The sequence below is a fragment of the Niveispirillum sp. genome (genome assembly GCF_017996735.1).
Classification (GTDB): domain Bacteria; phylum Pseudomonadota; class Alphaproteobacteria; order Azospirillales; family Azospirillaceae; genus Niveispirillum.
The window spans coordinates 1-57,671 of the sequence record NZ_JAGOGJ010000026.1 but is presented as its reverse complement, the minus strand read 5'-3'; the positions used below and the strand labels follow the sequence as shown (position 1 = coordinate 57,671).

Sequence of the window (57,671 nt, the reverse complement as noted above, 5' to 3'; positions counted from 1 at the left end):
AGCTCACGGGAGTCGTGGTCCCGGCCGGTACGGGCGCGACACTGGTGGTGGCGGTAACGACACCGCTGGCATCAGTTGTCACCTGACGTGTAACCGTGGTGCCACCCACCGTCTCCGTCGTGGTGGTGGTACTGGCGCCCGTAACGGTGACGGCAAAGTTGCCCGTACTGCGGTTCAGAGCAGCATCGGTAGCGGTCACCGCCAGGGTGACCGTCCCGGCGGTCAGGGCCGCCGGATTGGCCAGAGTGACCACACCGGTCGTACCATTGATGGCAAAGGCATTGCCCGGATTGCTGGAAAGACTGTAGGTCACGGGTCCGCCGGCATCGGTTGACTGCGCGGTGATGCCCACGGCCGTCCCGACACTGGCACTGGTCGCGACGGTGTTGGCTGCGCTGTTGGCGTCCACGGGCACTGTCGGCGGCGTGATATCGGGGGCCGGTGTGACGGTGAGCGTAAAACTGGCGCTGCTGGCATTGCTGGCACTATCGGCCGCCCGCACCGTCAGGGCGGCGACACCGACCGTCAGGGCAGCAGCATTGGCCACCGTGATGACACCGGTCGTGCTGTCGATCGCGAATGCATTGCCGGGATTGCTCGTCAGGCTGTAGGTGACGCCGCTGAAATTGTCGGTCGAACTGGCCGTGATGCCAACCGCCGTACCGTTCGCCGCATCCACCGACACGCTGTTCACAGCATTATTGGCGTCCACCGGGGTGCTCGGCGGTGTCGTGTCCGACGGCGGCGGTGTATCGGGAACCGTCACATTGACCGTGAAATCGGCACTGCTGGCATTGCTGGCGCCGTCGACGGCCCGGACCGTCAAGGTCGCGGCACCGGCGGTCAGGGCGGAGGCATTGGCAACCGTGATGGCGCCCGTACTGCTGTTGATGGCAAAGGCATTGCCGGGATTGGCCGTCAGACTGTAGGTGACGGGCCCGACATTGTCCGTTGAATTGGCGGTAATGCCGACACCGGCACCGTTGCTCGTGTTCAATGACACGGTGTTCGCGGCATTATTGGTGTCCACCGGCGTGCTGGGCGGGGTGACATCCGGTGTGGTGACCGTGATCGCGAAATCGGCACTGCTGGCATTGCTGGCGCCGTCGACAGCCCGGACCGTCACGGTCGCGGTGCCCGCGGTCAGGGCGGAGGCATTGGCAACCGTGATGACGCCCGTGCTGCTGTCGATGGCGAAGGCATTGCCGGGGTTGGTTGTCAGGCTGTAGGTAATGGTGCCGACCGCATCCGTGGAACTGGCCGTGACACCCACGGCTGTGCCGTTGCTGGCGCTGGTGGAAACGCTATTGGCGGTATTATCCGCGTCAACGGGAGTTGTCGGAGGCGTCGTGTCCGCCACCGTGACGGTGACGGTGAAATCGGCGCTGCTGAAATTGCTGGCGCCGTCGGTCGCCCGCACCGTCAGGGTTGCCGTGCCACCGGTCAAAGCCGACGCATTGGCCACGGTGACGACGCCGGTGCTGCTGTTGATGGCGAAGGCATTGCCGGGATTGGTCGTCAGGCTGTAGGTGATGGGACCAACCGCGTCCGTGGAACTGGCCGTGATGCCCACAAAGGCACCGTTGATGGCGCTGGTCAATATCGCATTGGCGGTGTTGTTGGTATCGAGCGGCGTGGTGGGCGCCGTGGCATCGACCGTCACCGTGACCGCGATCTGGTCGCTGTCATTGGCGCTGGCAAGGTCGGTGGTGGTGACCGTGATGGTCCCTGCCCCCACCGCCGTGGGGGTAAAGGACAGGTTGGCCAGAGCGGCATTGACCTCTGCCGCCGTGCCGACAATGGATAGCGATGTCGTCCCCGATCCCGTGATGGTCCCACCTCCATTGGCCGACAGCGTACCGTTGCTGGAGGATAGCTGTACCGTCAGGGTATCGCCGCTGTCGCTGTCGGTGACGCTGATCAGATTGCCGCCGGTCAGGGCCAGCGACTTGCCATTTTCCACCGAGACGCTTGGTGGTGCCGTGGTGACGGGGGCATTGTTGGCCGGAGCGGCGATGGTGACCTGGAAACTGTCGGCATCGTTCAGGCTGCCGTCGCTGCTGGTCACGGAGATCGTAGCGGTGCCCGCATTACTGGCCAGCAGGCTGAGGCTGGCCAACGTAGCGGACACATCGGACGGGGTGCCCGTGATGGTGACCGTTGCCGTGCCGGAATTGCTGACATTTGCGGAACCGCTGGCAACCAGGGTCAGGGTGCCGTTGTCGGTGGCCACCGTCGTTGTCAGGCTGCTGCCATTATCGGCGACGCTGATAAGGTTGGAACCGGTCAGCGCGAAGGCGACACCGCGGGTGGCACCGGTGATGGTGCCCGACGGCAGGGTGTTGACAGGGGGAGTATTGCTGGCCGCCGCCACCGAATAGGTGATGGAACTGTTGGCCGTGCCGCCCTGGCCATCACTGGTGCTCATCGTGATGGTGGCCACGCCCGGATCGGTCCCCGTGAAGGTCAGGGTGTCGATCGCCGCGTTCAGATCGGTCTGGTTGCTGCCCGCGAAGGTGACGGAACCGCTGGAATTCTGGGTGAAGGTCACTCCCTGCCGGGAGGCGTTGGAACCCGACAGGGTGCCGGCACTGGCCGTGAAGGTGACCGTCAACGTGTCACCCGCATTGCCATCGCTGACTTCCACGCCGGTCACCGTCGCCGCGACATCCTCCGTCGCGGTCTGCGTGCTGACCGGAACCGTGTTCAACGGGTTACTGTTGGGGGCGGCCGCAACGGACACATTGATCGTATCGCTGTCGGAACCGCCCAGCCCATCGCTGCTGGCCACGGTAATCGTGGTGCTGCCCGCCGTCGCCGGCGTGTAGCTGACATTGGCCAGCGCCGTGTTTACGTCCGACACCGTGCCGGTCAGGGTCAGGCTGCCCGTCCCCGATCCGGTCCCGCTGGCCGAGGTGAAACGGCCATTGCTGGTCGTCAGGGTCACCGTCATGGTCGAGACATCGCTGTCCGACACGGAGACCAGATTGGCCCCTGAGAGGGCCAGCGCCGTGGAGACCTGGGCCGTCAGAGCCGACGGCACGGCATTGAGCGGCGCCTGGTTGGCCGTGACGCCGATATTGAACGTGTCCACGTCGGACAGGTTCCCGCTGTCCGTCGTTTCCATTCGGATAGTCGCGGTACCGACCGCTGCCCCCGTGAAACTGAGGCTGGACAGCACGCTATTCAGGTTGGCGACCACGCTGCCGGAACTAGCCGACAGGGTGACGGTCGCACTACCATTGCCGGCAACGGTCACGCCGGGAATGGCGGTGACGGACAATGCACCGCTGGTCGTCGACAGGACCACGCTCATGGAATTGTCCTGCGTGGCGTCGGCGATGGACAGGCCCGCCACCGTGCGGGCCAGGCCCTGCGTGGCGGAAAGCGTGGTGCCGGGGACGGTGTTGGTGGGGGCAACGTTCTGATCGGGCGGAACCAGGGCCATATCTTGCTTCCGTATAATTGGATCGCGGAGAGGGTGAGGACGGGGACGCGGCCCCGCCTCAACCAGCGCCGAAATTGTCGTCGGTGAGGAGGGCGGTATAGCCCAGGAGGGTCAGCGTAGCGGTACCGACGGTGATGACGGTGTTGCTGCCGACAATGTTGAAGGCAACGTCGCTGGCATTGACCACGCTGTTGATGGACAGGATGTCGCCCGCCTCAAAACCGCTGATCGTGTCATTGCCGTCGCCGGTCACCCAGCGGAACACGTCGTTGCCGGCACCGCCATCGATGAAATCGTCGCCAAGGCCGGCATCGATATAATCATCGCCGCTGCCAGCATTGATCGTGTCGTTGCCTTCCCGGCCCAGGATCCCGTCACCATCACTGGTGCCGGCAATGACCTCGCCCAGCACGGTGCCATAGACATACTCCCCGCTGGCGGACAGGTTGGTGGCCACCCGTTCCACGGCCACACGCACGAACCGGTCGCTGAACTGCAACGCCTCGATAGTGGTCAGCGTATCGGTGCCTTCATTGCCATCGGCGGCATTGCTGTCCGTGATGGTGATGGTGCCGCCATTTGCGGCGATCACATAATCCGTGAAAGCACCGGAATAGGAGGCCACATCCAGACCGGAAGCGTTATCGCCGCCATCGATCGTGTCGTTGCCGGCACCGCCGATGAGGACGTCGCTGCCCGCGTCACCGAACAGGACATCATTGCCGGCATAGCCGTTGATATAGTCACCGTTGGAGGAACCGGTGATGGTGTCGCCCAGCACTTCCGTTCCGATATGGGTCCGGCCGTCGCTGGACACGAAGGTCGTCAGGCGGGCGTAGGTGTCGTTGAAGCTTAACCCTTCGATATTGCTGAGGGTCAGCACCGCGGCCCCCACCGTAACCGTGAAACCGTCGGCCGTGTCGTTGATCACCACCGCCGACAGGTTGGCATCCACGCGGACAGTGTCGTCCCCATCGCCGCCCTCAATCGTATCCGCACCCCCACGCCCATCGAAATAATCCGCGCGGCTGCTGCCCGTCAGATTGTCATCGAATTGCGTTCCCTCCGTATAGGCAGTGAGATTGTCGCTGGAGATGAAGGTCTGGGCCGCGATGCGCACAAAGACGTCGTTGAAGCTCAGCCCCTCAACATTGGTCAGCGCATCGGTGCCTTCGCTGCCGTCGAGCGTATCGGTCACCGTCACGGTGCCGCCTGACCGGGTGATGGTATAATCGGCCATGTTGCCGTTGAAGCGAGCGACATCGATATAAATCTCGCCGCCGCTGCCCGTGCCCTCGGCGCCGCCATCGATCACGTCGTTGCCAGCACCGCCATAAAGGTAATCGCCGCCGGCCGCACCATCGATCGTATCATTGCCGCTGCCGCCATCGATGTAATCATTGCCCGTCCCGGCAAGGCCGGACAGGTTGTCGCTGAAGTCGGTGCCATTTACCGACTTGTTGCCGTCCGTCCCTGAATAGACCGCCGGCGCCAGCCGCAGATACTGGTCGGTGAAGGACAGGGCTTCGACATTGGTCAGCGTATAGACGTTACCGCCCTGGCTATAGACCCAGGAACCGCCACTCTGCGTCAGGTTCGCCTGGTTGTAGGCGAAGTCCAGCCCGACCGTATCATTGCCATCCTTGCCATCGATCGTATCGACACCCAGGCCCGGACGGAAATAGTCGTTGCTGGCAACACCTTCAAGATTGTCGTTGTACCGCGTGCCCTCGATATAGAGCGACCCATCGGTGTTGGTGACGGTTTGCGCCACGATGCGAACATAGCCGTCGTCTTTGAAGCCCAGCACCTCGACATTGGTCAGCGTGTCGGTACCGTCATCGCCATCGGTGGGATTGTCGTCGGTAACGGTCACCGTCCCGCCATTGCGCGTGATGGTATAGTCGGCGAAATTGCCATTGTAGCGCGCGACATCGATCAGCACGTAATTGTCGACGGTAGTGCCATTGGCGCCGCCATCGATCGTATCGTTGCCGGAACCGCCTTCCAGATAATCGCCACCCGCGCCGCCGGACAGATTGTCCGCACCGGCATTGCCGCGGATGTAATCATTGCCGGTACCGCCCGTCAGCGTCTCAGCGAAGTCCGTGCCGTCAATGAAGCTGTTGCCGCTGGCATCGGTCGACACATAGGGCATCAGGCGCAGATATCCGTCCTGGAAATTGACGCTCTCTATATTTTTCAGCAGCGACGTGGCACCACCGATGGTGATGGTGAAATCCGCTCCTGAAGCCGCCACCACAACCGACGACATGGTCACATTGTAGAACACATTGTCATCGCCGGCGCCCCCATCAACCGTATCAGCCCCCAGGCCGGGATTGAAGTTGTCGCGATTGGCCGAACCGGTCAGATCATCGGCAAACCGCGTCCCCTCCACATAGGTCGAGCCATCCTGGTTCGTGTAGATCTGCGGGACCAGCCGGACAAAGCCGTCATCCTTGAAGCTCAAGGCCTCGATACCCGTCAAGACATCGGTCCCGTCATCACCGCCAACCGTGGGCTGGTCATCAGTGATGGTGAAGGTCAACACATTGCCGACCATCGACTGGGTGATGGTGTAGCTGGCGAAATTGCCTTCGTAGCGCGCCACATCCACCAGGACATTGCCCTGCTGCACGCCATCGTCGCCACCCTGGATGACGTCATTACCCTTGCCGCCGAAGAAATAATCGCCACCGGCGGCGCCGACCAGCGTGTCATTGCCATCACGGCCGTTCAGATAATCGTTGCCAGTGCCACCGGCGATACTGTCACCAAAGGCATCCGTGCCGTCATAGGAAGTACCACCGGGGCCCACGAAGCTGGCAACGGTCAGACGTACATAGGCGTCGCTAAAGGACAGGCCCTCCACATCGATCAGCGTATCGGTGCCATATGCGCTGGTGGTCAGCGATATGCTGCCATCGCCATTGCGCGCGATGGTGTAACCGTCAGCAAGTGCCTGGCCCACCTGCACAGTGTCATCACCCGATCCGCCGTTAAGCGTGTCGTTGCCGACGCTGCCATCCAGTTGATCCTGGCCGTCGCCGCCATTCAGGCTGTCATTGCCGGCACCGCCGACCAGGAAATCGTTACCCCCAAAGCCGTTGATGGTGTCATCCCCATCACCGCCGGCCAGATATTCCGCGTTGGCGGTACCGGTCAGCAGCAGATTTGCGGACGAAACGATGTCAGAGCCGGACAGGCGCAGGTTCGCCGCTTCCACGGCAGTTCCCAATTCGATCATCAGATCGGCGCCGGCATTGCTGTCGAGACCGATATGGATCCGGGTGACACCGTTCACAATCTCCGACTGCACCACACCAGACTGCACGCCGGCGCCATTGCCACTGCTGACGGTCCCGCTACCGAAGGTCAACCCCTGCACCGTGATACGGTCGCCGGGTGCGAAATCGACGATACGATCGACCCCCTGGGCCAGCAACGCGCCCGTGTTGGACGGGTCGGCGGCGAAATAGAGGAAGGTGTCGTTGCCACCCCCGCCCGACAGGCTGTCATTGCCGGACATGCCGGCGATGGTTTCATTGCCAAGCCCGCCCTGGATCGTGTCGGCAAAGCTGCTGCCCCTGACCTCGATCCGCTCGATCAGGCGCAAGGTGTCGGTGACACTGTTGTTGACCTGGACAAAATTGCCGGAAACGCGCAGTTGCACGCCGCCTGTGGCACCCTCGGAAAGGTCGTAATAGGCGGTATCGTTCCCGCTGCCACCGTCCAAGGTATCGGTGCCGGCACCACCAGCCAGCGTATCGTCGCCATCGCCCCCCAGAAGGCTGTCGCTGCCGCCGTCTCCGGCGATCATGTCATTGCCGGCATCACCAGAAATCGTGTCATTGCCCTCGCCACCCGACAGCGTGTCATTGCCGGAACCGCCAGCGATCAGATCGGCGCCGCTCATGCCCGATATCTCATCCCCCAGCGCGCTGCCGGTAAAGGTGTCGGCAAAGTTGCTGCCGGTTACGCTGATGGTCTCGAAATTCAGCAGCGTGTCGGTGCCGCCGCGACCATCGCCAACCGTCCCGCTGTTGCCGCTGATGATCTCGGCCAGGGAGAAGCTGACACCCCCCGTCAGGCCCAGATCATCAAACCGATAGGAGATGGTGTCGCTGCCGCTGCCGCCATCGAGAAGGTCATTGCCGGCATCACCACGCAGATGATCATTGCCGTCACTCCCCAGCAGCGTATCGGCACCGTCGCCGCCGTGCAGCAGATCGTTGCCGGCGCCGCCATCCAGGCTGTCGCCCAGGTCGGGCACTGTGGACAGGCTGCCCGTATCGGCACCGCCGAACAGGAGGTCGTCCCCCTCTCCACCCAGCAGCGTGTCACTGCCCCCGGCCCCCAACAGCGTGTCATTGCCGCCAGCGCCGTTCAGGCTGTCATTCAGCCCACGCCCGGTCAGCGTGTTGGCCGTGCCGTCGCCCGTGCTGTAAGCCGCCGCGTAGCTGGCGGTGATGCGCCCACCGGAAAGGGTGAAGTCCGCCGCCGTGAAGCTGCCATCGAGATCGATCATCAGATCGGCGCCGGCAACATCGTTGATGCCGATAAACAGACGGGTCGCGTTGTTACCCAGGGACATGACACCGACCTGATTGGCCAGCAGACTGCCCCCAGTGTTGGTTACATCACTAATACCGGTGAAGTCCCGGCCAAGGACCAGGATGCTGTCGCCCGCCTCCAGATCACGGATACGATCGACGCCCTGTTCGCCCGCGAAGATAAAGACGTCGTTTCCGGCGCCACCGATCAGCGTGTCGGCGCCCATGCCGCCGGCCAGATGATCGACCAGCGTGGAGCCGATCAGCAGATCATTGCCGGAACCGCCGCTGATTTTCAGCACCTCTATGTTCATCAGCGTGTCGATGCCGCCCCGGCCATCGGCGAGGGTCGCTGGGGCCGTCTGCGCGAAGGCACCGCCATCGAACTTCACACCCGTGGTCATGACGCTCAGGTCATAGACCGCCGCATCGGCCGAGCCGGCGCCACCATCAATCGTATCGTTGCCGACCCCACCCTCCAGGTAGAAATCGTCACCCGCACCGCCCTGGATGAAATCGTTGCCGGAGCCGCCCGTGATCTGATCGCCGCCGGCGCTACCCGAGAGCGTGTCAGCAAAATTAGAACCGACGACGATGATAGATTCGATGCCCGACAAGGTGTCGGTGCCGCCGCGACCATCGGCGATGGTCACGCCATCACCGGTCAAACCGCCCGCATCGAAGAAAATGCCACCCGTCAGGCCCAGATTGTCGAACCGGTAGGAAGCGACATCGTTACCCGCGCCACCATCCAGCGTGTCATTGCCCGCATCGCCCCGAAGTTGGTCGTTGCCGTCACCGCCCAGCAGCAGGTCGTCGCCGTCGAAACCGATCAGCGTGTCGGTTCCCGAACCACCGTCAAGCGTGTCCGCCCCGTCGCCGACGCTGTTGCCCTCACCGCCGGAATAACCGGCCAGCACGTCATTGCCGTCACCGCCCTGCAGGCTGTCCGACCCGCCGAGACCGGCCAGCACGTCATCACCAGCCAGACCCAGGATCGTGTCGTTCTGGTTGCCACCAACCATGGTATCGGCACCGGTGGTTCCCGTCAGGCTTTGCGGAATACCGGCGGCCAGGGCCAGACGATTACCATCAACGATGATGAATTCGCTGGCCGTATGCGTGCCATTAAGGACAATTGTCAGATCGGCCGCACCCGTGCCCCCCAGCCCGACATGAACCAGCGTGGTACCGCTGGCGCCCGCCTGGATGTGTACGCCGCCAAAGGGGATGCCGGTGGCACCGCCGGAGGTGATGCCGCTCAGCATCGCGCCGTTCACCAGGATCGTGTCCCCGTCGCCGAAATCCGCGATCGTGTCGATGCCGTTGGGGGCGGAGTAGTAGCCGTCAAAACTGAACGTATCGTTGCCGGCACCGCCGAACAGCAGATCGTTGCCTTCCCCGCCGGACAGCACGTCATGACCGGCAGACCCGGTAATCGTGTCATGGCCGGAGCTGCCCGTGACCATGACGGCTTCGACATCCACCAGCGTCTGGCCCAACAGGATGCCAGATCCGCCGGATAGACCCGTCGCTGAGAAATTGATGCCCGACGCCGATGCGTAGAACTCATAGACCGCGAAATCAAACCCGGCACCACCATCCAGAAGGTCATTGCCAAGACCGCCCACCAGCGTATCGTCGCCATCCCCACCGCGCAGCGTGTCAACACCGGTGTCGCCGTCGCCATCATCGCCAGTGATATAGTCGTTACCGGCACCGCCAATGATACTGTCATTGCCAGCCGAGCCGTTGAGCTGGTCGTCATAGGCGCTGCCGGTAATGGTATCGGCGAATTGCGACCCGCTGATACCAAGCCGCTCGATGCCAATCAGGGTGTCGGTGCCGCCGAACGCATCCGTGAATGTATAGCTGGCGCCCGGCGTGAAATCTGAGATGTCGATACTCACGGCCCCTGACTGGGTGATCCCGCCATAATAATAGGAAACGAAGTCGATGCCATCGCCACCATCCAGGGTGTCGTTGCCGGCATCTCCGCGCAGATTGTCGTTGCCAGCACCTCCCAGCAGGCTGTCATCGCCATTGTTGCCGCGCAGGACGTCGTCACCGGCACCACCAATCAGCGTATCCGCACCGTCAAGCGCCGCCGAGACCGGCGAGCTGTTGTTGGAGCCATAGAGCGCGTCGTTGCCGTCGCCGCCATCGATATAATCGCTGCTGCCACCGCCACGAATAATGTCGTCGCCGCCCAAGCCCAGGATGGTGTCGTTGCCATCGGCCGTCAGGTTGTTGTTGTTATTGGAAAGACTGCCGCCGAACAGGCTGTCGCCATCCTGCGTGCCGGTAATTTGGTCATCACCGCCCAAACCCGCGATGGGGCTGAACGAACCGGAGGTGCCCACCAGCGTATCATTGCCGGGTGACGCACCCGGCGTACCGCCGATCAGGTAGATGCCCGCCGAATTGCCCCAATGGCCGACCTGCAGATCGCTGGCCGCCAGGCTGCCGGCAATCTGGATCTCCACCAGACCGGCCGTGCCACCGGCATAGACGTAAAGCGTGGTATACCCGCCACTGGTTGCGCCGACGCGCACATCCCCCAGGACCATGCCGCTGCTGTCGCTACCGGTCTGGATGGTGGTGCCAAGCGCGACGGTGCCGGACGGCAGATAGAAATTGATGCCGTCGCCAACACTGAAATCAGTGATCCGATCCACCCCGACCGCCACATCGACGCGATAGGCAAAATTGTCATTGCCGCCGCCGCCTGTCAGCGTGTCGTCCCCGCCGCGACCTTCGATGTAGTTCTCGCCATCATTACCGACGAACGTGTCGGCGACGTCGCTGCCCAGGACATGCACATATTCGATGCCGATCAGCGTATCGGTGCCGCCCAGCCCGTCGCTCTGCGTGACGGTACCGCCGGTATTGGTCACAACAGTAAAATTGACGGCCGTGCTGCTGCCTTCAAAACTATAGGCCGCGACGTCCGATCCAAGGCCGCCGACCAGCGTGTCATTGCCACCGCTGTTGCCGGCATCATCCCCGCGCAAATAGTCGTTGCCGATACCGCCCACCAGACTGTCGTCACCGGCATTGCCGAACAGGTAATCGTCACCATCGCCGCCATCCAGCGTGTCATTGCCAGCAAAGCCGCTGATATTGTCGTTACCGCCCAGACCCAGGATAAGGTCGTTGCCGGCCCCTCCGTTCAACTGGTCGCCGCCGCTGGTCCCCGTCAGGTTCTGGTCACCTGCGCCCGAGCCGCCATAGGTGGTCAGGTCAATCGTCTCACCGTTCAGCACCAGGGTTTCAACACTCAACAGCGTGTCGGTGAACCCATCATTGGTGATCGTGAAGCTGCCATTGTTGTTGCGGACGATGGAGGTATTGCCTGTGGCGTAGATATAGGCCGTGTCACGCCCGGCACCACCATCGATGACGTCATTGCCTGCACCAGCATCAATGATGTCATTGCCGGCGGAGCCATGGATCGTATCATCGAAGCTGGTACCCCAGACTTCGACGGCCTCGATCCCTATCAGCGTATCCCCATGGATCACGCCCGACCCGCTCACCAATCCGGAAGCGGTGAAGCTGATGGCGCCCGTCCCGGCCGTGAAATCAAAACTCGCCAGGTCGTAGCCGTCGCCTCCATCCAGCAGGTCATTGTCTTCGGCGCCAATCAGCGTGTCATTGCCCGCCCCACCCCGCAGCGTGTCTTCACCGGCATCACCGACAAGATAATCATTCCCCGACCCGCCATCGATGCTGTCATTGCCGTCACCGCCGGCCACCTGATCATCAAAGGCGCTGCCCGTGATTGTATCGGCGAACTGGGTCCCACCCAGACCGATGCGCTCGATGCCGATCAATGTGTCGGTGCCGCCAAAGGCATCGACAAATGTATAGGTCTCACCCGGTGTAAAGGCGTTCAGATTGACATTCACCCCACCGGTCAGGTCGACCCCGTCATAATAGTAGGAAACGAAGTCAAACCCATCGCCACCATCCAGCGTATCGCTGCCGGCATCGCCGCGCAGATTGTCATCGCCGGCACCGCCCAGCAGGCTGTCATCGCCATGGTTGCCGCGCAGGACGTCGTCACCGGCTCCACCGATCAGCGTATCGGCACCGTCCAGAGCCGCCGAAACGGGCGAACTGGAATAGGAACCATAAAGCACGTCGTCACTGTCACCACCGTCAATGAGATCGGCGCCGCCGCCACCACGGATGAAATCAGCGCCGCCATAGCCGAAAATGGTGTCGTTGCCGTCACCGCGCAGGTTGTTATTGTTGAAAAGATGCCGGTCACCGAACAGATTGTCGCTCTCCGCGCCACCAAGGATGCTGTCATCACCGGCCATGCCGACGATGAAATTGCCGCCGGCCACGCCGACCAGCGTATCATTCCCAGCCGAGGCCCCAGAGCTACCGCCGGTCAGGCTGATGCTGGCCGTCGAGTTCCAGTGATCGACCCGCAAGTCACCTGCTTCGACATAGCCGGCCAACTGGATCGTCACGATCCCGGCACCGCCACCGGCATTAACGAACAGGGTCGAGTAACCGCCGCTGCTGGCGGCAACCCGAACCTCGCCCAGGGCGATGCCACTTTTATCGTCGCCCGCCTGGATGACGGTGTTCAACGTGACCGCGCCGGTCGACTGATAGAAATTGATGTTATCGCCGATGCTGAGGTCACTGATGTAATCGACACCGACCGGTGCATCCACCAGGAAGGAGAAAGTGTCGTCCCCCCCGCCGCCCGTCAGCTTGTCATTGCCGCCGCGCCCTTCGAAATAGTTTCGGCTGTCGTTACCGATGATCAGGTCACCGCCGCTGCCCCCCAGGACATGCACCTCCTCGATGCCGATCAGCGTATCGGTGCCACCCAACCCGTCATTCTGCTGGGTTGTTCCGCCCGTGTTGGGGGCGACGATGAAGGTGACCGGGTCGGTCGCGTTCTCAACATTATAGGAGGCGATGTCGTAGCCTTCACCACCGTCCAGCGTGTCGTTGCTGCCGGAAATACCGGGATCGTCACCACCCAGGTAATCGTCGCCGCTGCCCCCTTGCAGACTGTCGGCACCCAGGCCGCCAAACAGGGTGTCAAGGCCGTCACCGCCCTGCACCGTGTCGTTGCCGTCGCCGGCATAGACATTGTCATCACCGGCGAACCCGATGATCAGGTCGGCGCCGGTGCCGCCGGTCAGGAAGTCATTACCTGTGCCACCATTCAGGGTCTCCCCCGTCAAGCCATAGGTGGTCAGGTCGATATTCTGGCCGTTGAGCACCAGCGTCTCGATATTGATCAGCGTATCGGTGGCACCGTTGCCGACCACCGTGAAGCTGCCATCCTGGTTCTTGGTGATGGTGGCGCCGGTAGCGTATATGTAGGCGATGTCATTACCGGAACCGCCGTTCAATAGATCGTCGCCGTAATCACCATTCAACGTGTCATTGCCATCGCCGCCATACAGGCTGTCGTTCCCGGAAGCACCAAAAAGGTTATCATCGCCGCCATTGCCGACCATGAGATCGGCTTGGTTGCTGCCCCAGACCTCCTCGTCGAGCAGGCTGCCCGTAATATTGATGGCCGTCGCGTAGTCAGCCGTAACCCGGATGCCCTCGATATTCGAGAAAGTCAGCTTGCCGCCATACCCATCACTGATGATCAGGTCGCTGATGCTGACATTTGTGACGCCGGTGACGTTGCTGTAACCGATTTCCAGAGTGTCGTAGCCGGCACCGCCGTCGATATAATCACCCTCCGGTCGCCCGGCCATGATGAAGTCGTTGCCGGCACCCGCCACAATGCTGTCGGCACCAAGACCGGCGCCAATCAGGTCATCATTGCTGCTGCCCGTCAGCGTGTCGTTGCCACCACCCAGGTTGACCGCATACAGGCCCGTGTCCGAGAGGGTGAGGCTGTCGGCACCCGTCGTATAATTGGTGATATGCAACGTGCGGTCGATGAAAATTGCCTGCTCGATATTGTACAGGGTTTCGGCTGAATTGCCGCCGCTGAACAGGCTCTCGATGGTCACGGCATCGAAGCGCCCCTCAGAGGCATACCAATGATTGCGGCTGAAAGTCAGGCCGGTGGACGCCACATCATGCGCTACAATGTCGAAGCCGCTGCCACCATCGATCGTGTCGAACCCGGAGGACGCAATAATGGTATCGTCCCCGCTGCCGCCTGACAGGTTGTCATTGCCGGCACCACCATCCAGGTTATCGTTGCCGATACCGCCATTCAGCGTGTCATTGCCGTCCAGACCCAGGATGGTGTCGTTGCCGGCACCACCCACGATGGAATCGGCCCCCGTCGTGCCGGTTAACAGGTCATCGCCCGTGGGACCCGTGTCGTTTCCATACGTCGTCAGGTCGATGAAGGTATCGGCAAGCGAGAGGCTTTCAACATTGCGCAGCAGGCTGGTATTGCCGCCATGGGTAATGGTCAGGCTGTTGGCATCAACACGGGTGATGGTGACGCCGGTGGAGGAGAAGGGATAGAAGCTGACCGTGTCATAGCCAGACCCGCCATCCAGCGTGTCGTTACCGGTGCCACCATACAAATAGTCCGAACCGGCGCCCCCCACCAGGCTGTCGTCGCCCGATCCGCCCCTCAGCGTGTCATTGCCGTCATTGCCTAACAGGATGTCGTTGCCCGTGGCGCTTTCCAGATATTCATCACGGCTGCTGCCGGTGATGGTTGTATCGCGACCGGCGACCCGAACACTGATGCGTTCGATATCGTTCAGGGTGGCCAAGCCACCGCTATTGTCACTGATCTGGCTGTCGCCGATGGTGATCGTCAGGCCAGTGGTCGCGGAATAGCCGATTTCCACCGTATCAATACCGGCCCCGCCATCGACCGTGTCGTCATTGGGACGGCCGAGCATGATAGAGTCGTTGCCATCACCGGCCGCGATACTGTCGGCATCGGCACCAGCGCCGATAATGTCATGCAGGTTGCTGCCCACAATGGTATCCGCGCCGGAACCAGCATTGACGATCAGGCCGGTGCCCGTGTCGGCGATAATCAGGTCGCCGGTATTGGTGCCCGTGCGCCAGACCATGGCGCCGTCGCTGAAGCTCAGCCCTTCGACCTCAAAGGCCAGGGTATAGACGTAGCTTCCAGAATAGGAGCCGCTGATGCTGATATTGCTGAAGGAGCCATCATCGGCCAAATTGTAATTATAGCGCTCGACGGCGAACCCAGACATGGAGCCGGGGATAACAAGGACATCCGTACCAGAGCCACCATACACCAGATCAAAGCCCTGGCTGACGATCAACCGGTCATCGCCATTGCCCCCCGACAGCGTGTCGTTGCCGGAACCGCCAAACAACGTGTCATTGCCATCGCCACCGAACAACCGATCATTGCCCGTGCCGCCCGTCAGATCATCGTCACCGGTGGTACCAGTGCCGGAACCATAGGTGGTCAGGTCGATCGTGGTGCCATTGAGCTGCAGATATTCCGCATTATACAGGGTGTCGGTGGAGCCGCTCAGCGTGACCGAGAAGCTGCCATCCCCATTCTTGACGATGGTCGCGTTACCCGTGTTCCCGCTGAAGAAATAAACCGTGTCGATACCGTCACCGCCATCCAGCGTGTCATTGCCAGCACCGCCGTCCAGCGTGTCATTGCCGGCCGCGCCGGAAAGGGTGTCATCGCCCGAAGAACCGAAGAGTGAATCATTGCCGGTATTACCGAATATGTAATCGGCCAGGAATCCGCCCCGGATCGTTTCATCGCCGATACCGCCGCTGATCGTATTGCTGCCGGAAAAACTGCCGGCGATCTGTATACCTTCGATATTGCTGAAGCTCAGCGTACCGCCGACATTATCCGTGATACCGCTGCTGCCAACCACAACCAGGATGGAACCGGTAGAGTTCTCATAACCGATTTCCAGCACATCATAACCGGCGCCACCGTCGATAATGTCGTCCTCAGGACGGCCCGCGAGGATAAAATCATTGCCGCCACCAGCCATGATGCTGTCGGCACCAAGACCCGCACCGATCAGGTCGTCATTGATGCTGCCGGTCAACGTGTCATTACCCGCGCCCAGATTGATAGCATAACGGTCGACGGCACCAGTCGACAGGTCGATATTCTCGGCACCGGTTGTATAGTTGACCAGATACAGGGTCCGGTCGGTAAAATTTATCTGCTCGACATCGAAAAACTGCTTGTACTCATAAACACCATTGACCGTCCCAGCCGTATTTACGGCATAGAACACACCCTCAGACGCGTTATAATTGTTACGCGTGACCGACAGGCCGGTGAAAGCGGCGCTCATATACTGGACGATGTCATAGCCGCTGCCGCCATCCAACGTGTCATAGCCAGCAGAGGCCACCAGAGTGTCATTGCCGTTGCCACCCGCAAGGCTGTCGTCACCCACGCCACCATCCAGGCTGTCATCGCCCACGCCACCTTCGAGCGTGTCATTCCCAGGGCCGCCTGAAAGCGTGTCGTTGCCGGAACCGCCCAGCAGCAGGTCACTACCGGCCCCGCCCGTCAGGCTGTCGTCACCGGTCGTACCGGAGGTCGACCCCGAACCGGAGCCGGTTCCGGAACCATAGGTGGTCAGGTCGATGAGGGTATTGCTGAGCTGCAAATACTCCATATTGTACAAGGTATCGGTGGAACCGCTGAGGGTGACGGTGAAGCTGCCACTGCCATTACTGACGATAGTCGTGTTCTCCACGGTTCCACTGTAAAGGGTCACCGTGTCGATACCGTCACCGCCATTCAGCGTGTCATCGCCAGCGCCACCGTCCAGCGTGTCATTGCCCATCGACCCGTCAAGGGTGTCATTACCGCTGGAACCCCAAAGAGAGTCGTTGCCCAGGCCACCGAACAAGAAGTCAGCCTGAACACCCCCGTACAGAGAATCTCTCGTCTCTCCGCCGGACAGGGTATTGGCATATTGATAGCTGCCCATCACCTGCACGGATTCGATGTTGCTGTAGGTCAGCGATCCGCCAGAATTATCGGTGATGCTTCCGGAATTGATGATCATGGTCACGGCGCCGGTCGAATTGCTGTATCCGACCTCCAGCGTGTCATAGCCGGCCCCCCCATCGATGACGTCACCCTCTGGCCGACCCGCCATGATATAGTCATCACCGGCGCCGGCCATGATGCTGTCGGCCCCCAGACCGGCACCGATCAGGTCGTTACCGCTGCTGCCCGTCAGCGTATCGTTACCGGCATACAGATTAACGGCATGAAGCTGGGCACCCGTATCCGCCAGGATCACGGTGTCGTCGCCCGTGGTCCACCCCACCATATTGAGCGTCCGGTCCGTGAAATTCACTCGCTCAATATCAATAAGGCTCTTGTATTCGTAGGTATTCCCAACAAGACCCATGATGGTCAAGGCGCTAAACCAGCCTTCATCGGCGAGGAAATAATTGCGCTGGATGGACATTCCCGACGAAGCAACTGAATAGTTCACCGTATCATAGCCGCTGCCGCCATCCAGCGTGTCATTGCCGGCAGAAGCGATGATGGTATCATCACCATTGCCGCCCAGCACGCTGTCGCTGCCGCTGCCACCATCCAGACTGTCATTGCCGGCCCCGCCTTCCAGCGTGTCGTTGCCGTCCAGACCCAGGATGGTGTCATTGCCATCCACGCCTTGAATCAGGTTATTGCCGACATCGCCCGACAGGTTGTCATCGCCGGTGGTACCGCCGCCCGACACCATGCCGTAGGTCAGAAGATTGATCCTCGTATCGGCGAGCTGCAAAAACTCGACATTATGCAATGTACCGGTACCGTTGGCATGCACGACACTAAAGCTGGTCTCTCCCAGGCGAACCAGGGTCACGCCCGAACTGCTGGAACTGGAGAAACTGGCCGTGTCGTTCCCGGCACCGCCATCCAGGGTGTCATTACCAAAATTGCCGTTCAGAACATCATCGCCAGCACCACCGTCGAGACTGTCATCGCCATAATAGCCGTCGAGACTGTCATTGCCGCTGCCACCACGGAGCGTGTCGTCGCCGTACATGCCCTGAAGGAATTCCTCTCGATCACTCCCGATGATGAGGTCATTACCGCTGGCACCGAAAACGTCCAGCCGCTCGACATTGGCCAGAGTCACGCTACCGCCGCCGGAAAGGCTGACCAGATCGCCGCTGGCGATGATCACCGCGTCACCTTCGGGAACACCGATGATTACGGTGTCATAGCCGTCGCCGCCATCGACCGTATCATTCTCGGGAATACCGATCACGATCTCATCATTGCCACCACCGGCAAAGACACTGTCAGAACCGAGACCGGCACCGATGAGGTCCTTGAAATTGCCCCCGATGATCGTATCGGCACCACCTTCCGCATTGATGACAAGGACAGGGTTATCGCCTGCGGTGAACAGTTCACCGCTGTCTGTACCGGTCCGCAAGGTGACGGTAGCATCGGTAAAGATGACCTGCTCTACACCCTGGATCTGGGCAGAACCGAAGCCCGAACTGCCGATGGTTCCATAAAATGACAATGTAAAGTTGCCCACGGCCGGCGAATAGCCATAGCGGGAAAATGTAAAGTCAGAGATAGGTGCCGCGACGGTCACGGTATCGAAGCCGTTTCCACCCATGATCTGGTCGCTGCCGGGACTGAACACGATCGTGTCGTTGCCGTCCCCACCATCGAGCGAGTCATTGCCCCACGCGCCATTCAGGGTGTCCGGCCCATCACCACCCAGCAGCAAGTCGGCGCCGGAATTGCCATCGATGAAGTCCTCATCCGCCGTGCCGGTGATCTGGTCGTTACCGGCGGTGCCCGTCTGGTTGCTCATGCTGCCCAACTCCATGACTGAATTCCGCTACGTCACACCACCCTGATCGGGATGGTTGGTGCCCTTCGGAAATTGATATCCAACGATTACAAGGGGGAGAATTACCCGTAGCGCGGGCGTAAAATGGCATTGGTGAATCACCAAGTGATCCCCACCCAATCCATAAAGCCGATTGCCAACCCGCGCCTACTGCCCAATGCGGGCAGTCAGCCATGGTGGCTTCCACCTGAATTTGTCAGGTGGAACCTGATTTCCAGGAAAAGACCATGATTGCGCATGCCAAGCGACCACACCCACGGCATACGCGGACAAGGCAGATGTTTCCGCCTTGTCTCCATTGATGCTGCGCATGAAACGGTGCCCCTCCGTCCCCGATCAACACTGCCAAACAGCTTAACTTATCGTCTTGAGAACACATGCCCTATAAGGATGACAATTATGCATGATTTTGATCGACAAGTGAGAAGGATTCGCGACCCCAGACGCATTTCCACCCCCGCAGGCGACGCACGCTGCGCGTGTGACCGCCTATGAACAGCAGCAGCACAGTGTCACTGCCAACGGCTTAAAGTGCACGCCCAGCAGCGAAAACTCACCGCCGATCCTGAATACCCCGCCATGAACAAGGAAGGCCCCATGGCATCTGAAAGTTGCATCCTGATCGGGGTGAACGACGTCGCCACCGCTAGCTACCGCGGAGCGCGTTATCTTATTACCCGGAACCCAGCCGCTAGCCGGATCTCTTCCGGCATTGGTTTCCGCTGTTTCGTCGTCCACCAGGCAGCAATCCGCGAGTCTCCGGACCATCGGCTCGCCTCCGGTTGTGATGACGAAGCGTTTAGGGCGCTAAAAATGGCGTCATGCAGCCTTGTTGGTGATGGCCCCTTGTACTCACGAAGGGCCAGGGTTTCCCCCCAGCGCCTTTGCCGATTCGGCCCAAGAATAAACCTGAAGGGTGTCACCTTGCGCGGCGGCCCAGTCTGCCGGGGCATCAAACAGTATTTATGGTTAAAACCCTGCCAGCAGATCGCGCCGGCCATATTTATGGTTAACGACGCGATCTGTTGTTGGCGCGGTCACTCCGCCGCCGCGCTGACCGGCGATATCGGGCGGCGCCAACGGGCCAGCAGTTCCGCCTCCTCCGCTTTGGCCTTGTGCAGATATTCGTCCTTCACATGGCCGAAACCGCGGATCTTCTCCGGGATGCTGGCGATATCGACGGCCAGATGTGTGTTGGCGGGCGACAGGGCGGCCAGCAACTCCTCCACCACGGCGATATAGTCGGTGATCAGCTTCCGCTCCATCACCCGTTCCGGATTGCGCCCGAAAATGTCCAGGCTGCCGCCGCGCAGGCCCTTCATCTTCGCCAGCATCTTGAAACCCAGCATCATGGCCGGCCCGAATTCCTGCTTTTGCAGGTGCCCGGTGATCGGGTCGCGCGCAGATGTTGCCGGCGGGGCCAGATGGAATTTCAGCTTGTAATCGCCTTCGAACTGGCTGGCCACCTGCGCCTGGAACCGGCCATCACTGTAAAGCCGCGCCACCTCATACTCGTCCTTGTAGGACATCAGCTTGAACAGGTACCGGGCCACCGCGCGGGACAGGGCGTCCCGGCCGGGCGTGCGCTCCGCCTCCACGGCCTGCACCCGGTTCACAATGGCCTTGTAGCGGCCGGCATAGGCGGCATCCTGATAGTCGGTCAGATAGGCGATGCGGCGTTCCACCATCTCCGCCAGCGTCTCCGACGCACGGCGATGGCCGAAGGCGCCCGCCTTTTCCTGCTTGGGGATGGCGGTGTCGATGACACGGGCCAGATCGATTGCGGCACGACGGCCCCAGCGGAAGGCGTCGGTGTTCATCTTCACCGCCGCCCCGTTCAGCTCGATCGCCTTTTCGATGGCGGCGGCCGATGTCGGGACCAGCCCCTTCTGCCAGGCATAACCCAGCATGAACATGTTGGTGGCGATGCTGTCACCGCACAGGGCCGTGGCAATCTTCTGCGCATCGATGGCCGACACGGCATCCGCCCCACCCACGCCCGACGCGATGGTGCGGGTCAGGCCGCCCGACGGTACCGTCGCATCGGCATTGGTGATGAAAGCCGCCGTCATCGTCTCCGCCGTGTTCACGACCGCGCGGGTGCGGCCCGCCGCCATCTTGGACAGGGCGTCGGCGTTGGCCGCCACGACAATGTCGCAGGCCAGCACCAGATCAGCCCCGCCGGCCACGATGCGGTTGGCATGGATGTCGCCCGGCCGTTCGGCGATGCGCAGATGGCTGGTCACCGACCCGCCCTTTTGCGCCAGTCCGGCCATGTCCATGGCCGTGAAGCCTCGGCCTTCCAGATGGGTGGCCATGCCCAGGATGGCGCCGATGGTGACGACGCCCGTGCCGCCGATACCGGTGACCAGGATGTTCCAGGGCTTGTCCAGGGTGGGGATGGCCGGTTCCGGCAGGATACCCCACTCATTCCCCTTGGCGTCACCCTTGGCCGCCGCCGGCTTCGGCTTCTTCAGGCTCCCGCCCTCCACCGTCACGAAGCTGGGGCAGAAACCTTTCAGGCAGGAGAAATCCTTGTTGCAGGACGACTGGTCGATCTGACGCTTGCGCCCGAACTCCGTCTCCACCGGCACCACCGACAAGCAGGAGGATTTGGCCGAGCAATCGCCGCAGCCTTCGCAGACCAGTTCATTGATCACCACACGGCGTGCGGGATCGGGATACTTGTTGCGCTTGCGGCGGCGGCGCTTTTCGGCGGCACAGGTCTGTTCATAGATGATGATGGTGACGCCCGTTTCCTGGCGCAGGTCGCGCTGCACCTGATCCAGTTCATCCCGGTGGAAAATCTTGGTGCCATGCGGCAGGCCCCGGCCCAGACCGTACTTTTCCGGCCCGTCGCTGACCACGACGATGCGCTTCACGCCCTCCGCGTCCAACTGCTGGGCGATGTCATAGACGGACAGGGTGCCGTCCACCGGCTGCCCGCCCGTCATGGCGACGGCGTCATTGTAGAGGATCTTGTAGGTAATGTTCACCTTGGCCGACACGGCGGCACGGACGGCCAGAATGCCGGAATGGAAATAGGTGCCGTCGCCCAGATTGGCGAAGACATGGTTCTCGCCGGAGAATTGCGACTGTCCGATCCACTGCACCCCTTCGCCGCCCATCTGGCTGAACACTTCCGTGTTGCGGCCCATCCAGGTGACCATGTAATGGCAGCCGATACCGGCCAGACCCCGGCTGCCATCGGGCAGGCGGGTGGAGGTGTTGTGCGGACAGCCGGAGCAGAAGAAGGGCGTGCGGACCGTGGTCGATGACGGCGTGTTCTGCCGCACGCGATGTTCCATGCGGGCCAGCCGCTCCGACACATAATCATTGGGGCCGAAGGACAGGATACGCCCGGCCAGGACGCGGGCAATGTCCACCGGGTTCAGTTCCGCCTTCTCCGTGAACAGCGGCTTGCCCGTATGATCGGTCTTGCCCAGCACGCGCGGGCGGCGGTCCCAGTGGAACAACTGCTCCTTGATCTGGCTTTCCAGGACGGAGCGCTTTTCCTCCACCACCAGCAATTCCTCGGTGGTCTGGGCAAAGGCACGCATGCCCTGCGGCTCCAGCGGCCAGGCCATAGCCACCTTATAGATACCCAGGCCCCATTCGCGGGCCATCTCCTCGCTGATCTCCAGCTCGTCCAGCGCTTGCCGGACGTCCAGATACGACTTGCCGATGGTCACCAGGCCCAGGCGCGGGGCGGCGTGACCGAACACCACCTTGTCCAGCCGATTGGCGCGGGCGAACGCACGGGCGGCGTCCAGCTTCCAATCGATCATGCGGGCTTCCTGAATCAGCGGCGTGTCATGCAGCCGGATGTTCAGCCCGCCGGGCGGCAGTTCGAAATCGGTTGGTTCCTGAATGATGATGCGGGCGGGATCGATATCGACGATGGCCGTGGTATCGATCGTGTCGGCGATGCAGGTGAAACCCACCCAGGCGCCGGAATAGCGCGACAGGGCAAAGCCCACCAGCCCCATGTCGAGGAATTCCTGCACGCCGGCCGGATTGATGGTCGGCATGAAGGCATGGATGAAGGCCTGGTCCGACTGGTGCGGCAGGGTGGAGGATTTGCAGCTATGGTCGTCACCGGCAAAGGCCAGGACGCCGCCATGCCGGCTGGTGCCTGCAAAATTGGCGTGCTTCAAGGCGTCGATGGACCGGTCCACGCCCGGCCCCTTGCCGTACCAGATGCCGAAAACGCCATCGACCTTGGCCCCCTGCCACAGGTTGACCTGCTGGCTGCCCCAGACGGCGGTAGCGCCCAGTTCCTCGTTCACGCCCGGCTGAAAATGGATATTGCCCTTGGCCAGAAACTTCTTGGCCTGCCACAGCGCCTGATCATAGGCACCCAGGGGCGAGCCGCGATAGCCGGAGATAAAGCCCGCCGTCTTCAGGCCCGCGGCCTGATCCCGCTGCCGTTGCAGCATGGGCAGCCGCACCAGAGCCTGGGTGCCGGTCATGAAGGCCCGGCCCTGCTGAAGGGTGTATTTGTCGTCAAGCGCGACGGTGGCAAGCGTGCGGGCGGCGTTGGCCATTCTGGATACCCTCCCCTATCGGACCGCTAGGTCAGGTCCGAATATTGACCCTGTCTGGCATCGACCGTAACCCACAAAATAGGTCAATTCTACTGACTTATTTTCGGTCTGTTTCCGGCCGATCCATGCGTGGATTCGTGCATGGATTTCCTGGGTTTCTGGCGCTTTGTTACTGCCGCAGCGCACTATCGCACCGCAGCACAAGAATGCCGATTCGGCGGTGGTTTCCCAAGGCCCGCCGACACCAATCTATCCTTTCGGACATGGTCCCCGACCGGGTCATTAACTCTCTTTCGTGCTAATGAACGGTTTCCAGACCGGGTGCATCGGCAACAGGGAAAGGTGAAGCAAAAAGTGGCGGTAGTGGACCTTCAGCAATCGCTGACATTGCATCAGCGTTTCCTGGAAGGACGCCCCGGCGGCCGGCGGCTTGAACTAAAGTCGCATGACCTGCGCGCCGAAAGGCTGATCGCCGCCGATATGCGCAACGCCCTGCTCAGCGGCGTCAATCTGGAAGACGCTGTGTTGCGGCAGTCCATCCTGGACGGGTCGGATCTGTTCGGTGCCAATCTGGCCAGGGCGGATATGGAAGCCGCCAGCCTGAAAAGCGCGGATCTGCGCGGCGTCAATCTGGCAGGATGCAATCTGCGTCAGGCCCGGCTGGACCGGGCCGACATCCGGCAAGGCCAACTGGTGGTCTGGGTCGGCAAGGTGCAGCAGAAGGTGATCCAGGTTGCCGATCTGTCGGGGGCGAACCTGTCCGATGCGTCGCTGACCGGTACGGACCTGTCGGGGGCCGACCTGCGCAACGTCAATCTCGCCGGCGCCAATCTGTCGGGAGCCCAGCTTTTCGCGGCCAATCTGTCGGGGGCCGACCTGCGTGGCGCCAGCTTCGTGGAAGCGAAACTGAAAGGCGCCATTCTGGACAATACACAGGTAGCCGGTGCCGATTTTGCCCGCGCCGATCTGCGCGACGCACGGCTGCGCAACGTGCCCCCGGGCGCCGCCAATTTCAAGGCCGCTTATACCGACGGCGCCGTATTCAGTGCCGACCATGGCAAGCTGGCACCGGAAGTGCGCGAAGCCATTACCGAGCATCAACGCTGGATCGTCAGCAATGGACGCGAGGGGCTACGAATGGTGCTGCTGCGGCCGGACCTGTCGGGGGCCGACCTGACCGGCTGTGATCTGTCCGGCGCCGAAATCACCTATGGCCGGTTCGACAAGGCGAACCTGCGCGGGTCCGTCTGGCGCATGGCCAAGCTGACAGGGTCCAGCTTCCGGGGCGCCGAATTGCGGGACGCCATGTTCGACGGCGCCAACCTGGCCAATGCCGACCTGCGCGAGGCTAGCCTGCTGGATACACAGTTCGGCCTCGTCACCCTGCGCGATGCGGACGGCAAAACCACGGGGCGGGAATGGCCTGCCGACCTGCGCGGGGCAAACATGGCCGCCGCCGATGCACGCGGCGCCAATCTGCGCGGGGCACGATTGGAGGGGGCAAACTTCGCCGACGGCAATTTCGCCGCCGCCGACCTGCGGGGGGCGGCGCTGGACAGCCGCTCCGCCGCGATGCCGGAACTGCGCCGCGCGCGCATCTGATGCATCGCGGCAGGTGACGCCGGCCCCACCGCTGGGCTAGGCTGGCGGCCAACATGCGACAGCAATCCAAAGACCGATCAAAAATGGCCAAGCACAAGCCCGACCCCGCCACCCTGCCCTATCGTCCCTGCGTCGGCATCATGCTGATCAATGGGGATGGCCATATCTTCGTGGCCAAGCGCACCGACACGCCCGACGCCTGGCAGATGCCGCAGGGCGGCATCGACAAGGGGGAAAGCCCTTCACAAGCCGCGCTGCGCGAACTGGAAGAGGAGATCGGCACGGCCAAGGCCACCATCCTGGCCGAAAGCGGACAGTGGCTTTCCTATGACCTGCCGCCGCATCTTGTCGGCAAGGTCTGGGGCGGCCGGTATCGCGGGCAGACCCAGAAATGGATCGCCTGTCGTTTCACCGGCACCGATGCCGATATCAATATCGCAACAGCCCACCCGGAATTCGACGCGTGGCAGTGGGTGCCCCTGGATAAGCTGACGGACCTGATCGTGCCGTTCAAGCGCGCCACCTATGAACAGGTGGTGGCCGAGCTTGGCCATCACGCGATTCCCGCCTGAGGCCGGGGCGATGGCGGGGTTTTCAGGAACGGCGGCCCAGCGCATCGGCCAGTTGCTACAGGCCGGGCTGGCGGCACAGAAGGCCGGACAGGCGGCGCAGGCTGAAAGGGCCTATCGTCAGGTCCTGACCCTCGATCCCCGCAATCCCGATGCCTGGCAGCTCTTGGGCCTGCTGGCCAAGACGCTGGGGCGGCCCGATCTGGCCGTCGATCATATGCGCCGGTCACTGGAAGCCAACCCGCGACAGCCGGGCGTGTGGAGCAATCTGGGCAACCTGCATCTGGCGGAGGGCCGGGCGGCCGAGGCGCTGTCCTGCTATGACCGGGCCATCGGCCTGACACAAGGCAACGCCGAATTCCACTATCACCGCGCCAAGGCCCTGCACGCCCTGAAACGCTTGCCGGAGGCGGAGAGGGCCTGCGCCAACACCTTAAAACTGGCGCCGCGCCACGTACCGGGCCTGCTGATGCTGGGGCTGACCCTGACGGATGCGGATCGACCGCTGGAGGCTGAGACGGTTCTGCGCCAGGCGCTGACGCTGGCACCGGATCATGCCTTGGCCCTGATCAATCTCGCTTCTTGTTTGCGTCAACAGCACCGCTATGCCGAAGCCGAACCCCTGGCGCGGCGCGCCACGCAGGTGGCCCCCGATGCCAAGGAGGGGTGGCTGCTGCTGGGCAATGTGCTGGGCGATCTCAGCCATTATGAGGAAAGCATCGAGGCGTTCCAGGCTGCCATCGCCCGTGATCCGCTGGACCGTGATGCCCATCGCAATCTCGCCCGGCGGCTCTGGACCCTGGGCCGGCTGGAGGAAGTGTTCAACGCCATCTATGCGGTGATGCGGGCACAGCCGGCATCGGCCCGCGCGCTGGACATCGCCGCCGAGTTGCAGGCCGAATTCGGCTTTGTTGATGCGGCGATGCAGAATTGTGCCCTGGCCCTGAAGCTGGCGCCCGATGATGTATCGGTGCTGCGGCGGCAGGCGGCCCTGCTGCTGCGGGCCGATCGGCCGGCAGACGCCATCCCCCTGTTGCACCGGCTGCTTGAAACACATGCCGACAACATCCCCCTGCGCAACGATCTGGCACTGGCGCTGGTGCGGTCTGGCGATCGGGATGGCGCACGCGTGGCGGCGCAACAGACCCTGGCGCAAGCCCCGCATGACCAATATGCCCTGGCCCTGCTGGGCACGCTGGAGCGGCTGGCCGGGAACGATGCCCTGGACATTGATGGCTGCGTGGCGGTGTTCGATCTGCCGGCACCGGCCGGCTGGACCGACCGCGATATTTTCCTGAACGACTGCCTTTCGCTGCTGGACCGGCTGCACGACACGGTGAACGAACCCGTTCACCTGACCCTGCGCAAGGGGACGCAGACCAGCGCCAATCTGTTCGCCCACCGTGACGACGCGCCCCTTGTGGCCCTGCGCGAACAGATCCTGGCCGCCGTTCGCGGCTATGTGGATGGCATGCCGGCCGATCAGCGCCATCCCTATTTCGGGCGACGCGGCAAGGGGCTGGCCTTTGCCGGCTCCTGGTCGTCGCGCCTGCGCAACGGCGGATTCCACACCCACCATATCCATCCGGAGGGATGGATCAGCGGCGTCTATTACCTGCAGGTGCCACCAGCCGCCGACGCGGGGGACCAGTCAGGCTGGCTGACCTTCGGTGTTCCCAATCTGGGACCGGAGATCAGCCTGCCCTCTCTGCACGCGGTCCAGCCAAAGCCGGGGCGGCTGGTGCTGTTCCCATCCTATTTCTGGCACGGCACGGTGCCGTTTCAGGACGAGATACCGCGCATCACCATCGCGTTCGATCTGGTTCCGACCTGACGCTTAACGCCGACGGCCGATCTCCACATCCAGGACCAGCGACGGGCCATAGCCATAGTCGCGATAGATGACGGTCGCCGGCGGACGCGGGGGCGGCGCGTAATAATAATAATGGACGGGCGGCGGCGGGGGTGGCGGCCGATAGTGGCGGTGGTCATGGTATCGCGGCCCGCGTTCATATCCACGATCATAATGATGATGGTGGTGGTGGTGCCGGTCGCGGCCATGCCGGTGATCGCCCGCCGACGCCTGCATTGCGGGCGCCAGGGCCAGGAGTGCGGCCGCCAGGGCGGCCATTGCCAAACGCTTTTTCATCTTCCGTTCCAATCCACTGCCATGGACATGGGATCAGGCTGACCCCGCATCACGGCCGGATTGCGGCGGAATGGTGCATATTGCTGTGACAAGTATGGGCGGCATCATGTCGCCTGCCAAAATGAAAATGGCGGGGCCGAAGCCCCGCCATTCCCAAACTTATGCCCTGTGCGGACCAGATCAGAACTTGACCTGGGCGCCCATGAACACGTAACGGCCCATCGAGTCATACACGCCCGGATAGGTGTTGCCGTTGCCGGTAACAGAAGCCAGGACGCTCGACAGCGGCGGATCCTTGTCGAACACGTTGTTCACACCGGCCGAGAAGGACAGGTTCTCGATCGGGCTGTAGGTGGCCGCGAGGTCGATATAGTTGTAGGCATCGAACTTGCGGTTCAGCGGATTGACGGCACCGCTCAGCAGCGGGTTCGGCGAAGCGGCCTGCGCCTTGATGCTGGAGATATAGCGCCAGGAGACCGACAGGTTCGCATCCCAGGGGGTCGCCCAGGTGGTGCGCAGACGGTGACGCCATTCCGGGGTCGGCACGCCGCAGGTGGAGCCATGATAGCCCACGCAGTCATACTCGCCTTCACCCGGCAGCGGCTCACTGGAGGACGTGTCCATCCAGGTACCGACCATGCTAATGGCCAGCGAACCGGCCTCGGCCATACCCACGTCGTCCAGATCGAAGCGATAGGACAGATCGACGTCAATGCCCGAGGTGGCCAGCGAGGCGATGTTGACGTTGGTGGCCAGCACGTTGGCAACAGTGCCGATCCACAGCGAACCGGAGGTCGGGTCACGGGTGATCAGCGAGCAGTAAGCCGGGTTGCCGGTGGTGCCGCAGAGGTTGACAGCCAGATCAGGCGGAACGGTCGAGATGACGTCCTTGATCTTGATCTTGAAGTAGTCGACCGTCAGCGACAGGCCCGGAACGACCGACGGGGTCGCCACGAAACCGATCGAGTAGGTGTCAGACGTTTCCGGCTGCAGGTTCGGGTTCCCGCCATCCAGCGAGTTGTACTGGCCAGCGGAGTTTTCCAGAATGCGGCCATACTGGGCGGCGGTCACGCCCATGTTGGCGCACTGTGCCGCCGTGAAGGTCGGCGCGGTGCCGGCGCAGGGATCCTCGTCCATGTTGAACAGGCCCAGGCCCTGCGGCGTGAACAGTTCCTGGACGTTCGGCGCGCGGACGGCGCGGTTGTAGCTGCCGCGGATACGGAAATCATCGATCGGCGCCCAGTCGCCGGCCACCTTGTAGGTGTCGGTGCCACCGAAGTTCGAGTAGTCCGAATAGCGATAGCCCAGGTCGAGGGTCAACTGCTTGACGAACGGAACGTCCTCCACCAGAGGCACGCGCATTTCGCCGAACAGTTCCGTCACGTCGAAGCCGCCGGCAACGCCCAGCGTCGGGCCGCCCTGGCCAGCCAGATCGCCAGTGGCGAAGGCGCTGTCCACGGTGCGCTGCAGGTACTCTTCACGATATTCCACACCCAGGGCGATAGCGATGCCCGTGGAAGCGGTCGGCAGGGTCAGGCCGTAATCGCCCAGATCCTTCGAGATGCTGCCCGAGGCCATCTTCTGCTCGGTATAACCGCGCTGGAAGCCTGGGGTCTGCAGGAAGTTCAGGGCCGCGTCGTTCACGCCACCCGGCGTGAAGATATTGTACGGGGCGCAGCCATTGGACGTGTCGCGGCAAACGATGTTGCCCGACGCGTCACGGACGGCGTCCAGCGACTGCCCGATACGGGAGATCGAGAAGTCGTTGTAGTAGGTCTGAGCAAAGTTGACGCGGGCATACTGACCGTAGACGTCATAGTCCCAGCCGCCGACTTCACCCTTGAAACCGCCGGTCATGCGCCAGGAGGTGTGCTGCAGGTCGGACTGGCGACCACCACCTTCCGTGTTACGACGGAACAGCGTCATGTTGACGGTGTTGCTGGTCCCGGCCAGCGAGCCGCAATACTGCGTACGCTGGGCGGCAGACAGCATGGCGTTGTCGCAGCGGATGGCGAACGACTGGCCGAAGATGCCCGACGGAGCGATCTGGGCAACCGTCTGGTTGTCCATGAACATCAACTGGGTATAGGCAGTGACGTTCTCGTTGATCTCGTACTTGCCGAAAGCGCCCAGGGTATAGCGCTCGTCCGGACGCTGATAGTAGTTCAGCGGGCCGAAATTGTAGGCCTGGTAGTACGGAACGAACACGCCGGCATCGTTCAACTGACCGTTGGCCGGGGCGGTACCGCCACCAACAGCACCGGTGGTCAGAACGACGCGGGTCGGGAAGGTCGTGCCCGAACCGGAGCAGTTCCAGACGCCGGCGCCAGCGGCAACCGTACAAGCGGAATAGTCACGCTCGGACTGCAGGATCGCGTCGATCTTGCGGTAGCCGGCATACAGGGTCACGTTGCCCTTGCCGTCTTCGGTCGAGGCGCCCATGACGACGGTGGCGTCGCGGGCGAAGCCGTCAGTCACGCTGTCGTCGGGCAGCGGATACTTGCCACGATTGACGGCGTCGCGGGCGGGGCCGTTATCGTTGTTATGCTGATAGAAGGAGAACTGATAGTCGAAGGCCACGCCCTCGAAATCGCTCTTCATGATGAAGTTCACAACGCCGGCGATAGCGTCGGAACCGTACACGGCCGATGCACCACCCGTTGCCACTTCCACGCGCTCGATCAGCGCGCCGGGGATCTGGTTGATGTCGGGAGCGGAACCGCCCGAACCCGGCGAACCCGGCGGCAGACGCTTACCATCGACCAGGACCAGCGTGCGGGTCGAACCCAGGTTACGCAGGTCGATGGTGGCGGTGCCGGTCGAGCCGTTGGAGACCTGGCTGGTCTGGCCGGCGAAGGCCTGCGGCAGGCTGTTGATCAGGTCTTCGACGCGGGTCGTGCCCTGATACTTGATTTCGTCCTGACCGACCACGGTGATCGGCGACGTCGAAACCAGGTTCGGCGACGCAATGCGCGAACCGGTCACAACGATTTCTTCAATCTCCTGGGCCATGGCCGGTGCGGCGGTCATGGCGACAGCGCCCACGGCGGCGCCGGCCATCAGAAGGCCGCGGATCGACCGCGCGGAATATACGGACTGCTTCATCTATCTCTTTCCCTTTTCCAGGTGCCCGTTGGTGGACACCGATGGGGTTGCCCCAGACTCCAAGCCCCATTCAGGACCGGAGCCACCCCCCGCTTCCAGGATCAGGAACCGAGGTCCCGGAGGGTCGCATAGCTGCTGCCCGCAAATAACAATCTATTCTCTCGCGCTTGCAATAGGTGTTTCACATTGGTGACTCCACATTGCTGAGGACCGTTGCATCTTTGCACTTGCATAGACCGAAAGTCAGAGATTCCGCGCTTTGCCGGTGACGGCACCTGTAACCGGGGGGCACCGCCTTGTAACAGGCAGGTTTCAAGGTTTCAGGCCGGTTCAGAAGGGGCCTCCCGGTCATTTTGCGACGCAAAAATCGTTGCCAGCGAAACGTTCAGCATCTCGCGGCCCGACAGTTCGGCATGAGTGATCAAGTCGGCGGTTTGTGGCGCCCAAGACGCATCCAGCCGCCCCGCCATGGCATTTTCGCCACGAATCGCGAGGTCCAGGGCAAGCCGGAGGTCGGCCAGCGTCGCCCTGTGCAGGTCGCGCGACACCATCCACGCCCCCCGTCCGGACCGGTCCACCCAATGGGCCCTGCGCAGGGCTTCCAGTATGTCGTCGATGACGGCGCCACCCACGGGGACCCGGCGGGCCAGGGCCTCGCGCTTCATCCCCACCCCGTGCCGGCTGGCCTGATGCAGCGTATCGAGCACGGCCAGCGCGACCATGAGGCGCTGGCCCGTGGACAGGCCCCCTTCCTCCCCGTTCAGGCGCCCGGCCCGCCATTCCGGCAGCGATGCCGCCAGTTCCGCGCCGAACAGGATTACCGACCAGAACAGATAGAGCCACAACAGGAAGGTCGGCACCACCGACAGGGCGCCATAGATCGCCTCATAGGTGGGAAACAGCGTCAGATAGAGGGAGAAGCCGGTCTTGGCCACCTCCGTCGCCAGTCCCGCGACCGCCCCGCCAGCCAGCGCATCCTTCCACGCCACCTCCCGGTTGGGGATCGCCACATACATGAAGGTGAAAGCCGCCGTTTCGAACAGGAACGGGATCGCCGACAGGGCGAGGGCCAGACCCGGATCGCCATCCGCCTTCATCCGGGCCAGCACGCCCAACCCCAGCGACAGGCTGGCGCCCAGCAGCAGCGGCGCCATGGTCAGCACGGCCCAGAAGGAAAGAAGTCGCGTCAGCAGCGGGCGCGGTTCCGCCGCCCGCCAGATGGAATTCAGCGCCCCTTCGATGGAGAAGAACAGAAGGATGGCCGTGATGGTCAGACCGATCACGCCGAACCCCGTCAGCGCCCCGGCCTTGGCCACGAAAGTACCGGCATAGGCCTGAATCTGGTCGCCGACCTGCGGCACCAGGCTCTGGAACAACAGGGTCTCCGCCTGCTGCCGCAATTTCTTGTAGGCGGGAAAGGCCGTGAAGATGGCGAAGATCACAGTCAGCAGGGGCACCAGGGCCAGCAGCGTCGTATAGGTCAGGGCCGACGCCGACACGAATCCCTTGTCACGGGTGAAGCGGCGGGCCGCATGGGCCATGATCGTGTGCCCGTCACGCAGCATCCCCAACAGGTTGCTTATCCTTGCCCCCGAAAACCCTGACCCGCCCCGCATGCGTTTGACCCTCAATTCCGTTCGTGTAGGATGCGCCCCGATTTATGGCCGACGGGCCATGACGGAGAGAAGAAAATGACGAACAGCGCCACCACCCAGATCAGCAGCGGCCTGATGGCCGGCAAGCGCGGCCTCATCATGGGTGTCGCCAACGACCGTTCCATCGCCTGGGGCATCGCCCAGGTCGCGGCCCAGCATGGCGCCCAGCTTGCCTTCACCTATCAGGGCGACGCCCTGCTGAAGCGGGTGAAGCCGCTGGCCGAACAGGTCGGTTCCGACATCCTGCTGCCCTGTGACGTGACGGACGAGGCCAGCATCGACGCCGCGTTCGAAACGATCAAGGAAAAGTGGGGCGGCCTGGATTTTGTGGTTCATGCCATCGCCTTTTCCGACAAGAACGAGCTGGATGGACTGTATCTGAATACCACGCGCGGTAACTTCCTGAAGAGCCTGGATATTTCCTGCTACTCCTTCACCGCAGTGGCCCAGCGCGCCGTGCCCTTGATGAAGGAAGGCGGCAGCCTGCTGACCCTGTCCTATTATGGCGCGGAAAAGGTGATGCCGCATTATAATGTCATGGGCGTGGCCAAGGCGGCGCTGGAGGCCAGCGTCAAATATCTGGCCAACGACCTGGGTCCGCAGGGCATCCGCGTCAATTCCATCTCCGCCGGCCCCATCAAGACGCTGGCCGCCAGCGGCATCGGCGATTTCCGCTATATCCTGAAATGGAACGAGCTGAATGCCCCGCTGCGCCGCAACGTGACCATCACGGAGGTGGGCAATGCCGGCCTGTTCCTGTTGTCCGATCTGGGCAGCGGCGTGACGGGTGAGAACCTGCATGTCGATGCAGGCTATCACACGGTCGGCATGGTGCAGGTGGATGCCGCTGCGGGCACGGCCGCGCTGCTGGCCGGCATGGGCGAGGGCTGATTTCCAAATGGCGGGCAACAGCTTCGGTACCCTGTTCCGGTTCACCACCTTCGGCGAAAGCCATGGCCCGGCCATTGGCTGCATCGTGGACGGGGTGCCGTCGCGCCTGCCCCTGGACGAAGGCTTCATCCAGACCTTTCTGGACAAGCGCAAGCCGGGTGTAAGCAAATATGTCACGCAGCGGCGCGAGCCGGACAGTGTGCAGATCAAATCCGGCGTGTTCGAAGGGCTGACCACCGGCACACCGATCATGCTGTTCATCGAGAACCAGGATCAGCGTTCCAAGGATTACGGGGACATCAAGGACAAGTTCCGCCCCGGCCATGCCGACTTCACCTATGATGCCAAGTATGGCATCCGCGATTATCGCGGCGGCGGCCGGTCATCCGCGCGTGAAACGGCCAGCCGCGTGGCGGCCGGTGCCGTGGCGCGTCGCGTTCTGGAAACCGCCCCCGGCGACATCATTATCCGCGCCGCCATGGTGCAGATGGGACCGCACAAGGTGGACCGGTCCCGTTGGGACTGGGCGCAGGTGGATCAGAACCCGTTCTTCTGCCCCGATCCCGTGATGGCCGAGCAATGGGCCGACTATCTGGACGGCATCCGCAAGGCCGGGTCCTCAGTCGGTGCCGTGATCGAAGTGGTGGCCAGTGGCGTTCCCGCCGGCTGGGGTGAGCCGATCTATGACAAGCTGGACAGTGATCTGGCCCAGGCCATGATGACCATCAATGCTGTCAAGGGCGTGGAGATCGGCGCCGGGTTTGAGGCCGCATCCCTGACCGGGGAGGCAAATGCCGATCAGATGCGCATCGGGCCGGACGGCAAGCCCGTCTTCCTGTCCAACCATGCCGGCGGCATCCTGGGCGGTATCTCCACAGGTCAGGAAATCGTGGTTCGTTTCGCTGTCAAACCGACTTCATCGATCCTCACTCCGCGTCACACGGTCGATCGTTTCGGTAACGAAGCGGATATTCTGACCAAGGGTCGCCACGATCCCTGCGTCGGCATCCGCGCCGTACCGGTGGGCGAGGCGATGATGGCCACCGTCCTTGCCGACCATTTCCTGCGCGCCCGCGCGCTGGGGCAGTGATCACCGGCGGAATGACCGGCGAGGCGGTCACCCGATACCTAAACCTAGATTGCATCGTTTCCATTCACACGATTGACAGTACAGATACCAAAACCTGCATACTCAGATGGACAACAAGGCGCGTGGCGCCCTGGAGGCACTGGTCAACAGCGACCGCCTCCACCCCCGGTGGCACGCCGGAGGCCACGGATGCAGCGGGGGCCAAGGCTGCGGAGAAGCTGGAGGCCGCCGGGTTCAGCCTGCCGCTTTACCGGGACGCCCTGCGCGCCTATGCCCGGCAGGCCGATGTTCCCGGCCTGGGGCCGAAGGCACCGGCCATCGCCGACGGCACCGTCAACGCACCGGCACAGGCGGATATCGCCGGCGGTCTGGCTGCGACGCCGAAGGAGCAGGCCGGGCTCGACCTGCTGCGCAAGGCAGCCGGACAGGGGGGCAGTGCCAATGATGGCCAGGGCTTCTGGGCAGCGAAATATCTGCTGTCCACTATGGCCAAGGGGTAGGGGGCGGCGGATTGGTGGTTGATGTATCATCGCGGCGGCACCACCAAACGGAGATGATGATGAAGCGCGCCGCCGCCCTGTTGTTACTGACCCTGTTGTCACCGGCATCCGCCCTGGCCGACGCCAGGGGCCTGACGGCGGTCCCGCTGCTGGATACAATCACCACAGGCGACGGCAAGCCGCTGAAATATCCAGAGGGTCAGGCCAAGGTTTCCGCGCTGTTGGTGGAACTGGCGCCGGATGGGGAAACCGGCCTGCACCGCCATCCCATGCCCGTGGTCGGCTATATCGTGTCGGGCGAGGTGACGGTGTCAGCCCAGGGCATGCCCGACCGGGTGTTCAAGGCCGGCGACGCGTTCGTGGAGACCATCGCCTGGCACAATGGCCGCAACCTGGGCAAGGAGCCGGTGAAGATCCTGGCCATCTATCTGGGCGCCGACGGCCAGATGCGGGTGGAGAAGCAGAAGGACAGCGACGGCCATTATTGAGGATTGCCGGGACAGGCCCGCTTTGCGCTAGGATGGGGCCATCGTCCCCATCCCGTTCGGCGCAAACCATGCCCCATCTTTCGCCCGACCAGATCGATGCCTATCACCGCGACGGCTTCCTGGTGCTGCCTGACTTTGTCGGCGATGCCGCGTGCGACGCACTGATGGCCCAGGCGGCACGGCTGGTCGATGGGTTCGATGCCGAGGCTCATGCCTCCGTCTTCTCCACCGTCAACCAGCAGAAAACGTCGGACGATTATTTCCTGTCGTCAGGTGACCAGATCCGCTTTTTCTTCGAGGAGGAGGCGTTCGACCCGCAGGGGCGGCTGCGCCAGGAGAAGCACCTGTCGATCAACAAGATCGGCCATGCCATGCATGACCGCGACCCGGTCTTCGACGGCTTTTCCCGTGACCCGCGCCTGGGCGCTATTGCCGGCGATATCGGCATGCAAAAACCCCTGCTGATGCAGTCCATGTACATCTTCAAACAGCCGCATATCGGCGGCGAGGTCGTGTGTCACCAGGACAGCACCTTCCTCTATACCGAACCAATGAGCGTGGTCGGCTTCTGGTTCGCGGTACAGGATGCGACGCTGGACAATGGCTGCATGTGGGCCCTGCCGGGCGGGCACAAGCACGGTCTGAAGAAGCGCTTCAACCGCGCGGCCGCCGACGCTGGTGTGGCCATGGAAGTGCTGGATGACAGCCCCTGGCCCGATTGCAAGCCCGAAAACGGCTATGTCCCGCTGGAAGCCAAACGCGGCACCCTGATCCTGCTGCATGGGCTGCTGCCCCATCTGTCGGGACCCAACCGGTCCGACAGGTCGCGCCATGCCTATACGATCCATGTCGTGGATGGCGCCTGTCACTATCCGGCCAGCAACTGGCTGCAACGCCCGGCCCGCGATCCCGCACGCGGCTTCGCCTGATCTACCGCCAGGCCCCATCATACCATCGGTCAAAATTCTTGACCGATGGTACGGCGGCGACTGCCGTCGCGCGGCCCATGCCGCGTAGCCAAGGGCGCGGATGCGCCCGCCGGCGCACGAAAGCTTGACCAACGGTCATGATTTCGTGCCGATGGGATAAGACAGCGTGTCGCAGGCGCCTCTTGACTTGTGCCCAAATATGTAACCTACTGGTTACCTATGAAGAATGAATCGTACCAGTTGGACGAGACGGCGACGGATGCGGTGTTCCAGGCTTTGGCCAGCCGGGAGCGGCGTCGGATGCTGGACCTGATCCGTGGCAGTCCCGGCTGTATCGTTGCCGATCTGTTGTCGGCCTTCGAGATGAGCCGCATCGGTGTCCTGAAACATCTGCGCGTGTTGGAAGAAGCTGATCTGGTGGTGTCGGAAAGGTCGGGGCGGGAACGGCGGCTTTACGTCAACACTCTGCCACTGCGCGCCATCCACCGCCGCTGGTCGGACGAGTTCGACGATTTCTGGGCCGGCAAGCTGTTGGACCTGAAGCAGAAGATCGAAACCGGGGAATGACGGGGGCATCATGGGAGATGAAAACAGACGGGTTTTCCGCACCACCATCAGGGGCACGGCGGAGGCGATCTGGCACGAACTGACCAAGACCGACAGCCCGCAAAAGGCGGTCTTCAACGCCCTGATGGTGAATACCGGCTTCCATACAGGAGCCGCCGTTCAGATGCGTACGGCCGACCGCCGCCGCACCCTGGTGGTTGGGGAGATACTGGAATATGACCGGCCCCGGCGCTTCGCCCACACATTCCGCTTCACGCAGTTCGATGATGCGCCCTGCACCGTGATTTATGAATTGTCACCACAGGCGGACGGGACCGTCATCGTGACCCTGACCGTGGAGAATATCCCGACAGGTACCCGCACGGAGCGGGAAATGGGCAAGGGCGGCACGTCCATCCTGACCAGCCTGAAATCCGTTGTGGAGACGGGAAACGTACCGCCGGGCACCCGCCTGATGTACGTGATGTTCGGCATGCTGGGCTTTGTGCTGCCAAAGCGGACCCTGGCCGATCATTGGCCGTTGCAGGACCGTTCATCCAATTGAATCCAGAAGGAGGGAAGAATGATGATGCGCCGATGGATGGCCGGACTCGGCCTGTTGCTGGCCATGGTTTTACTGCCGATGGTTTCGGTCCGGGCGGCCGACGCCGACCCGTTCGCCGATATCAACGGCTTCGTCGGCAAGACCTGGCGCGGTGAGGGCACGGGGCCGGACGGCAAGCCGATGGTCGATCTGTCGCGCTGGGAATGGGCGCTGGGCGGCCGGGCCGTCCGGATCACCCATATCCTGGCCGACCTTTCCTATGGCGGGGAAACGCTGGTCTTCTGGGACAAGCCGCGCCAGACCCTGATCTATCATTATTTCACCACCGCCGGCTTCCACACCCAGGGCGTGATGCGGGCCGATGGGCCGGGGCGCCTGATCGCGGAGGAGGATGTGGCCGGCCACCCCAAGATCACCAAGGTCCGTTCCACCATGGTGATCAAGGACGGGACTTTGACCAATCAGGCCGAATTTCTGTCCGAAGGCAAATGGGCCCCCGGTCACACCATCACCTATCGCGAAGCGGAAAAGCCCGACCTGCCCGCCTTCCCCAAGGCGCGATAGGCCGGCTGCTCAGCGACTGTCCAGCTTCAACTCGATGCGGCGGTTGAGCGCCAGCGCGCCGGGGCTGTTGCCCGGCTCCAGCGGCTGGAACTCACCAAAGCCCGTGGCGGCCAGCCGCTCCGGCGGCACACCCATGCCGACCAGGAAATTGACGACGGAAATGGCGCGGGCTGTCGATAATTCCCAATTGCTGGCCCAGCGACCGCCCCGGATGGGCACGATATCCGTGTGCCCGTCCACCCGCAGGATCCAGTTGATCTCCGGCGGCATCCTGGCCGCCAGTTCCATCAAGGTCTGGGCCAGCCGGCCCAGTTGTACCTGCCCCGCCTCCCCCAGGTCCGCCGAACCGCTGTCGAACAGCACTTCTGACTGAAAGACGAACCGGTCGCCAACGATGCGGACATCATCGCGGTTGCCCAGAACCTCACGCAGGCGGCCGAAAAATTCAGACCGGAAGCGCGCCAGTTCGGCCACCTTGCCGGCCAGGGCGGTGTTCAGGCGTTTGCCCAGTTCGACGATCTGGACTTCCTGTTCCCTGGCCTTGGCCTCAGACGCGTCCAGGCTGGCCACCAGTTGCTGCAACTGCGCCCGCAAGGCCGCGATCTGCTGGTTCAGCAGCGCCACCTCGTCCCGCGCAGCCGTGCCGGCCTTGCGCTCCTCCTCCAATTGCCGCGTCAGGCCCGCGACCCGTTCATCGGCGGTCTGGGCGGCATCCTCTGCGGCGCCCAGCGCATCCAGGCGCCCTTGCAGGGCCTCCTTCTCCGCCAGGGTGGCTCGCAACCGGTCGGTCAACTGACCCAGATCGGCCTGCATGCGGGCATTGTTATCCCGTTCCAGGGCCAGGGCGTCGGCCAGTTGCGCCACCCGCCCCTGCAGGTCGGCCAATTGCCGGTCACGGCCCTGCAGGGCACTGGTCAGATAGAACTGGCCCAGCACAAACACCATCAGCAGGAAGATGACCACCATGGTCAGGCTGGACAGGGCATCCACCCAGCCGGGCCAGATATCGACCTTCTCCCCCCGTGATCCGCGCCGCCGGACATAGGCCATGGATCAGCGCTCCGTATCGCCCAATGCCGCCACGGTACGAGCCAGGATCTTGATTTCGCTGCGCAATTCCTGGGTCGACTGGATGCGCCCCTGGGTCGTCTCCTCCAGGATGCGGGCGGTATAGAGTTCCAGATTACGGATATGGGCGCGCGTCGCCTCATCAATGGCCAGACTGCCGCCATTGGACAGACCCTCGGCCAGCTTTTCGAACAAGGGGCGCATCTGGGCCGTGCCCTCGGCCAGGCGCAGCATCACCTGCTGTTCGGTTCGCATCTGGTCGGTCAGGGTGGCGATGCGCTCGGTCAACTGGGCCAATTGCTGATTCTGGGTTTTCCGCCCCTCCTCCGCGCTGGCCATGGTGAATTGCAGCCGCTCGATATTCTCGGCCGTCTGTTCAAGCAGCGCCTGGATATAGACGGGAACGGAGGCGCCACCGCCGCCGATGCCGGCGCCGTCCCCCTCGCCCAGCGCACCGCTGGACAGGCGCGTGACGCCGGCCAGCCAGTCCTCCAGCTCCGTATAGAACCTGTTCTGCGCCTGGCCTGCCTGCAATTCCAGGAACCCCAGGACCAGCGAACCCGCAAGCCCGAACAGAGAGGAGGAAAAGGCCATGCCCATGCCGGACAGGGGCGCCGAAAGCCCGGCCTGCAGGTTGCCGAACACGCCCGCCACATCGGCATTATCGAAACTGAGGCCGGATATGACAGTGCCTATGGATGAAACGGTCTGCAGCAATCCCCAGAAAGTGCCCAGCAGGCCCAGGAAGATCAGCAGCCCGATCAGATATTTGGAAATCTCCCGCCCTTCATCCAGGCGCGTACCGACACCGTCCAGCAGCGACCGGCTGGCCACTGTCGACAGGGTAAAACGCCCACCCTGCCTTTCGCCCAGCATACGGGCCATGGGGGCCAGAAGACGCGGCTGTACACCGGTCGGCTGGTTGGCCGTGAAGGCCTCCAGCCACGCCACCTCTGGCCCAAGCGTCGTGACCTGCCGAAAAATGAAGCCGATCCCCAGCAGCAGGGTGAACAGGATCAGACCGTTCAGCGCGGGATTGGCAAGGAAGGCCTGCACCAGGGAAGGCAGCAGAACCGCCGTGATCAGCGCCACCGCCACCGTGAACAGCGCCATCCGGGTCAGGAACCGGCGCGGGGGGCTGGCCGGCGGGCCGGGCACCTGCATCGGATCGGGCTGTAGGCTGCGGCGGTCGGCGGACAGGCTCATGGGCGGATCACCAGATCGACACGGTCGGGAGGCGGGCTGCCGGCGGCGGCGTCAAGGGGCGATCCATCGGCGAAGACCAGCAGACGCAGCGGATCGATCCCCTGTTTCACCAGATAATCACGCAACGACCGCACCCGCAGCAGGGCCGTACGCCGCCCGTCGGTCGGGCGTTCGGCGGTCCCCGTTGCATGGGCGCGCAGTTCCAGCCGCTCCGTGGGCCTTGCCTTCAGCCGGGCGACGATATCGGCCAATACCGCATCGGTCCCGGCCGGCAGCGGTGCCGCGCCCGGGGCGTAGACCAGGGTGCTCTGTTCGGCCGGCAGCCGGGCCGGCTCCGGACCGGTCACAGGTCCGGGATATCGCGATGGCGGCAAGGACGTGACCGGTGCCGCTGGAATACCCGTCTGATCCGGGGTCGCGGGCAATGGCGGCAAGGCCATGTCCGGTGTTGCCGGCACCTTCAGGGGAGGCCGCGCCTGTACCGCGACGGGCGGGCTGGCGGGCAGGGACGGAATGCTGTTCTGGGCGACCGCCTGAATGCCGGGCAGCGACAGAAACAGCGACAGGGCGAGGGCGTGGGGAAGGCGCGTCATCATGCCGGACAGGAAAGCGGGGAATTATGGCCTCGGCATGTCACAGCAGGCCAAGGCGGTTCAACCGCAGCGACGATAGCGGACCCGAGGCCCCAGGGCCATCTTTGATGCACGACAATCGAAGCCGAACGGCAACCGGCCCTGCCTTGCGGCGGAACCGGGGGCGCGTCCGGCACCTTTCCCGCGTTGGACCGGGGTTGTTTGGGCCGACCTCAGGGGATCTGAGTGTCCCCGCCAGGCTGGGTACGCGGCGGCGGTGGCGGCGGTGCCTGTTCGCGCTGGCGGCGGGCCTCTTCTTCCGCCTGACGCCGCTGTTCCATCATCCGCCGGGCATTCTCCTCGGCGGCCTGACGACGGTCATCGTCGGCCTGGCGGCGGGCTGCGTCTTCTGCCTGCCGACGTTGCTCGTCCATCCGGCGGGCATTCTCCTCAGCGGCGTGGCGCCGATCGTCATCGGCCTGACGGCGGGCCGCCTCCTCTGCCTGACGGCGTTGCTCCTCCATCCGGCGGGCACCATCCTCGGCGGCGCGGCGCTGGTCATCATCGGCCTGACGGCGCTGCTCGTCCTGCGCCCGGCGTCGCTGTTCCTCCAGACGCCGCGCCGTTTCGTCGGCCTCGCGGCGACGGTCATTGTCGCGGACTTCCTCCTGCGCCCGGCGTCGCTGTTCCTCCAGGCGACGAGCAGCCTCCTCCGCTTCCCGCCGGCGGCGGAAATCCTCATCGGGGGGGCGCGGCGATGGGGGCTGGACCACCGGCGGCCGTTCATTACGGCGGCGTTCCTCCTCGAACCGGCGGCGATCTTCCTCGGCCCGGCGCCGCGCATCCTCAGCGCGACGCCGGTCTTCTTCCGCACGATCATGGTCACGACGTTCACGCTCCCAACGGGCGCGGTCGCGTTCCCATTCGCGGCGGCGACGCTCATGTTCCCAATAGATCTGCTGACGGCGCTGTTCCCAGAGATAGGCATCCCACCGCGCCCGGTCACGCTCCATCTCCCAGATCAGCCGGTCATATTCGGGGTCGCGGAACCGGTCATCGGAATAGCCGCCGCCACCACTGCGATAGCCCGGATCATTCCAGATCACGGCACCGGCCGACCCGCCGCTGCCGGCGACCGTCGGCAGACTGGCCGGCGTGGTGGCCAGCAGCGCCATCAATTCCAGTCGCTCCGCCGGGGTCAGGGCGCGGGCGGCCGTATTCGTGGCGGGATCGCCGGCGCAGATGCGGCGGAATTCGTCCATGCGCCGGCTGGACAAGGGCACGTTGGGCCAGACATCGGGGGCCAGCGACGACAGTTCCAGAACCAGCCGCAACTGTTCCGCCGCCTCGTCCGGCGTCAGGGCACGGCCGGGAAGGCCCGCATCGGGATTGCCCATGCAGATCAGGCGCAGTTCCGACAGCCGCCAGGAACCGGCGGCAATCTGTCGGTTACGCATCTCCCCATCCTTGACGGCGGGATCGACAGCGCAGGCACCGAGGCCCAAAAGCAGGGCAGCGGCGAAAGAGACGGGCAGGAAACGGTTTCGCATGATTATTGGCCCCGGAAGGCGGTCACCGGCGCCATCCGCCGGCTACCTCATTTGGCGTGCCACGGATGGCGGAATTTGGACGGAACGAAAGCGTTTCTGGGATGACCGGAAAGAGGTCACGGGTTCAGCAGGTAAAAACCCAGATAAACCGCTTCCAACGACAGCACGATCAGGGCCAGCCCGCGCAGGACCCGGGCGTTCCGTTGCCATGGATAGGCCCGATAGGACCGTTGTTCATCCAGATAACGGTCGTCCCCTGCCCGCATCCGGTCTTCCAGGCGTCGTATTTGCCGCTGCGGCGCGAACAGGGCTGCCAGGGCAAAAAACGTCGGCCCGATGAGCAGGATCAGGTTGGTGTCCATGACCACACTTTGGGTAAAGTATGCAGCCTAGGGCACCAACCTGCGTTCCCGCAATCAGATACCGCCGCCCATCTGCTGCTGTTCGCGGCGGAACGGGTGGGCCGGATAGACGCCCAGGAACTTCACCTCGCTGGCGAAGAAGCCCAGTTCCTCCATGGCCAGCCGCAGGGACCGTTCCTCCGGATGGCCTTCAACGTCGATATAGAACTGGGCCGCCGTAAACCGTCCGTCAACCAGATAGCTTTCCAGCTTGGTGATGTTGACGCCATTGGTCGCAAAACCGCCCAGCGCCTTGTACAGGGCTGCCGGTCGTGACCGGACACGGAAGACAAAGGTGGTGACGCTGTCCGTGCCCCGTTCCGGCACATTCGGTTCCCGCGCCAGGATCAGGAAGCGTGTGGTATTGTGGGCCGCATCCTCGATCCCTTCGGCCAGCACCTGCAGGCCATAAATCTCGGCCGCCAGATCGGACGAAATGGCCGCCTTGGTCGGGTCGTTCCAACGGGCGACATCGGCGGCGGCACCGGCGGTATCGGCATTGTTCACCGGCTTCAGCCCGCGTTCGCGCAGATAATTGCGGCACTGGGACAAGGCCTGGATATGGGAATGGACCTCGGTCAACCCCTCCATCGTAGCACCCTTGGGCGCCACCAGGCAGTGAACCACACGCTGGTAATGTTCACCGATAATATGCAGCCCGCCATGCGGCAGCAGATGGTGGATGTCGGCGACGCGGCCCGCGACCGAGTTTTCCACCGGGATCATGGCCAGCTTGGCCTTGCCCTCATGCACCGCGGCAAACGCATCCTCGAACGAGGCGCAGGGCAGCGTGACCATGTCGGGAAAAACGCTGCGGCAAGCCAGGTCGGAATTGGCACCGGGTGCGCCCTGATAGGCGATGGTGGAGGCGGGCATGGGAGGGCTCTGTCTGTCAGATGAGGCGGTTGACGGAATGCCGCGGGTCACGGCGTGGGGGATGGGGCCAGCATATGGCGGGCGCGGTCAAGGTCTTCGATTGTATCCACCCCCAGCGGCACGATGTCCACCCGCGCCAGCGCGATGGTCATGCCGTTGGCCAGGGCGCGAAGCTGTTCCAGCTTTTCCCGCTGTTCAAGCTGCGCCGGCGCCAGGGAGACAAAGCGCTCCAGCGCGGCGCGGCGATAGGCGTAAAGGCCGATATGATGGAACAGCGGCCCCTCCCCCCAGGGCGCGGTGGCGCGGGTGAAATAGAGCGCGCGGCCCGTATCGGCGCCGGGCACCATTTCCACCACAGCCTTCACGACATTGGGATTTGTCCGTTCCGCCGGGTCGGTGATGACGGCACCCAGGGTGGCGATATCCACGCCGGGATCGGACAGGGGGCCGAAAACGGCGCGGATGGCGGCGGGATCAATGGTGGGCAGGTCGCCCTGCACATTGACGATGGCATCAAACCGCCCATCGGGATCGACGCGGCGCACCGCTTCCCACACCCGGTCCGACCCTGAAGGGTGGTCCGGATCGGTGAGAATGGCCGTGCCGCCGGCGGCAGTGACGGCATCGGCGATGGCCTGTTCGGCGGCGGCCACGACCACGGGGCCGATCCCGGCCTCCATGGCGCGGCGCCAGACATGCACGATCATCGGCACGCCATGGATGTCGGCCAGCGGCTTGTCCGGCAGGCGCGTGGAGCCGAGGCGGGCGGGGATCACCACCAGCGGGTGAGCCAACGGGGCGGAGGTCTGGGGACGGTTCGGATGGGTCATGGTTCTCCCGTGCGACATTTGGTCCGCCGGGTCAAGGCGGAAAGCCATGTGCGTTCTTGCATCCTTAAGCTAAGTATCGCGCATGGATTTACGGCAAGGCGGGCATGGACGTGTCCGCTTCTTGGCGTTATTGTGCCCGCGCTTGGCGAACCCAAGGGATTAGGACTGATGGCGAGCAGCACCTTCAATAAGATTTTCATGGCGATCCTGACGGCGACCTTGATCGCTCTCCTGGCGGGTTTCGTCTCCAAGAAGCTGGTACACCCGAACTTCCCGGCGGAACGCGCCTATAAGGTGGAAGTGCAGGAGACCGAAACCGCCGCCGCTGCGCCTGCCGCTCCGGCCGAGCCTGATCCGGTGACGCCGCTTCTGGCCGCCGCCGATCCGGCCGCCGGCCAGAAGCTGGTCAAGGCCTGCGCGGCCTGCCACAGCTTCGAAAAGGGCGGCGCCAACAAGGTGGGGCCGAATCTCTGGGGCATCGTGGGCAACAAGCATGCCCATGCTGAAGGCTTCGCCTATTCCGACGCCATGAAGGCGCAGGAAGGCCCCTGGGATTACGAACACCTGAACAAGTTCCTGGCGAACCCGAAGGCCACCATCCCGGGCACGAAGATGAACTTCGCCGGCCTGAAGAAGGTGGAGGATCGCGCGGCGCTGATCGCATATCTGCGCACGCTGTCCGACAGCCCGGTGGCACTGCCGTAATCGGCAAGTCCGGCGGAACATGGTAAGAAGGGGGCGGCAGCAATGCCGCCCCTTTTCTTTTGCAGGGGCAAACAGCGCATTCCGGAGTCGCCTGACATGTCCGCCGTTCCCGATTTCCTGGTCGATCTTGCCCTGCGCTGCGCCGATGCCGCCGGTGCCGTTGCCCGCCGCCATTACCGCACGCGGGTGGATGTCGATGTGAAGGCCGACGCCTCGCCCGTCACCATCGCCGACCGCGAGGTGGAAAGCGCCATCCGCGCCATCCTGACCACCGAACGGCCCGATGACGGCGTTCTGGGCGAAGAACATGGCAGCCAGGATCTGAACGCCGAATATGTCTGGGTCATCGACCCGATCGACGGCACCAAATCCTTCATCACGGGCCGGCCACTCTTCACCACCCTGATCGCGCTGCTGCACCGGGGCGTGCCTGTGCTGGGCATCATCGACCAGCCGGTCGTGGGCGACCGCTGGCTGGGCGTGGCGGGCCGGCCGACCACGCTGAACGGTGCCCCCGTGACCACACGGGCCTGCGGCGATATCGCCATGGCCACCCAGGCGGCCACCATGCCCTTCCATCAGGTGGAATTCGCCATGACCCAGGCCTCCAGCCGCTACATGGTCTGGGGGGGTGATGCCTATGCTTTCGGCCTGCTGGCGGCCGGCTTCATCGATCTGATGGTGGAGGCGGGGCTGCAACCCTATGACTGGGCCGCCCTGGTGGCCGTGATCGAAGGGGCCGGCGGGCTGATCACCGACTGGGAAGGCCAGCCGCTTCGCCTTGGCTGCAACGGTAATGTCGTGGCGGCAGGCGACACGGCGCTGCATGCCCATGTCCTGTCCATGTTCCGGGACCGCCGCGAAGGCTGAGGCGATTCGGTCACGCCCGCTTCGGTGCCTCCGCCACGCGTCCCGCCGGCAGGCGAACGGTGACGGTCGTGCCGACGGCAGGCGTGCTCTGCATGGTCAGGCCGCCGCCATGCGCCTCGGCATAGCCCTTGGCCAGCGGCAGCCCCAAGCCGGCACCCGGCTGGCGGCGATTGTGCCCGCCCTCGACCTGGGCAAACGGCTCCAGCGCGATCCGCATCGCCTCGACATTCATACCGATCCCGTGGTCTGCCACATCGATCAGCATATCCCCTGTCGGCCCATCCAGCCGCACGGCGATCACCACCACCTGTCCCGACCCTGAAAAGCGGATGGCGTTGCCCAGCAGGTTGACGACGATCTGCTTCAACCGCATCTCATCCACCAGGACACGCAAACCGGGCGGCGAAATATCCAGCCGCACGGGCACGCCACGTTCCGCCGCCTTCTGCCGCAGCAGCCGTTCGCACCGTTCAATCAGCGGCGCCACCTCGACCCAGCTTTCCCGCAGTTCCAGCGCCCCGGCATCCATGCGGGCAATATCCAGCAGATCATTGACGAGCCGCAGCAGATGCAGCCCACCTTCATGGATATCGATGGCATATTCCTTGTACTGGGGCACGCCCAGCGGCCCCAGCAACTCGTCGCGCAGGATCTCTGAAAAGCCGATGATGGCGTTCAGGGGCGTGCGCAGTTCATGGCTGATATTGGCCAGGAACTGGCCCTTGGCCCGATCGGCCACGGCGGCCCGTGTTTCCGCCGCCCGCAACGTTTCCCTCCGCGCCAGTTCGGGGCGGCGATCGCGGGCCACCAGGGTCATTTCCCCCAAAGGCTCGCCCAGCACGGGCACGACCGCCAGTTCCACCGGCACCGGCTCTCCACCCCGGCCCCCCAGTCGCAGCGCAACCCAGTCGATGCCGGGCCGGCCGCGGACCTGCATGGCGCGATGGAAGATCAGGCGGTCATCCTCTGCCACCAGATCCAGGAAAGGACGGCCCACCACCTGCGCCGCATTGGAACTGTCCAGACCCAGCATCGACAGGCCCGCCGCATTGATCAGCGAAACCCGACCTTCCGACATCAGGCAGACCATGTCGGGCAGCGCATCGATCAGGCCCCGATAGCGCCCCGACAATTGCAGCAACGCCTCGTTCATCCCGGCTTCCCGCAGGGCGGCCCGTTGCGCCCGGCTCAGCAGATGGGCCGTCAGGACGAACAGAACCATGATGACCAGTGCCAGCACCCAATAGATGCCGGCCAGAAAATCCTGTGCCGGTCGCGGCGCCCGCCAGCCGATCCAACCGATCGGCGGCTCCCCCGGTGCGCTCCCGAAGGCCGCCAGGGGCAGGCGCGCGCGTTCATCCAGTGCGACCGGTTGCGTGACGATGTCGATATTGTCCAGCAGAAGCGGGTCCAGTATGCGGGCCACCGCGACACGGTCCAGCTTCTGCATGAAGATCAGCACGACCCCATCGTCGCGCGACGGACCGCCCAGCCCAGGGCGGATATCCGCGACGCCGGTCAGATACAGCGCATCCCCCATATGGACCACGCCCGTCGCCACCTCCGTCGTACCCGGCAGGGCGGCAACCGTATGGTCGATCATGCGGCGCATGGTTTCGGGCAGGCCGATGTCGCGCATCCGCGACGGGGACATGCGCTTGCCATCCTCCACCCCGTAGATCACCTGTCCGCCACGATCCACCACCATGGAGATGGACAGCCGATAGCCACCGGACAGATAGACGCCGATATTTTCGTCCGCCCAGACGGTGTCCAACTTTTCCACCACATGGGTGACGGCCGCATCCCAGCCGGCATAATCGCGCAGCACGAGGCCCAGGAATGCCTGCGACCCCGCCACCATGCGCGTCACACGCTGTGTCGTCCGCTGCGCCTCCCCGTCATCGAAATGCCGGGCCGTGGTCAACAGGATGGCGATGATCGATACGACCGCGAATCCCAGCAGCAAAAGCACCGGGATCGTCGCCAGAGGTGGCGAGGGGTGACGATCGCCCGGCATCGACGGGTCCGGTGTGGCATGCGGATGCTGCATCGCCGGAATGGCTGCTCCGTTGGGCGTGGGGGGCTCATCCTCTACCCGTTCGAGGTAGCTTGCAACCGTGTTCACGCGGGCGCGGGCCGCCTGACCGGCTGATGGCTGCCGGCCCGTTTCATGACAGTTTCGTGGCATTGCATTGTAAAAAATGGCTGAACGGACGCGTGCCCATAATGCAACAGGCACCCGACGTCATGAAGTCGTAATAAAACCGCATCAATTCGGCAATGCACCTCTGTTAGCCCTCCCCCGGGGCCTGAAGGGCAGCCGATACATACCCGGGAGTGGGGATCGGCGCGTCGACAGGCTTTGTCGCCCGTGAGATCCCACCGGAGAACAACAATGAGCCTCAAGTCCACCCTGCTGGCCGGCGCCGCCGTCGCCGTTCTGGCCGCCAGCCCGGCCGTCGCCCAGACCGCCCCGTCCCAGGCCCAGATCGATGCCCTGGCCGCGCAGATCCAGGCCCTGCAGGGCCAGTTGACCTCGCTGAAGGACTCGGTTGCCAAGGAATCCGCCGCCACGAAGAAGGCGATGGATGCCATGCCCAAGGTCACCGCCGATGGCGGGCGCATCCGCGTCCAGACGGCTGACAAGGCCTTCGACGCCGCCATCCGCGCCCGCATCCACATGGATTACGGCTTCTTCAACGGCGGCAAGAATTTCACCACCGACGCCACGGACGGCTTCCAGGTCCGCCGCGCCTTCCTGGGCGTGGCCGGCAAGGTCTATACCGACTGGACCTATGAATTCACCGCCAATTTCGCCGACAATCGCGGCGGCGGCGCCCAGATCCAGGCCGCCAATATCGGTTACACCGGCATTCCCGGCTGGACCATCGTCGCCGGCGTGATGCAGCCCAAGTTCACCCTGGATGACAGCACGTCGTCCAACGACATCGCCTTCATGGAACGCGCCCCCATCGGCAACATCGTTGTCGGCATTGGCGGTTCCGACAGCCGCACCGCCATCGGCGTGACGAACAAGGGCACCAGCCACTTCGTCGCCGCCTATGTCACCGGCAACGCCACCAACACGTCGGGCACCATCGACGATCAGGTCAACCTGCTGGGCCGCGCCGCCTATGCCTTCTGGCAGGGCACCGAGGGTTCGGCCGGCATCGGCGTGTCGGGCGTCCTGCAGACCACCCCGCAGGCCACGGCCCGCCCGGTGACCGCCGGCACCGCCACCACCTCCATCACCTTCGGCGACCGTCCGGGCCTGCGCGTCGGTGGCAACCGCACCTCGCTGACCAGCACGGGTGCCATCAACCAGATCGACAGCGCCTATGCCTATGGCGCCGACCTGGGCGTGAACTTCAAGAGCTTCTGGGCCGCCGCCGAATACTACAATTTCGGTGCCGAATATGCCGACCGCACCGCCTCGGGCGCCGTGCAGACGCTGGCCGATCCGGAGTTCAGCGGCTATTACGTGTCCGCCGGCTACATCCTGACCGGTGAGCGCCGCAACTACAATATCGGCGAATGGACGGGCGTGAAGCCCGCCTGGCCGGTCGGCCAGAACGGTTTCGGAGCCTGGGAAGTCGCCGCCCGCTACAGCCAGGTGGACCTGACCGACCGCGCCGGCGGCATCGCCGGCACCGGCACGGGCAAGGAGACCAACTGGACCTTCGGCGTGAACTGGTACGTCAACCCGGCCATCCGCTTCATGCTGAACCACGTGATCAGCAAGACGGAGCGTCCGAATGGCCTGGATGTCGAGCTGGACATCACCGCCGCCCGCATGCAGTTCCAGTTCTGATCAACCTGCGGAACCGCCCTTCGCTTTCGGGCAAGGGCGGAACCGTCTCTGATCCAAGAACGTCTGACGACCCACCGGTTCCTATTGGACCGGTGGGTTTTTATTTTAGCCATTTGGAATCAGCGTATACGCATAAAATTAATCCGATCGGCGGAAATATAGAAAGCGGAATTGATAATTATCAATTTATTATTTTTAGCCAAAAACATATACTAAAGGTTATAAATGAATACCATGATATGTTGCCTAAATAGCACGAACTTAAAAAACAGGTGTCTTTCTTTGGAAACCTAACCAGACGGATTATATCGGCCGTAGTGACGCACCTATTCTTCGACTGTAGGCATGGAACGAGGAACATTTCCCTTCCAATGCCATAACGGAGACATGATGCGCGATTTGCGTTCGCCAGTAAGGCACGGCTTGTTGGCCGGGCTTCTGATGCCGATGCTCACCTGGGCTGGCCCGGCTTTGGCAGCGGTCGATGGTCCGACCGCCACGGTCGCCATCAAAGCGTTGAATTTTCTGCAGCCGAAGCCGGCCAAGCCTACGCCGGTTTCCCTCGTGGTGGATAGTGGCCACGCGGCCACGGGCGACGCCGTCAAGTCGGCCCTGGGCGCCGACGTGACGGCCAAGGTGGTTGAAGGGGCCGGCGACGTGTCAGGGGCTGTTGCAGTGATCGTAATCGGCTCAATTGATGTTTCCGGCAAGACCACTGCCGGCCAGTTGATTATCGGCGACATGGCCTGCATGGAGGCCGGCAAATGCGCCCTGGCCGTCGAGCGTCAGCCCTCCGGTGCCGCCAAATACCATGTCAATACAGCGGCCCTGGCCAAGGCCGGCGTCAGCTTTGACAAGAATTTCCAGATGCTCGTGACCGCGCACTGAGCCCGACGTCACGACCACTAGGAGCCCGCATAAATGAAAAAAACCATGCTGCTGGGCGCGACCGCCCTTCTTGCCATCGGCGCCCAGGCACAGACCATCAACTATACCGCCCTTCAGGACGCGTTCGGGCAGCCTGTCACCACCAGTGTGACCGGCAAGCCGCAGGTCGCCGCCGATGCACCGGCCGCCCTGCACATCATCACGGCGGCGGATATCAGGGCTACCGGCCTGGATAATCTGCCCGACATCCTGGCACGCGTCGGCGGGATCGACCTGCTGCGTTGGGGTGCCGGGGGCGTTGACATCGGCATGCGTGGTTACAATCAACCCAACAGCCCGCGCCTCCTGGTCCTGCTGAACGGCCGTCAGGTCTATTCCGACCATTACGCCCTGGTGAACTGGTCGACGATCCCCGTGCAGTTGTCGGAGATCAAGCAGATCGAGGTCGTGAAGGGCCCCGTGGGCGCCATCTACGGCTTCAACGCGGTCGCCGGCGTGATCAACATCATCACCCAGAATCCGCTTTATGATACCGATGGGACGGCCACAGCCCGTATCGGCAACAATGGCACCCGTGAAATCGGCCTGTCGAAGAATCTGAAGGTCTCCGAAGGTTTTGGTCTGCGTTTTTCCGCCGGCTACAAGGAGCAGGACGAGTTCAGCCAGGGCGCCATCACCGCTGTGGAGCGCAGCCGCCTGCTGGACCCTGAATCCTCTTACGTCGCCATCGGTGCCCTGGGGCAATTGACGGACAGCATCCAGGCCGGGCTGGAACTGACCCGCTCCAAGATGAAGCAGACCGACATCACAGCGACCAATGGTCTTTATGGCGACGACTACCTGACCAAATCGGCCAAGTTCGATCTGGTCGGTGATGCCGGAGATGCCGGCCTCATCTCCTTTACCGCCTACCGCAACTGGCTGGATTTCGAATATTTCGGCATCGGCAAGTCCGATGTGACCACCAGTGTGGTGCAATTGTCGGACCTGATCCAGATCGGCACCGATCACACGGTGAAGATCTCCGGCGAATACCGCCGCAACAGCATGGGTCGCTTCCCCGCTCCCGGCGCCACCATTTCCTATGATGTCTGGGCCCTGGCGGGCATGTGGGACTGGCGCCTGACCGACAAGCTCTCCTTCACCACTGCCGTTCGCTCTGACTGGCTGGATCTGAACTATTCGGGTGCCGCCTCGCCGCCCTATGTGGCTTCGGACTTCGACCGCACGATCAGCAAGTTCAGCGTGAACAGCGGCCTGGTTTACAAGGCGACCGACGTCGACACACTGCGCGCCACCTACGGTCTGGCCAACCAGCTTCCGTCCATCCTGGAACTGGGCGGTTTCTACCTGCCCACGGTCACGGCGGCGGGCATCTTCGCATCGGCCGGCAATCCCTCTATCAAGCCCAGCAAGGTGCAGAGCTATGAGTTGGGATATGACCGCGCCCTGGCGGCTATCAATGGCGGGCTGCATTTGTCAGTCTTCCGACAGACGACGGATGACATCAAGTCGTTCCTGGGCTCCGACCGTAGTGTTGTGAATGGCCGTCCGGCTTCCATCGTGATCAATGCTGGTGACAGCGCATCCTGGGGCTTTGAAGCGGCATTCGATGGCCATGCCACAAATGGTGTTCGCTACGGTGCATCCTATTCCTGGAATGACGTCAATGACGACCTGACCGTGAACAAGGCGGCTATCGCCACGCGTCCGGTCAAATTCGAAGGGGCAGCCCCACGGCACAAGCTCCAGGGCAATATGGGCTGGTCAGATGGCGCACTGTCCACCGACCTGAACCTGTCCTGGCAGTCGAAGCGTACATTGCTGCGGCCTGTGACGGGCGGCTATGGCCCATTCCCGATTGACGGCACATGGACCGGAACCGCCAGCATCGGCTACCAGTTTGAGACTGGAACCGAAGTGCGCTTCACGGCCAGTGATTTCCTGCACACTGAAACAGCCCTCGGCTCGAAATTGGAGACCGAGCGGCGGGTCTATGCCAGCGTTTCTCAGAAATTCTGACCCCGCCGCGTCCAGCAACCTCGCCTTTATGGCGAGGTTGCTGGATCACAATCTCCCATCAGGACAGATCATGCAATGCATAATCTCATTAACATACAAAGGTATTTTATAATGACCTTTTGATTAGATGTCAGCTTTGTATTTCCGTTTTATAATTAAAATCTATCAGATTCCCCCAAATTCACCAATAAAACAAAAGAACGGAAATGCCATGAGAGGACTAAAACTCAGTGCCCGCCACGGCCTCAGCTTGGCAATGCTCTTGCCGGCGTTGGCCTGCGCTGACCCGGCCTCAGCAACCGTAGACGGCCCCACAGCCGCCGTGGCGGTGAAGGCCATCAACTTCTTACAGCCGAAGCCTGGGAAGCCCACCCCGATCACCATCGTTGCAGACAGCGGTCAATCCGCCGCCGGTGACGCGATCAAAACGGCTCTCGGCGCCGACGTGACAGCAACGGTGGTCAATAGCGGCAACGATCTGGCCGGGGCGGTCGCGGTGATCGTGGTCGGCGGTGTCGATGTTTCCGCCAAGGCCGCAGCCGGCCAGTTGATCATTGGCGACATGGCCTGCATGGAAGCCGGCAAATGCGCCCTGGCCGTCGAGCGTCAGGCCTCCGGTGCCGCCAAATACCATGTCAATACGGCGGCCCTGGCCAAGGCCGGCGTCAGCTTTGACAAGAATTTCCAGATGCTCGTGACCGCGCACTGAGCCCGACGAATCCCCAGGAGTCACCAACAATGAAAAAATACGTTCTGCTGAGCGCCACTGCGCTCATCGCTGTCGGCGCCCAGGCGCAGACCATCAACTACACTGCACTTCAGGACGCATTCGGTCAGCCGGTGACCACCAGCGCTACGGGCAAGCCGCAGGTAGCCTCCGACGCTCCGGCATCGCTGCGCATCATCAGCGCCGCCGACATCAAGGCCAGCGGCCTCGATAACCTTCCGGACATTCTGAGCCGCTATAGCGGCCTGGATGTGTTGCGTTGGGGCACCGGCGCTGCTGACGTGGCCATCCGCGGCTACAACCACGGCCATTATGGACGCCTCCTGGTTCGGGTAAACGGCCGCCAGGTATTCAACGACCATTACGCCATGGTGGTGTGGAACACACTCCCGGTTGCCCTGTCTGAAATCAAACAGATCGAGATCGTCAAGGGTCCGGTTGGCGCCATTTATGGCTTTAATGCCGTGGCCGGCGTGATCAACATCATCACGGTCAACCCGCTGTATGACGAGACGGGTACCGTCACATTGCGTGCCGGTAATAATGACAAGCGCGAGGCCAATATGGTCAAGACGCTTAAGCTCGGCGACAGCCTGGGTCTGAAGCTCTCAGCCGGTTACAAGGAGGCTGATGAGTTTCAGCGCGGCAAACTCACCACCGCGGAGCGTAACCGTCTGCGGGATATGGAGGCCAACCACGTTTCCGCCTCCGGTCTGGCACAGGTGGCCGACAATATCCAGGTGGGTGTTGAACTGTCACGCAGCTATTCACTACAGGACAATTACACCACCACCAACACCTACTATGCCATCGACTATGTCGCGCGGGCAGCAAAGCTGGATGTCGACGTCGATGCTGGCAATGTTGGTCTGTTAAATCTTTCTGTTTATCGCAACTGGCTGGACTTCAATTATCTGGGTCTTGGCACAGCATCCGACGCGCGTCTCACGGTTGCGCAGGTCTCCGATCTGATCCAGCTCGATACAGACCACACGGTGAAAATCACCAGTGAATACCGCCGCTCCGAAATGGGACGCTGGCCCACGCCAGGCGGTCGGATCAGCGCCGATATCTTCGCCGGGTCGCTGATGTGGGACTGGAAAGTCTCGGACAATATCTCTTTCACCAACGCGGTGCGGGTCGATAATTTCAACCTGGGCTACGACGGTGCGGCCATGACACCGCGCTTGCTGTCCGAATTCGACACCAAGTTGACGAAGGGCAGTTTCAACAGCGGCGTGGTCTACAAGCCCACATCTGAGGACACGCTGCGCTTCACCTACGGTCTGGCCAATCAACTGCCGGCCATGTTTGAACTTGGTGGCTTCTATGGCGCTGGCACCGTTGGCAATCCAGAGCTGAAACCTGCCAGCATCACCAGCATCGAACTGGGCTATGATCATGCACTGCCAGTGATAAATGGCAGCTTCGGCATCACCGCTTATCGTCAGCAGACCAAGGATGTCAAGGCGACGACCGGCGGCACGGCGGACCGCATCCTGGTCAATGGCACCTTGACGCAGACCTTCATCAATGCCGGCGAATCCTCATCCTGGGGTATGGAAGCCGATATAAGGGGCGCCGTGGCAGGCGGCTTCACCTATGGCGCGTCCTACACCTGGACCGATATCGACGATAACCTGACCATCAACAAGGGCCCTTTGCCGACCCGGCCCGTCTATTATGAAAAGGCCAGCCCCAAGCACAAGCTGCGGGGCAATGTCGGCTGGACCAGCGGTGCCCTGTCGGCGGACCTGGGCTTGACCTGGCAATCCGGCCGGTACCAGTTGCGGCCGGGAGCCGGTGCGCAGACAGGCTTCCTGATACCGACCAAGATCGATTCCTATACGAGCGGCACCGCCTCGGTTGCCTACACATTCTCCACCGGTACCGAGGTGCGGGCAACCGCAACGGACTTCCTGCGCGCCAGCACGCCGACGACATCGGTGCTGGAAACGGAACGCCGGGTCTATCTGAGCCTGTCCCAGTCGTTTTGATCCGACAAAGGGGTCGGGTCTTCCTTCGAATGCCCGACCCCGGTGGGACTTTCCAACGCCGCCGTCCGGACTGACGCACAAGGATATTAAATATGCATCAAACACTTCTCGCTCGTCTGGACCGGTTATCACTGCTGGCCAAGCTGATGGCCGGTCCCATCGTCGCCGCCCTTGCCATGCTGGTGTTGGGTGGCATCTCCATTGGTGAGCTTCGGTCACAGGCTTCGGAAACCCGTATCCTGGTCGATGAGAAGCTGGCCCGGGCCGCCGAGATGCAAAATCTGGTGACCGAGTTGAAAGGCAGCCTGGCCTCCGCCTATTTCGCCGTACTGTCAGTGGCGGGAGGTAACCCGGCGGACGGGGCCATCAAAAAACTGGAATCCGTTAAAGCAGCCATTGCCGAGGAAGCGAAGCGCCTGGCTGCCATTTCCGGCACCATCGGCGATCCCGCGCTGAAAGCTATCGTGAAAGAGTCGGCAGCAGAGCTTGACGGGTTCAGCGGTGCTGTCGATGTCGTGTCCACCATGCTTGAGGTGGATATTGCCACGGCTGCCGGCGCAGTGCTGCCCTTCAATGAGAAGGTGCAGACCATTGTAGTGGCGCTGGACAAGGCTGCGGCCCAAATCCAGGCGGATGCCCGTACCAGTGTGGAACGTCAGGCGCAAAGTGCGGTGACGGCCTCTTGGCTGCTGGTCTTGGGCCTTCTGGCGGCCCTGGCCATAGTGTCGCTTCTGGTCTTCTTCATCACCCGTCTGGTGCGCAACGGCATTGACGGCATCGCGCAAGCTATGGGCAAGCTGGCTCGCAACGACCTCTCCGTCGATCCCGCATCGCTGGTTCGAGCCGATGAATTGAACAGCCTAGTGGATGGCCTTTTCAGCTTCAAGGCCGCCCTGCTGGACGCCTCGCGCCTGTCCGCGGAGAAGGTGGAGGCTGACACCCGCGCCCGTCAGGCCCTGCTGGCCCTGGCCGACAGTTTCGAGGCCACAGTGCTGGGCTCCGTCCGCACCGTGGGCGATACGGCGCAAAAGGTACTGAGCGAGGCGGAGCGGCTGGGCATGGTGGCCGAGGATGGTCGCACGGCCGCCAGCCACGTGTCGCGCGCAGCCGAAAGCTCCGACCAGGGCGTGCAGTCGGTGGCCAGTGCTGCTGAGGAACTGGCGGTGAGTTTCAATGATGTGGCCCGCCAGGTCGAAGGGGTCACCGGCAGCACACGCCAGGCATCGGCAGCCGTAGAACGCTCCGATGGTCTTGTCCGCAATCTCAGCAGCGAAGCCGAAGGCATCAAGAATGTCGTCGACCTGATCTCCGCCATTGCCAGCCAGACCAACCTGCTGGCCCTGAACGCGACCATCGAAGCGGCGCGCGCCGGTGAGGCCGGGAAGGGTTTCGCCGTCGTGGCCTCGGAGGTCAAGCAGCTCGCAGGGCAGACGGCTAAGGCGACGGAAGAGATCGAACGCCGCATCAGCGCCGTCCGCCATGCCGCCAATGCCGTGGTGGGTGCCCTGACCGAGATCACCAACCGGATTGGGGATGTGTCCAGCGTCAGCACGACGGTGGCCGCCGCGGTGGAGCAGCAGCGCATGGCCACTCAAGAGATCGCACGCTCGGTCCAATCGGCCTCCTCCGCCAGCCGTGAGGCGGCAAGCGAGGTGCAGTCTCTGGCCCAGGTGGCCGCCGGCACGGGCAATGCGGCCCGTGGCCTGCGCGAAGCGGCGACGGGTCTGACAGGCGGGGCCACGCGCCTGCGTCAGGAAGTTGATGGGTTCCTGCAACGCGTCCGCGCCAGTTGATCCCCTTCTCATTCAGGTACGCAACATGACGCCCCGCTCGCCCCTGGCCGGCGGGGCGTTTCATGTTCGGCAATTTTTGCCCCAGGAACTTGGCCCGGCTCTTGCTTAAAGGTTCCTGGTTGGAAATTCCAAGAATGAAAGAGCCAGACATGGTTGCGATCGGTTCCTACAGCTCCATCAGCGAAATCCCCCTGCGGACGATGGCCTCGCTGACAGCCGAACAGATCCGCTCTTTCTCGCTGGACCAGATCGGCGAACTGTCCAAGGCGCAGGTCGGTGCCATATCGGTGAAGCAGATCCATGGCCTGACCGCCACACA

34 protein-coding genes (1 of these 34 running past the window's edge) are annotated in these 57,671 nt (G+C 62.9%); 20 read left to right on the top strand and 14 right to left on the bottom strand.

The features are described 5' to 3' along the window. From KBA48_RS10880 to KBA48_RS10870, 3 genes are all read right to left on the bottom strand, one after another. A protein-coding gene (locus tag KBA48_RS10880) for a hypothetical protein (RefSeq protein ID WP_292906130.1) crosses the window boundary here: on the bottom strand, positions 1 to 3,448 show its 5' portion. The gene continues 1,649 nt to the left of window position 1, outside the view; only the first 3,448 of its 5,097 coding nucleotides appear in the window; it begins with the start codon at positions 3,446 to 3,448; its stop codon lies off the left edge, out of view. A 58-nt stretch (positions 3,449 to 3,506) separates the two neighbouring features. Continuing rightward, complete coding sequence (locus KBA48_RS10875; RefSeq protein WP_292906128.1) at positions 3,507 to 18,794, bottom strand: calcium-binding protein; 15,288 nt, start codon at positions 18,792 to 18,794, stop codon at positions 3,507 to 3,509. A gap of 1,076 nt (positions 18,795 to 19,870) precedes the next feature. Further along, positions 19,871 to 23,380, bottom strand: a complete 3,510-nt coding sequence (locus KBA48_RS10870; protein ID WP_292906126.1) for an indolepyruvate ferredoxin oxidoreductase family protein — start codon at positions 23,378 to 23,380, stop codon at positions 19,871 to 19,873. Between the two features lie 354 nt (positions 23,381 to 23,734). Between KBA48_RS10870 and KBA48_RS10865 the strand changes: the two genes are divergently transcribed. From KBA48_RS10865 to KBA48_RS10855, 3 genes are all read left to right on the top strand, one after another. Continuing rightward, complete coding sequence (locus KBA48_RS10865; protein WP_292906124.1) at positions 23,735 to 24,982, top strand: pentapeptide repeat-containing protein; 1,248 nt, start codon at positions 23,735 to 23,737, stop codon at positions 24,980 to 24,982. A gap of 83 nt (positions 24,983 to 25,065) precedes the next feature. Further along, on the top strand, positions 25,066 to 25,554 hold the full coding sequence (locus KBA48_RS10860; RefSeq protein ID WP_292906122.1) for an RNA pyrophosphohydrolase: 489 nt from the start codon (positions 25,066 to 25,068) through the stop codon (positions 25,552 to 25,554). 10 nt (positions 25,555 to 25,564) lie between these two features. Continuing rightward, entirely contained in the window at positions 25,565 to 27,385 is a 1,821-nt protein-coding gene (locus tag KBA48_RS10855) for a tetratricopeptide repeat protein (RefSeq protein ID WP_292906120.1), read from the top strand. Positions 27,386 to 27,388: 3 nt separating this feature from the next. Here KBA48_RS10855 and KBA48_RS10850 read toward each other — a convergent pair whose 3' ends face one another. The 3 genes from KBA48_RS10850 to KBA48_RS10840 form a co-directional block, all read right to left on the bottom strand. After that, positions 27,389 to 27,700 carry a hypothetical protein gene (locus KBA48_RS10850; RefSeq protein ID WP_292906118.1) on the bottom strand — a complete coding sequence of 104 codons (312 nt, stop codon included), beginning with the start codon at positions 27,698 to 27,700 and terminating at the stop codon, positions 27,389 to 27,391. A gap of 180 nt (positions 27,701 to 27,880) precedes the next feature. After that, the gene (locus KBA48_RS10845) at positions 27,881 to 30,805 is read right to left on the bottom strand and encodes a TonB-dependent receptor (RefSeq protein WP_292906116.1); all 2,925 of its coding nucleotides are present in this window, start codon (positions 30,803 to 30,805) and stop codon (positions 27,881 to 27,883) included. Between the two features lie 320 nt (positions 30,806 to 31,125). Then, positions 31,126 to 32,370, bottom strand: a complete 1,245-nt coding sequence (locus tag KBA48_RS10840) for a YihY family inner membrane protein (RefSeq protein ID WP_292906142.1) — start codon at positions 32,368 to 32,370, stop codon at positions 31,126 to 31,128. Positions 32,371 to 32,496: 126 nt separating this feature from the next. Between KBA48_RS10840 and fabI the strand changes: the two genes are divergently transcribed. The 8 genes from fabI to KBA48_RS10800 all read left to right on the top strand — a co-directional run bounded on the left by fabI (position 32,497) and on the right by KBA48_RS10800 (position 38,033). Further along, entirely contained in the window at positions 32,497 to 33,351 is an 855-nt protein-coding gene (gene fabI, locus KBA48_RS10835) for an enoyl-ACP reductase FabI (protein ID WP_292906114.1), read from the top strand. A gap of 7 nt (positions 33,352 to 33,358) precedes the next feature. Next, positions 33,359 to 34,441, top strand: coding sequence for a chorismate synthase (gene aroC / locus KBA48_RS10830; RefSeq protein ID WP_292906112.1), 1,083 nt, complete (start codon positions 33,359 to 33,361; stop codon positions 34,439 to 34,441). Positions 34,442 to 34,563: 122 nt separating this feature from the next. Continuing rightward, on the top strand, positions 34,564 to 34,941 hold the full coding sequence (locus KBA48_RS10825; RefSeq protein ID WP_292906110.1) for a hypothetical protein: 378 nt from the start codon (positions 34,564 to 34,566) through the stop codon (positions 34,939 to 34,941). Positions 34,942 to 35,000: 59 nt separating this feature from the next. Then, positions 35,001 to 35,429, top strand: coding sequence for a cupin domain-containing protein (locus tag KBA48_RS10820; RefSeq protein WP_292906108.1), 429 nt, complete (start codon positions 35,001 to 35,003; stop codon positions 35,427 to 35,429). A 68-nt stretch (positions 35,430 to 35,497) separates the two neighbouring features. Continuing rightward, positions 35,498 to 36,358 carry a phytanoyl-CoA dioxygenase family protein gene (locus tag KBA48_RS10815; RefSeq protein WP_292906106.1) on the top strand — a complete coding sequence of 287 codons (861 nt, stop codon included), beginning with the start codon at positions 35,498 to 35,500 and terminating at the stop codon, positions 36,356 to 36,358. Positions 36,359 to 36,577: 219 nt separating this feature from the next. Continuing rightward, positions 36,578 to 36,925, top strand: coding sequence for a helix-turn-helix domain-containing protein (locus KBA48_RS10810; RefSeq protein WP_292906104.1), 348 nt, complete (start codon positions 36,578 to 36,580; stop codon positions 36,923 to 36,925). A gap of 10 nt (positions 36,926 to 36,935) precedes the next feature. Then, positions 36,936 to 37,469 carry an SRPBCC domain-containing protein gene (locus KBA48_RS10805; RefSeq protein WP_292906102.1) on the top strand — a complete coding sequence of 178 codons (534 nt, stop codon included), beginning with the start codon at positions 36,936 to 36,938 and terminating at the stop codon, positions 37,467 to 37,469. A gap of 18 nt (positions 37,470 to 37,487) precedes the next feature. Beyond that, a complete protein-coding gene (locus tag KBA48_RS10800; RefSeq protein WP_292906100.1) occupies positions 37,488 to 38,033 on the top strand; it encodes a hypothetical protein in 546 nt (181 codons plus the stop codon). A gap of 9 nt (positions 38,034 to 38,042) precedes the next feature. Here the strand turns inward: KBA48_RS10800 and KBA48_RS10795 are convergent, their stop codons facing one another. From KBA48_RS10795 to KBA48_RS10765, 7 genes are all read right to left on the bottom strand, one after another. Continuing rightward, the gene (locus KBA48_RS10795; protein WP_292906098.1) at positions 38,043 to 39,083 is read right to left on the bottom strand and encodes a peptidoglycan -binding protein; all 1,041 of its coding nucleotides are present in this window, start codon (positions 39,081 to 39,083) and stop codon (positions 38,043 to 38,045) included. 3 nt (positions 39,084 to 39,086) lie between these two features. Next, complete coding sequence (locus tag KBA48_RS10790; RefSeq protein ID WP_292906096.1) at positions 39,087 to 40,307, bottom strand: flagellar motor protein MotA; 1,221 nt, start codon at positions 40,305 to 40,307, stop codon at positions 39,087 to 39,089. After that, a complete protein-coding gene (locus tag KBA48_RS10785; RefSeq protein ID WP_292906094.1) occupies positions 40,304 to 40,903 on the bottom strand; it encodes a hypothetical protein in 600 nt (199 codons plus the stop codon). The genes KBA48_RS10790 and KBA48_RS10785 overlap by 4 nt, the downstream gene beginning before the upstream one ends. A gap of 209 nt (positions 40,904 to 41,112) precedes the next feature. Beyond that, positions 41,113 to 42,429 (bottom strand): hypothetical protein, encoded by a 1,317-nt coding sequence (locus KBA48_RS10780; RefSeq protein ID WP_292906092.1) that lies wholly within the window; start codon positions 42,427 to 42,429, stop codon positions 41,113 to 41,115. A gap of 116 nt (positions 42,430 to 42,545) precedes the next feature. Beyond that, entirely contained in the window at positions 42,546 to 42,791 is a 246-nt protein-coding gene (locus KBA48_RS10775; RefSeq protein WP_292906090.1) for a hypothetical protein, read from the bottom strand. A 54-nt stretch (positions 42,792 to 42,845) separates the two neighbouring features. Further along, positions 42,846 to 43,706 (bottom strand): prephenate dehydratase, encoded by an 861-nt coding sequence (locus KBA48_RS10770; protein ID WP_292906088.1) that lies wholly within the window; start codon positions 43,704 to 43,706, stop codon positions 42,846 to 42,848. Positions 43,707 to 43,753: 47 nt separating this feature from the next. Next, complete coding sequence (locus KBA48_RS10765) at positions 43,754 to 44,536, bottom strand: 3-deoxy-manno-octulosonate cytidylyltransferase (RefSeq protein ID WP_292906086.1); 783 nt, start codon at positions 44,534 to 44,536, stop codon at positions 43,754 to 43,756. 168 nt (positions 44,537 to 44,704) lie between these two features. On the opposite strand from KBA48_RS10765, the gene KBA48_RS10760 reads away from it, so the two are divergent. Both KBA48_RS10760 and KBA48_RS10755 read left to right on the top strand, forming a co-directional pair. After that, positions 44,705 to 45,241 carry a cytochrome c family protein gene (locus KBA48_RS10760; protein WP_292906084.1) on the top strand — a complete coding sequence of 179 codons (537 nt, stop codon included), beginning with the start codon at positions 44,705 to 44,707 and terminating at the stop codon, positions 45,239 to 45,241. 96 nt (positions 45,242 to 45,337) lie between these two features. Next, positions 45,338 to 46,111: an inositol monophosphatase family protein gene (locus KBA48_RS10755; RefSeq protein WP_292906082.1), complete on the top strand. Its 774-nt coding sequence runs from the start codon at positions 45,338 to 45,340 to the stop codon at positions 46,109 to 46,111. Between the two features lie 10 nt (positions 46,112 to 46,121). Here KBA48_RS10755 and KBA48_RS10750 read toward each other — a convergent pair whose 3' ends face one another. After that, positions 46,122 to 48,239: an ATP-binding protein gene (locus KBA48_RS10750; protein ID WP_292906080.1), complete on the bottom strand. Its 2,118-nt coding sequence runs from the start codon at positions 48,237 to 48,239 to the stop codon at positions 46,122 to 46,124. A gap of 270 nt (positions 48,240 to 48,509) precedes the next feature. Between KBA48_RS10750 and KBA48_RS10745 the strand changes: the two genes are divergently transcribed. From KBA48_RS10745 to KBA48_RS10715, 7 genes are all read left to right on the top strand, one after another. Then, positions 48,510 to 49,925, top strand: a complete 1,416-nt coding sequence (locus KBA48_RS10745) for a porin (protein ID WP_292906078.1) — start codon at positions 48,510 to 48,512, stop codon at positions 49,923 to 49,925. 387 nt (positions 49,926 to 50,312) lie between these two features. After that, positions 50,313 to 50,813 carry a hypothetical protein gene (locus KBA48_RS10740; RefSeq protein WP_292906076.1) on the top strand — a complete coding sequence of 167 codons (501 nt, stop codon included), beginning with the start codon at positions 50,313 to 50,315 and terminating at the stop codon, positions 50,811 to 50,813. Positions 50,814 to 50,846: 33 nt separating this feature from the next. Continuing rightward, positions 50,847 to 52,835 carry a TonB-dependent siderophore receptor gene (locus KBA48_RS10735; RefSeq protein ID WP_292906074.1) on the top strand — a complete coding sequence of 663 codons (1,989 nt, stop codon included), beginning with the start codon at positions 50,847 to 50,849 and terminating at the stop codon, positions 52,833 to 52,835. Positions 52,836 to 52,962: 127 nt separating this feature from the next. Further along, positions 52,963 to 53,544, top strand: coding sequence for a hypothetical protein (locus KBA48_RS10730; RefSeq protein ID WP_292906072.1), 582 nt, complete (start codon positions 52,963 to 52,965; stop codon positions 53,542 to 53,544). 29 nt (positions 53,545 to 53,573) lie between these two features. Next, complete coding sequence (locus tag KBA48_RS10725; protein WP_292906070.1) at positions 53,574 to 55,559, top strand: TonB-dependent siderophore receptor; 1,986 nt, start codon at positions 53,574 to 53,576, stop codon at positions 55,557 to 55,559. A gap of 92 nt (positions 55,560 to 55,651) precedes the next feature. Beyond that, positions 55,652 to 57,352: a methyl-accepting chemotaxis protein gene (locus KBA48_RS10720; RefSeq protein WP_292906068.1), complete on the top strand. Its 1,701-nt coding sequence runs from the start codon at positions 55,652 to 55,654 to the stop codon at positions 57,350 to 57,352. A gap of 134 nt (positions 57,353 to 57,486) precedes the next feature. Continuing rightward, on the top strand, positions 57,487 to 57,671 hold a 185-nt coding region (locus KBA48_RS10715; RefSeq protein ID WP_292906066.1), incomplete at its 3' end, for a hypothetical protein.

What these genes read in the sequence shown, in the direction of transcription:
- KBA48_RS10875 (WP_292906128.1), bottom strand. Translation starts at nt 18,794, where the DNA reads ATGAGCAACCAGACGGGCACCGCCGGTAACGACCAGATCACCGGCACG.
- KBA48_RS10870 (WP_292906126.1), bottom strand. Translation starts at nt 23,380, where the DNA reads ATGGCCAACGCCGCCCGCACGCTTGCCACCGTCGCGCTTGACGACAAA.
- KBA48_RS10860 (WP_292906122.1), top strand. Translation starts at nt 25,066, where the DNA reads ATGGCCAAGCACAAGCCCGACCCCGCCACCCTGCCCTATCGTCCCTGC.
- KBA48_RS10855 (WP_292906120.1), top strand. Translation starts at nt 25,565, where the DNA reads ATGGCGGGGTTTTCAGGAACGGCGGCCCAGCGCATCGGCCAGTTGCTA.
- KBA48_RS10850 (WP_292906118.1), bottom strand. Translation starts at nt 27,700, where the DNA reads ATGAAAAAGCGTTTGGCAATGGCCGCCCTGGCGGCCGCACTCCTGGCC.
- KBA48_RS10845 (WP_292906116.1), bottom strand. Translation starts at nt 30,805, where the DNA reads ATGAAGCAGTCCGTATATTCCGCGCGGTCGATCCGCGGCCTTCTGATG.
- KBA48_RS10840 (WP_292906142.1), bottom strand. Translation starts at nt 32,370, where the DNA reads ATGCTGCGTGACGGGCACACGATCATGGCCCATGCGGCCCGCCGCTTC.
- fabI (WP_292906114.1), top strand. Translation starts at nt 32,497, where the DNA reads ATGACGAACAGCGCCACCACCCAGATCAGCAGCGGCCTGATGGCCGGC.
- aroC (WP_292906112.1), top strand. Translation starts at nt 33,359, where the DNA reads ATGGCGGGCAACAGCTTCGGTACCCTGTTCCGGTTCACCACCTTCGGC.
- KBA48_RS10820 (WP_292906108.1), top strand. Translation starts at nt 35,001, where the DNA reads ATGAAGCGCGCCGCCGCCCTGTTGTTACTGACCCTGTTGTCACCGGCA.
- KBA48_RS10815 (WP_292906106.1), top strand. Translation starts at nt 35,498, where the DNA reads ATGCCCCATCTTTCGCCCGACCAGATCGATGCCTATCACCGCGACGGC.
- KBA48_RS10810 (WP_292906104.1), top strand. Translation starts at nt 36,578, where the DNA reads ATGAAGAATGAATCGTACCAGTTGGACGAGACGGCGACGGATGCGGTG.
- KBA48_RS10805 (WP_292906102.1), top strand. Translation starts at nt 36,936, where the DNA reads ATGGGAGATGAAAACAGACGGGTTTTCCGCACCACCATCAGGGGCACG.
- KBA48_RS10800 (WP_292906100.1), top strand. Translation starts at nt 37,488, where the DNA reads ATGATGATGCGCCGATGGATGGCCGGACTCGGCCTGTTGCTGGCCATG.
- KBA48_RS10795 (WP_292906098.1), bottom strand. Translation starts at nt 39,083, where the DNA reads ATGGCCTATGTCCGGCGGCGCGGATCACGGGGGGAGAAGGTCGATATC.
- KBA48_RS10790 (WP_292906096.1), bottom strand. Translation starts at nt 40,307, where the DNA reads ATGAGCCTGTCCGCCGACCGCCGCAGCCTACAGCCCGATCCGATGCAG.
- KBA48_RS10785 (WP_292906094.1), bottom strand. Translation starts at nt 40,903, where the DNA reads ATGATGACGCGCCTTCCCCACGCCCTCGCCCTGTCGCTGTTTCTGTCG.
- KBA48_RS10780 (WP_292906092.1), bottom strand. Translation starts at nt 42,429, where the DNA reads ATGCGAAACCGTTTCCTGCCCGTCTCTTTCGCCGCTGCCCTGCTTTTG.
- KBA48_RS10775 (WP_292906090.1), bottom strand. Translation starts at nt 42,791, where the DNA reads ATGGACACCAACCTGATCCTGCTCATCGGGCCGACGTTTTTTGCCCTG.
- KBA48_RS10770 (WP_292906088.1), bottom strand. Translation starts at nt 43,706, where the DNA reads ATGCCCGCCTCCACCATCGCCTATCAGGGCGCACCCGGTGCCAATTCC.
- KBA48_RS10765 (WP_292906086.1), bottom strand. Translation starts at nt 44,536, where the DNA reads ATGACCCATCCGAACCGTCCCCAGACCTCCGCCCCGTTGGCTCACCCG.
- KBA48_RS10760 (WP_292906084.1), top strand. Translation starts at nt 44,705, where the DNA reads ATGGCGAGCAGCACCTTCAATAAGATTTTCATGGCGATCCTGACGGCG.
- KBA48_RS10755 (WP_292906082.1), top strand. Translation starts at nt 45,338, where the DNA reads ATGTCCGCCGTTCCCGATTTCCTGGTCGATCTTGCCCTGCGCTGCGCC.
- KBA48_RS10745 (WP_292906078.1), top strand. Translation starts at nt 48,510, where the DNA reads ATGAGCCTCAAGTCCACCCTGCTGGCCGGCGCCGCCGTCGCCGTTCTG.
- KBA48_RS10740 (WP_292906076.1), top strand. Translation starts at nt 50,313, where the DNA reads ATGATGCGCGATTTGCGTTCGCCAGTAAGGCACGGCTTGTTGGCCGGG.
- KBA48_RS10735 (WP_292906074.1), top strand. Translation starts at nt 50,847, where the DNA reads ATGAAAAAAACCATGCTGCTGGGCGCGACCGCCCTTCTTGCCATCGGC.
- KBA48_RS10730 (WP_292906072.1), top strand. Translation starts at nt 52,963, where the DNA reads ATGTCAGCTTTGTATTTCCGTTTTATAATTAAAATCTATCAGATTCCC.
- KBA48_RS10725 (WP_292906070.1), top strand. Translation starts at nt 53,574, where the DNA reads ATGAAAAAATACGTTCTGCTGAGCGCCACTGCGCTCATCGCTGTCGGC.
- KBA48_RS10720 (WP_292906068.1), top strand. Translation starts at nt 55,652, where the DNA reads ATGCATCAAACACTTCTCGCTCGTCTGGACCGGTTATCACTGCTGGCC.